Annotated in this window: 56 protein-coding genes, 6 tRNA genes and 1 pseudogene (2 of these 63 running past the window's edge); 42 read left to right on the top strand and 21 right to left on the bottom strand. The window is 46.7% G+C overall.

Annotated elements, in window-relative coordinates; all coding sequences use genetic code 11:
* The 12 genes and pseudogenes from IPJ67_03325 to IPJ67_03270 all read left to right on the top strand — a co-directional run.
* A protein-coding gene (locus IPJ67_03325) for a hypothetical protein (GenBank protein QQR77156.1) crosses the window boundary here: on the top strand, nt 1-1,401 show its 3' portion. Its footprint begins 207 nt before the window's first position; 1,401 of the gene's 1,608 nt are visible here — the last part of the coding sequence; the start codon falls outside the window, past its left edge; the stop codon is at nt 1,399-1,401.
* A gap of 27 nt (nt 1,402-1,428) precedes the next feature.
* Nucleotides 1,429-1,761 (top strand): hypothetical protein, encoded by a 333-nt coding sequence (locus IPJ67_03320; GenBank protein ID QQR77155.1) that lies wholly within the window; start codon nt 1,429-1,431, stop codon nt 1,759-1,761.
* Between the two features lie 143 nt (nt 1,762-1,904).
* Nucleotides 1,905-1,981 (top strand) — tRNA-Met (locus IPJ67_03315).
* 32 nt (nt 1,982-2,013) lie between these two features.
* Nucleotides 2,014-2,090, top strand: a tRNA-Asp gene (locus tag IPJ67_03310).
* 275 nt (nt 2,091-2,365) lie between these two features.
* Nucleotides 2,366-2,884, top strand: a complete 519-nt coding sequence (locus tag IPJ67_03305; protein QQR77154.1) for a DUF2726 domain-containing protein — start codon at nt 2,366-2,368, stop codon at nt 2,882-2,884.
* Nucleotides 2,885-3,184: 300 nt separating this feature from the next.
* A complete protein-coding gene (locus tag IPJ67_03300) occupies nt 3,185-4,564 on the top strand; it encodes a radical SAM protein (protein QQR77153.1) in 1,380 nt (459 codons plus the stop codon).
* A gap of 113 nt (nt 4,565-4,677) precedes the next feature.
* Nucleotides 4,678-5,412: a hypothetical protein gene (locus IPJ67_03295; protein ID QQR77152.1), complete on the top strand. Its 735-nt coding sequence runs from the start codon at nt 4,678-4,680 to the stop codon at nt 5,410-5,412.
* A gap of 799 nt (nt 5,413-6,211) precedes the next feature.
* Nucleotides 6,212-7,009 (top strand): hypothetical protein, encoded by a 798-nt coding sequence (locus IPJ67_03290; GenBank protein ID QQR77151.1) that lies wholly within the window; start codon nt 6,212-6,214, stop codon nt 7,007-7,009.
* Between the two features lie 108 nt (nt 7,010-7,117).
* Nucleotides 7,118-7,566 (top strand): annotated as a pseudogene (locus IPJ67_03285) (hypothetical protein).
* A gap of 4 nt (nt 7,567-7,570) precedes the next feature.
* Nucleotides 7,571-8,410, top strand: coding sequence for a trypsin-like peptidase domain-containing protein (locus tag IPJ67_03280; protein QQR77150.1), 840 nt, complete (start codon nt 7,571-7,573; stop codon nt 8,408-8,410).
* 84 nt (nt 8,411-8,494) lie between these two features.
* Complete coding sequence (locus tag IPJ67_03275) at nt 8,495-9,121, top strand: HNH endonuclease (protein ID QQR77149.1); 627 nt, start codon at nt 8,495-8,497, stop codon at nt 9,119-9,121.
* A 12-nt stretch (nt 9,122-9,133) separates the two neighbouring features.
* Complete coding sequence (locus IPJ67_03270) at nt 9,134-10,402, top strand: DUF2130 domain-containing protein (protein ID QQR77148.1); 1,269 nt, start codon at nt 9,134-9,136, stop codon at nt 10,400-10,402.
* An 8-nt stretch (nt 10,403-10,410) separates the two neighbouring features.
* Here the strand turns inward: IPJ67_03270 and IPJ67_03265 are convergent, their stop codons facing one another.
* Nucleotides 10,411-10,959: a hypothetical protein gene (locus tag IPJ67_03265; protein ID QQR77147.1), complete on the bottom strand. Its 549-nt coding sequence runs from the start codon at nt 10,957-10,959 to the stop codon at nt 10,411-10,413.
* Complete coding sequence (locus IPJ67_03260) at nt 10,956-11,336, bottom strand: NUDIX domain-containing protein (GenBank protein QQR77146.1); 381 nt, start codon at nt 11,334-11,336, stop codon at nt 10,956-10,958. The genes IPJ67_03265 and IPJ67_03260 overlap by 4 nt, the downstream gene beginning before the upstream one ends.
* Nucleotides 11,337-11,522: 186 nt before the next feature.
* Here IPJ67_03260 and IPJ67_03255 point away from each other — a divergent pair, with 186 nt between their 5' ends.
* Genes IPJ67_03255 through IPJ67_03230 form a run of 6 tightly spaced genes read left to right on the top strand, consistent with a single transcriptional unit; the run spans nt 11,523 to nt 14,880 of the window.
* Nucleotides 11,523-11,885, top strand: coding sequence for an inorganic diphosphatase (locus IPJ67_03255; protein ID QQR78036.1), 363 nt, complete (start codon nt 11,523-11,525; stop codon nt 11,883-11,885).
* 8 nt (nt 11,886-11,893) lie between these two features.
* Nucleotides 11,894-12,469 carry a CYTH domain-containing protein gene (locus IPJ67_03250; GenBank protein QQR77145.1) on the top strand — a complete coding sequence of 192 codons (576 nt, stop codon included), beginning with the start codon at nt 11,894-11,896 and terminating at the stop codon, nt 12,467-12,469.
* Nucleotides 12,470-12,485: 16 nt separating this feature from the next.
* A complete protein-coding gene (locus tag IPJ67_03245; protein QQR77144.1) occupies nt 12,486-12,989 on the top strand; it encodes a C39 family peptidase in 504 nt (167 codons plus the stop codon).
* A 23-nt stretch (nt 12,990-13,012) separates the two neighbouring features.
* On the top strand, nt 13,013-13,462 hold the full coding sequence (locus tag IPJ67_03240; GenBank protein ID QQR77143.1) for an HIT family protein: 450 nt from the start codon (nt 13,013-13,015) through the stop codon (nt 13,460-13,462).
* A 17-nt stretch (nt 13,463-13,479) separates the two neighbouring features.
* Nucleotides 13,480-14,127, top strand: coding sequence for a haloacid dehalogenase-like hydrolase (locus tag IPJ67_03235; GenBank protein QQR77142.1), 648 nt, complete (start codon nt 13,480-13,482; stop codon nt 14,125-14,127).
* Between the two features lie 33 nt (nt 14,128-14,160).
* Nucleotides 14,161-14,880, top strand: a complete 720-nt coding sequence (locus IPJ67_03230; protein ID QQR77141.1) for a DNA alkylation repair protein — start codon at nt 14,161-14,163, stop codon at nt 14,878-14,880.
* Nucleotides 14,881-14,963: 83 nt separating this feature from the next.
* On the opposite strand, the gene IPJ67_03225 is transcribed toward IPJ67_03230, so the two are convergent.
* The 10 genes from IPJ67_03225 to IPJ67_03180 all read right to left on the bottom strand — a co-directional run bounded on the left by IPJ67_03225 (nt 14,964) and on the right by IPJ67_03180 (nt 22,331).
* Nucleotides 14,964-15,037 (bottom strand) — tRNA-His (locus IPJ67_03225).
* 78 nt (nt 15,038-15,115) lie between these two features.
* Nucleotides 15,116-15,187 (bottom strand) — tRNA-Arg (locus IPJ67_03220).
* Between the two features lie 85 nt (nt 15,188-15,272).
* Nucleotides 15,273-15,348: transfer RNA gene (locus tag IPJ67_03215), tRNA-Lys, on the bottom strand.
* Between the two features lie 85 nt (nt 15,349-15,433).
* On the bottom strand, nt 15,434-16,741 hold the full coding sequence (locus IPJ67_03210; GenBank protein ID QQR77140.1) for a VanW family protein: 1,308 nt from the start codon (nt 16,739-16,741) through the stop codon (nt 15,434-15,436).
* An 85-nt stretch (nt 16,742-16,826) separates the two neighbouring features.
* Nucleotides 16,827-17,381, bottom strand: coding sequence for an Hsp20/alpha crystallin family protein (locus tag IPJ67_03205; GenBank protein ID QQR77139.1), 555 nt, complete (start codon nt 17,379-17,381; stop codon nt 16,827-16,829).
* An 85-nt stretch (nt 17,382-17,466) separates the two neighbouring features.
* Entirely contained in the window at nt 17,467-17,976 is a 510-nt protein-coding gene (locus IPJ67_03200) for a PrsW family intramembrane metalloprotease (GenBank protein QQR77138.1), read from the bottom strand.
* Nucleotides 17,973-20,594 (bottom strand): valine--tRNA ligase, encoded by a 2,622-nt coding sequence (locus tag IPJ67_03195; GenBank protein ID QQR77137.1) that lies wholly within the window; start codon nt 20,592-20,594, stop codon nt 17,973-17,975. Before IPJ67_03195 ends, IPJ67_03200 begins: the two co-directional genes overlap by 4 nt.
* Nucleotides 20,595-20,627: 33 nt before the next feature.
* Nucleotides 20,628-21,743 carry a tRNA (adenosine(37)-N6)-threonylcarbamoyltransferase complex transferase subunit TsaD gene (gene tsaD / locus IPJ67_03190; GenBank protein ID QQR77136.1) on the bottom strand — a complete coding sequence of 372 codons (1,116 nt, stop codon included), beginning with the start codon at nt 21,741-21,743 and terminating at the stop codon, nt 20,628-20,630.
* Nucleotides 21,744-21,843: 100 nt separating this feature from the next.
* On the bottom strand, nt 21,844-22,149 hold the full coding sequence (locus IPJ67_03185) for a hypothetical protein (protein ID QQR77135.1): 306 nt from the start codon (nt 22,147-22,149) through the stop codon (nt 21,844-21,846).
* Nucleotides 22,101-22,331 (bottom strand): hypothetical protein, encoded by a 231-nt coding sequence (locus tag IPJ67_03180; protein QQR77134.1) that lies wholly within the window; start codon nt 22,329-22,331, stop codon nt 22,101-22,103. Before IPJ67_03180 ends, IPJ67_03185 begins: the two co-directional genes overlap by 49 nt.
* A 544-nt stretch (nt 22,332-22,875) precedes the next feature.
* Here IPJ67_03180 and IPJ67_03175 point away from each other — a divergent pair.
* Together IPJ67_03175 and IPJ67_03170 are read left to right on the top strand one after the other, a co-directional pair.
* Entirely contained in the window at nt 22,876-23,121 is a 246-nt protein-coding gene (locus IPJ67_03175) for a hypothetical protein (GenBank protein ID QQR77133.1), read from the top strand.
* Nucleotides 23,122-23,328: 207 nt separating this feature from the next.
* Complete coding sequence (locus IPJ67_03170) at nt 23,329-23,670, top strand: ASCH domain-containing protein (protein ID QQR77132.1); 342 nt, start codon at nt 23,329-23,331, stop codon at nt 23,668-23,670.
* A 66-nt stretch (nt 23,671-23,736) separates the two neighbouring features.
* Here IPJ67_03170 and IPJ67_03165 read toward each other — a convergent pair whose 3' ends face one another.
* Nucleotides 23,737-25,077, bottom strand: coding sequence for a GNAT family N-acetyltransferase (locus IPJ67_03165; GenBank protein QQR77131.1), 1,341 nt, complete (start codon nt 25,075-25,077; stop codon nt 23,737-23,739).
* Nucleotides 25,078-25,418: 341 nt separating this feature from the next.
* Here IPJ67_03165 and IPJ67_03160 point away from each other — a divergent pair, with 341 nt between their 5' ends.
* The 5 genes from IPJ67_03160 (at nt 25,419) to IPJ67_03140 (ending at nt 32,365) form a co-directional block, all read left to right on the top strand.
* Nucleotides 25,419-28,229 (top strand): DUF4365 domain-containing protein, encoded by a 2,811-nt coding sequence (locus tag IPJ67_03160; protein ID QQR77130.1) that lies wholly within the window; start codon nt 25,419-25,421, stop codon nt 28,227-28,229.
* Between the two features lie 247 nt (nt 28,230-28,476).
* Entirely contained in the window at nt 28,477-29,511 is a 1,035-nt protein-coding gene (locus tag IPJ67_03155; protein QQR77129.1) for a hypothetical protein, read from the top strand.
* A gap of 47 nt (nt 29,512-29,558) precedes the next feature.
* Nucleotides 29,559-30,260 carry a hypothetical protein gene (locus IPJ67_03150; GenBank protein ID QQR77128.1) on the top strand — a complete coding sequence of 234 codons (702 nt, stop codon included), beginning with the start codon at nt 29,559-29,561 and terminating at the stop codon, nt 30,258-30,260.
* A gap of 71 nt (nt 30,261-30,331) precedes the next feature.
* Nucleotides 30,332-30,652 (top strand): hypothetical protein, encoded by a 321-nt coding sequence (locus IPJ67_03145; GenBank protein QQR77127.1) that lies wholly within the window; start codon nt 30,332-30,334, stop codon nt 30,650-30,652.
* A gap of 315 nt (nt 30,653-30,967) precedes the next feature.
* Entirely contained in the window at nt 30,968-32,365 is a 1,398-nt protein-coding gene (locus IPJ67_03140; protein QQR78035.1) for a recombinase family protein, read from the top strand.
* Here the strand turns inward: IPJ67_03140 and IPJ67_03135 are convergent.
* Nucleotides 32,325-32,399: transfer RNA gene (locus IPJ67_03135), tRNA-Glu, on the bottom strand. The genes IPJ67_03140 and IPJ67_03135 overlap by 41 nt on opposite strands.
* Nucleotides 32,400-32,465: 66 nt before the next feature.
* Nucleotides 32,466-33,722 (bottom strand): glycoside hydrolase family 1 protein, encoded by a 1,257-nt coding sequence (locus IPJ67_03130; protein ID QQR77126.1) that lies wholly within the window; start codon nt 33,720-33,722, stop codon nt 32,466-32,468.
* A 520-nt stretch (nt 33,723-34,242) separates the two neighbouring features.
* Between IPJ67_03130 and IPJ67_03125 the strand changes: the two genes are divergently transcribed.
* From IPJ67_03125 to IPJ67_03090, 8 genes are all read left to right on the top strand, one after another.
* A complete protein-coding gene (locus IPJ67_03125) occupies nt 34,243-35,943 on the top strand; it encodes a glycosyltransferase family 2 protein (protein ID QQR77125.1) in 1,701 nt (566 codons plus the stop codon).
* A gap of 151 nt (nt 35,944-36,094) precedes the next feature.
* Entirely contained in the window at nt 36,095-37,594 is a 1,500-nt protein-coding gene (locus IPJ67_03120) for a phosphoribosylaminoimidazolesuccinocarboxamide synthase (GenBank protein ID QQR77124.1), read from the top strand.
* Nucleotides 37,595-37,729: 135 nt separating this feature from the next.
* Nucleotides 37,730-37,930, top strand: coding sequence for a hypothetical protein (locus tag IPJ67_03115; GenBank protein ID QQR77123.1), 201 nt, complete (start codon nt 37,730-37,732; stop codon nt 37,928-37,930).
* A 61-nt stretch (nt 37,931-37,991) separates the two neighbouring features.
* A complete protein-coding gene (locus IPJ67_03110; protein ID QQR77122.1) occupies nt 37,992-38,666 on the top strand; it encodes a ferric reductase-like transmembrane domain-containing protein in 675 nt (224 codons plus the stop codon).
* A 112-nt stretch (nt 38,667-38,778) separates the two neighbouring features.
* Nucleotides 38,779-40,476, top strand: a complete 1,698-nt coding sequence (locus tag IPJ67_03105; protein ID QQR77121.1) for a sigma-70 family RNA polymerase sigma factor — start codon at nt 38,779-38,781, stop codon at nt 40,474-40,476.
* 163 nt (nt 40,477-40,639) lie between these two features.
* Nucleotides 40,640-41,383, top strand: a complete 744-nt coding sequence (locus IPJ67_03100) for a hypothetical protein (GenBank protein QQR77120.1) — start codon at nt 40,640-40,642, stop codon at nt 41,381-41,383.
* Nucleotides 41,384-41,478: 95 nt separating this feature from the next.
* On the top strand, nt 41,479-42,654 hold the full coding sequence (locus IPJ67_03095) for a serine protease (GenBank protein QQR77119.1): 1,176 nt from the start codon (nt 41,479-41,481) through the stop codon (nt 42,652-42,654).
* A 92-nt stretch (nt 42,655-42,746) separates the two neighbouring features.
* Nucleotides 42,747-43,034 (top strand): co-chaperone GroES, encoded by a 288-nt coding sequence (locus tag IPJ67_03090; GenBank protein ID QQR77118.1) that lies wholly within the window; start codon nt 42,747-42,749, stop codon nt 43,032-43,034.
* Between the two features lie 101 nt (nt 43,035-43,135).
* On the opposite strand, the gene IPJ67_03085 is transcribed toward IPJ67_03090, so the two are convergent.
* The 4 genes from IPJ67_03085 to priA form a co-directional block, all read right to left on the bottom strand.
* Nucleotides 43,136-43,972 (bottom strand): hypothetical protein, encoded by an 837-nt coding sequence (locus IPJ67_03085; GenBank protein ID QQR77117.1) that lies wholly within the window; start codon nt 43,970-43,972, stop codon nt 43,136-43,138.
* A 7-nt stretch (nt 43,973-43,979) separates the two neighbouring features.
* Nucleotides 43,980-44,939, bottom strand: a complete 960-nt coding sequence (locus IPJ67_03080; protein ID QQR77116.1) for a methionyl-tRNA formyltransferase — start codon at nt 44,937-44,939, stop codon at nt 43,980-43,982.
* A 254-nt stretch (nt 44,940-45,193) separates the two neighbouring features.
* Nucleotides 45,194-45,673 carry a peptide deformylase gene (def, locus tag IPJ67_03075; GenBank protein ID QQR77115.1) on the bottom strand — a complete coding sequence of 160 codons (480 nt, stop codon included), beginning with the start codon at nt 45,671-45,673 and terminating at the stop codon, nt 45,194-45,196.
* Nucleotides 45,674-45,692: 19 nt separating this feature from the next.
* Nucleotides 45,693-47,726, bottom strand: a complete 2,034-nt coding sequence (gene priA, locus IPJ67_03070) for a primosomal protein N' (GenBank protein QQR77114.1) — start codon at nt 47,724-47,726, stop codon at nt 45,693-45,695.
* A gap of 112 nt (nt 47,727-47,838) precedes the next feature.
* Here priA and rpsP point away from each other — a divergent pair, with 112 nt between their 5' ends.
* The 9 genes from rpsP to IPJ67_03025 all read left to right on the top strand — a co-directional run bounded on the left by rpsP (nt 47,839) and on the right by IPJ67_03025 (nt 55,241).
* Nucleotides 47,839-48,204 (top strand): 30S ribosomal protein S16, encoded by a 366-nt coding sequence (gene rpsP / locus IPJ67_03065; GenBank protein QQR77113.1) that lies wholly within the window; start codon nt 47,839-47,841, stop codon nt 48,202-48,204.
* A 420-nt stretch (nt 48,205-48,624) separates the two neighbouring features.
* The gene (locus IPJ67_03060; GenBank protein ID QQR77112.1) at nt 48,625-49,140 is read left to right on the top strand and encodes a 50S ribosomal protein L10; all 516 of its coding nucleotides are present in this window, start codon (nt 48,625-48,627) and stop codon (nt 49,138-49,140) included.
* A 33-nt stretch (nt 49,141-49,173) separates the two neighbouring features.
* On the top strand, nt 49,174-49,599 hold the full coding sequence (gene rplL, locus IPJ67_03055) for a 50S ribosomal protein L7/L12 (protein ID QQR77111.1): 426 nt from the start codon (nt 49,174-49,176) through the stop codon (nt 49,597-49,599).
* A 136-nt stretch (nt 49,600-49,735) separates the two neighbouring features.
* A complete protein-coding gene (locus IPJ67_03050; GenBank protein ID QQR77110.1) occupies nt 49,736-50,764 on the top strand; it encodes an ABC transporter substrate-binding protein in 1,029 nt (342 codons plus the stop codon).
* Nucleotides 50,765-50,832: 68 nt separating this feature from the next.
* A complete protein-coding gene (locus IPJ67_03045; GenBank protein QQR77109.1) occupies nt 50,833-51,510 on the top strand; it encodes an ABC transporter ATP-binding protein in 678 nt (225 codons plus the stop codon).
* On the top strand, nt 51,507-52,253 hold the full coding sequence (locus IPJ67_03040) for an ABC transporter permease (GenBank protein QQR77108.1): 747 nt from the start codon (nt 51,507-51,509) through the stop codon (nt 52,251-52,253). The genes IPJ67_03045 and IPJ67_03040 overlap by 4 nt, the downstream gene beginning before the upstream one ends.
* An 89-nt stretch (nt 52,254-52,342) precedes the next feature.
* Nucleotides 52,343-52,978, top strand: a complete 636-nt coding sequence (locus IPJ67_03035; protein ID QQR77107.1) for a VTT domain-containing protein — start codon at nt 52,343-52,345, stop codon at nt 52,976-52,978.
* A 13-nt stretch (nt 52,979-52,991) separates the two neighbouring features.
* A complete protein-coding gene (locus IPJ67_03030; GenBank protein ID QQR77106.1) occupies nt 52,992-54,551 on the top strand; it encodes a hypothetical protein in 1,560 nt (519 codons plus the stop codon).
* A gap of 117 nt (nt 54,552-54,668) precedes the next feature.
* A complete protein-coding gene (locus tag IPJ67_03025) occupies nt 54,669-55,241 on the top strand; it encodes a transferase (protein ID QQR77105.1) in 573 nt (190 codons plus the stop codon).
* Between the two features lie 259 nt (nt 55,242-55,500).
* On the opposite strand, the gene IPJ67_03020 is transcribed toward IPJ67_03025, so the two are convergent.
* Together IPJ67_03020 and IPJ67_03015 are read right to left on the bottom strand one after the other, a co-directional pair.
* A complete protein-coding gene (locus IPJ67_03020) occupies nt 55,501-56,403 on the bottom strand; it encodes a ferric reductase-like transmembrane domain-containing protein (protein QQR77104.1) in 903 nt (300 codons plus the stop codon).
* 10 nt (nt 56,404-56,413) lie between these two features.
* A protein-coding gene (locus tag IPJ67_03015) for an FAD:protein FMN transferase (GenBank protein ID QQR77103.1) crosses the window boundary here: on the bottom strand, nt 56,414-56,814 show its 3' end. 577 nt of this gene lie beyond the right edge of the window; the window shows 401 of its 978 coding nt (coding positions 578-978); the start codon falls outside the window, past its right edge; its stop codon occupies nt 56,414-56,416.

Below are 56,814 nucleotides of genomic sequence, written 5' to 3'. Positions count from 1 at the left end.
CTCGAACCGCATGATTGGAAACTCCTCGCATGTATGTGGCTCTATGAACCGAAGACGCTCTTTCGGCATTCTCTAAGTACGTTCAAAATCGCTTCTCGGAAGTTTAAGCGCGTTTTTCTCCTCAACGGTAAGTCGATTGCTGGTTTCGATATCACTCTCGGAGAAGAGATTGGACAGGAGGCATCTGTTGCTGTGAGGGAATTCCTTCGTGCATGTGTCCTTCATGATGTGGGGAAGATTACTATTGCGTTATCAGTTCTTGAGAATTCAGTTCAAGATAGTGAAAGTTTCGAATTTCTGGTACAGCAAATGGTCTCTGAAGACTCTGCAGATCGGAATCGCGCTGCGAAGATACTTATGCGTCTTTCCTCTCATCATGACGAGAGCGAAGGTTCTTCAGAAGCCTCTTCCGGCGAAGTCGTGAGGGGTGTGGAAGAAAATGATTCTCTGGAAGGAAAAATGCAGAAAGCGAGGGCGTCTGTCGAGGCGCTTCTTGATGGCAGACGCATGAACATGTTTATGCCCATAAAAGATCTCTTCCATATTGAATATCGCAAAAAGCGCGCATCAAAACCCGCGGATCAAGAAGTGGACATTTTTGAAGAAAGCTGGGTAAGCGAACAGGTTCGTGCTCTAGAACAGGGCGGCTTTAGCGGAGATATGACGCTCAAAAGTATTCTTGATACACATCAGACTCGTTCTGAGCGGATTCTTATGAATCACGGAGATTATTTTTCGGCGCTTTTTGCTGGTCATCACCACCCTCGTCCCGATGTCTTGGCGGGTGTGCGAGGGGAGGTTGTCGCAACAGGAGCGAACGAACACGCGGGAGAATCGCAAGCACTCATGCGTGAATTTTTTGAGAAAATCGGGAATCACGCGCAAGCGACGCAAGAAAAGACGCTCACGCACAGGCGTAAGCATCAGGATGACGCTCATGTGATGCGCGTGGCCCCAGTAATCATCCGCTTCTGTGATACACTGGATGCTTTGACTGATCCGACCCGCCCATACAAACGAGGGATGGCACTTGAGGAGGCACTTGATAGCATACGAAACGACTCGCAGCGCGATCCTGAGGAGTTTTCTTCTGCTGTGGTAGCATTGTGCTTGTTCGACGAAATTGCGCATGATTTGAGTTATGAAAAACCGCTCAGCATTGACAATTTCAATGAAAAAGCGGATGCTCAAGGTATGACCCTCGGGGAAGTTCTTCGAGAATGGATTGCCCGAATTGAGGTGTCTCGGGGGATAATGGCAAGGGAAAAGGCCGAGAGAATTTCTCGATTTATGGCAGGTGAGATTGGTCAAATGCTTGGGAAAATGGAGGAAAGCGTGGAGATGATAGGGAATGCCCTTGCTTCGTTACCAGGGAAAGATGACTCATCTCCGGTTCATTAACATACCAGCTTTTTTAAGGAGGATACTATGACACTTTTAGCGAAAAACATAAAGAAGGGAACGACGGTCTCGGATGTGGAAATTCACGAAGGGCTCGTCTCTCCTCTTGTGAAGCAGTACAATCTTTCCAATAGCCAGAAAGACGATTTGCTCCTTCTTGCACGGCGGTATTCGTCTCTGTGGTTTGGGACGATGGTATCCCAACCGGATGCCGATGAATATATCGCAGAGGAAATTGATGACTTGATGGAGCATATTCGTAGCGAAGGGGAGCCGTTTCATGAAGCCTGCATAGACCTCATGAATGCGGTGGCTACGTGTCTTCGAGATATCGCGCAAAACGCGGAGGTGGAGGCTTGAATGCGTATACGTAGTTGGCGCCTGGAGTATCGAGGCGCCTTTTTCTTTCCCAACTTGAAACAATCGAGGCTTTCTGGTAGGCTCCTCATAGGGAGCGGGTATTTCTCCGCCCTTGTTTTCTTTCTCAATACGTGATATTTTTTGCCAGGGTAGCTCAGTTGGTTAGAGCACGGGACTCATAAGCCCGGGGTCGCGAGTTCGAATCTCGCCCCTGGTACCATGTGGAAGGAAAGAGCCAGAGAAGAATATATTGGGGGCGTAGCTCAGTTGGTTAGAGCGTCTGCCTGTCACGCAGAAGGTCGCCGGTTCGAGCCCGGTCGTCCCCGCCAATACAGAAAAGCTGCCTCATGGGAGGTGGTTTTTTTTGTTTTTCCAAAGGCATAAACGCCGGCTCGAAGGTGGAGTTTATGGGCGCAAGAGACAATGAAAGGTCTATCAATGATTCAGAGAATGAACAAGTAGTTTTGAAAGCGGACTCTTCGTATGATTACGAACCCATATATCTTCATCCATCTGACGAATTTTTGTTAATGGAAAAGTTGTTGCTATAGTTAAAAAGCCATCTTGAAATAGAGCTGTCATTGTTAGGTTAATACAGAAAACTATGTTCTGGATTATCTTGTTGTTCATTTTTCTTTTGATAGTTATCGCCATCAAGCCATTTCTTCGCAGAAACGGTCGGTCGGTTGATTTTTCTCTCTATCGCAAAAAAGATCGAGTCATGAACGAATCGGAGCAGGCGCTTTTCATCAACCTGCAGAAAACTCTTGGCGACCGATATATTGTCCTCTCGAAAGTTCGCATCGAGGACTTCGTCGAAGCCACTCATGGAATCGGCGGGTACGGCGCGCGCGGACGGATCAAGTCGCGCCATGTCGATTTTCTCATATGCGATCGCGCCACGACGAAGCCGCTTCTCGCGGTAGAGCTCGACGGGAAATCGCACCAAGGAGAAGACCGACAAAAGCGCGACCGATTCGTGGATGAACTCTACAAAACAATAGGTTTGCCGATACGCCATATACCGGTAGGAAGCAACTTTTCGGAATGCGCGCAAGAAATCAATGAGGCTCTGAAAAATTTTGGATATACCGCAGAATCTATAGTAGGAATCCTTGACTAAAAAACAATACCATGCTACGGTTTCTTTACGAGGAGAAATCATGGTGATTTTTCCCGTTGCAGTACCTTAAAGAGAGGAATCAAAGATGGCTAAGGCTAGAGAAAAAAAGCCCTTGGTTTTGTCCAAGGTTCAGCGTGAGAAGGTTCGCGGAGAGAAGCTTTCTGTCTCGGCCGGTCACAGCGACCTCAAGTGTTGCTATACCTCCTGCACGCGTTGCAACTAGCAACGAGTAGGTCGGTTCATTAACCAAATTGGGGACGTCTCTTGACGCCCCCTTTGAAATTTTGAGGAGCGCATTTCATGATCGGCGAAAAGTTTCGCGTAACGCGATGGAACAAGAGGTTTCGGAACGACGGCATTGTCGCCGTTCTTCATACGCTCTCGCTTGCTGTGCTGTATCTGGATGAGCAAATGGGAGAAGTTTTGGAACGCCTTAAAACAGCATATTCCAAAGAATCGATTATCGAAGAGGTGGGCGAGGAAGTTTTCAACTGTCTGGTCGAAGAGGGCTTGCTTGTTCCAGATTCGACAAATGACAGAGACGTGCTGATCCGTCTTCGGGAAGGTCTTGTTTCGGATATTCGTCTGAATATCATGTACCTCCTTTTGACCGACGGATGCAACTTGAAGTGCCGGTACTGTTTCGAAGACACGCCGAGCGTACATGATTTCAAAGAGCGCGTTATGTCTCTGGAGACAGTCGAGCAAGCTCTGCGATTCTTTGGTCGTCTTGCGAGTCGGTACGGACGGAAGGATTCGAAAAAAATCGTCCATATGTACGGCGGCGAACCGCTTCTCAATCAAAAAGCTTTGCGAAGAGCAATGGAGTGCGCCGACCCTCTGAAGGATCAGGGCATTCTTCCCCAAGAGACGGAATTTGTGGTGGTGACGAACGGCGTTTTGATGACCAAGGACTTGGCGGAGTTTTTTGCCAAGCACCGTGTCTCGGTGGGAATATCGATTGACGGTCCGCGCGCGTTGAACAATCTGCACCGCATTGCGAAGAAGCGCGGCGTTGATGTTTTCTCTTCAGCGAAGCGAGCGTACGATATTGCCCGTTCAGCTGGCGTCTCTGTTGGACTGTCCGCCACGCTCACGCCGGAAGTTGTGGATAATTTCGATGCCGTGCTCTCGTTCTTTGTGGATGATCTCGGCATACAGGATGGAGTCAGCTTCAATATTCTCCACTACAACCCCGCGGTAGGCGTTGATGATCGATATTTCGAACGGGCGGCAGAGTGTCTCATACGAGCATTTTGCTTGTTTCGCGAGAAAGGCATCCACGAAGAGCGCATGATGAGGAAGGTCAACGCTTTCGTGAATCAGGAGCCGATGCTTGCCGATTGTGGCGTGATAGGAAACCAAGTGGTTATAGCTCCAGATGGCACCGTTGGCGTGTGCCAGGATTTCGTCAAGCCGAGGACGTACTTTCAAGGTTCGGTGTACAACGAAGGATATGATCCTGTCGAACAAGGTCTGTTCGAGTCATGGAAGCGGAGATCGCCGCTCTTTATGGAGCAGTGCTTCGACTGCGAGGCGGTTGCCATGTGCGGCGGAGGATGTCCCGCGAGCGTCGAGCTAAAAACCGGCGATCGCTGGAATACGGATGAACGCATCTGTCCGCACAGCAAACGTTCCTTGGAATGGCTTATATGGGAGTCATATCGAGCCAGCGCGTAAGCGATATGATGTTCGCGTTTCTTGGGCAAGGACTACCATCCTTGCCCTTTCTTTTTGTCCGCTCTCCCGCTAAAATGCTCATAACAAGCCCAATAAAACTCTGATATATTTCTATGTCCAATATCCCGCGCCTTTCATTTTCGATACTGCCCGAAAAAGATATTTCGACCTTTTTCTCCTTTGTAGAAGAAGCTGGCTTTGATGGCGGGCGAAATTTAGAGTGGGCGGTGTTCAAGAATCATCTGAACCTCAAAAAGTTTTTTCGAGATCACGAATTTATCGGCAAAAAATCCGATATCGCCTCATACGTTTCGGAAATTTACAATCGCGATCGAGATGTTATGAAAGATCGACTGAAGCAATATGAAGAAAAGTGGCGGGTTGCCGAACCAGTCTACTTCGCGGGTGTGCACGCTTTGTTCGACTCCTCTTTCTGGCCGGAAGGGAAATACATTGCCTTTCCAACCGTGTGGGGTATGTACCCGCGTTTTTTGGAAGACAAGACCTTTCAGCTTCCCTATGAACCGGCAAATCGAGCGGATATTCTCTTCATCATCGCCCACGAAATGCTCCACTTCATTTTCTACGAATATTTTCTTGCCAAACACCAAGAATATCGAAATGAGGACAGTGATTTTTTTCTGTGGCATGTTTCGGAAATTTTCAATACCATCGTTCAGAATTCTGCCTCATGGCCGCAGGAGATGAACAACCGAGAAGCGGGGTATCCCGAACATGAGAATATCGTCAAGGAGCTTTCCAAAAAATATGGATCCATATCAAAAGAAAATTTGGACGCGTTTATTTTAGACATCGTACAGAGTGTAAAGAAACAACCCGGCTTTTAGTTGAACTTTGTTCCGTTCTTCTTTTTCACGGAAAGACCAATGCTGCAGACTCTACCGTGTCGCCATCACCCGTTCTATTCGCTCCCGCATTACCTCAAACCGCGCACCCATGCCGAGGAGTCCCATCAAGATTTTCGGGCAGAAATTGTTCGTGATTACGTCCCGCAGTCCCCGTGCTGATAAGAAAAATGGCTTAAGCAAGCCATCTTTTGTTGTATGTGAAATATTGACAAAAGTATATAGATATGATAAGATATTCCGGTACGAAGGTGTACAAATATCAAGGGGGATGTAATATGTTCGTAAAAGTCGCTCTGAATTACCAATGGTATGGTTTGAGAACCGATATTGCGTTTGTTGGGCCGTTTGAGGAAGAATCGTCGGCTGTGACCTTGAAAGATGCTCTCCATAGGTTAATTTCGGAACATTCTCTCTCCGGATATGCTGAGCTAACGTTGTTTTGTGACAAAAAAACTGGTCCTTGTCTTGATGTCACATGTAGCGCCGACGACGTATACAGCGCTATGAGTGAAGCTCTTCAAAAATATGCGAATCGGTGTTGATCATCAACATTGGCACTAACGAGGGGTACTCTGAATAGATGTGCCCCTTTAAAATTGGAAAGAAGTATTTTTCATTAAGAAATAAACTCGAACATCGTCCAGTATGTCCCGCCAATACAGAAAAGCTGCCTCATGGGAGGCGGTTTTTTTGTTGGGGATGACCGCTCTTTGGCTTCATAGTGTTTCAGGGAGGGGATGGTGTATACTGGGGAATGCTGGCGCTTTAAAATATTTGTATGGAAGAAACAACATCGAATGGTACAGAAGCTGAGACGAAGAAGAAAAAGGGAATGATGATTGGTGTGGTGGTGGGTATCCTTATTCTTCTGGCGGGATTTCTTGTGGTGAGCGGATCGGGGAAAAATAAGACAATGATGGATGGAGTTGTCAGTGATGAAAAGGAAGTGGGAACGATGCCGTCAAAAGATGCGGTGAAGATGTCTTTTCAGGATCTTTTGGGAGGGGGGAAATCGCAGAAGTGTACTTTCTCCGATGAGAGCGATATGTCGAAATCGGAAGGCACGTTCTATGTGTCGGACGGAAAAGGTCGAGCAACTCTTTTGAGTACGGATCTTTCTGACAAGAATGCAGGAATGACAACCAGATCAAATATGATTTTCGATACGGGGAGCAATACGACATATTTTTGGAATGAGGCGACGAAACAGGGTATGAAAATGGCAATGAACCAGAAATTGGATTCTCCTGCAATGGAAAAGGATACAGCAAATGGGACGACGATTCCTTCGCGTCCGGAGGATGTTGCCAAAGATTTCAATCATAAATATTCGTACGACTGTAATCCATGGACGGCAGACGAAGCTATGTTTGCCATTCCGTCGGACGTGGTGTTTACCGATGTTGCGGAAATGATGAAGGCTTTGCCAGTACCGAGTACTTTGCCGGGAACGGCTCCTCTGGAATCGGGCTCGCTTCCGATGTCGGGAACTGACACAAAGGCTCTTCAGTGCTCCGCTTGCGAACAAGCGGGTGACCAAATGGCGGCGTGCAAAAAAGCTCTTGGCTGTGAGTAATCTTCTCTATTTTGTTACCGATTGATTCGCAGAAAGCAAAAAGCACATCCGAGAGGGTGTGTTTTTTGTTTGGTTTTTGGCTTGAAATGGGAAGAAGAGAGGAGTAGGATGGAGGGAGTGGGTTTTGGTATTCTTGATGGCGCCGATATTCCCCGATTTGGAAATAATGATATGGCAAATAAGAATCTTACAAGTGCAAAACGGGCAAAGAACGATGAGTTCTATACGCAATATGACAATTACGATGCTATTGAGGTGCCGTTTATCGGTGCTATCTTGAGCGATTATATGATGGCGTGATGGGCGTGCCGATCAGTTTTCTCGATAAGTATTCACCCGAGCAGTTTGAGATTGTTGGAATGTACGAAAATGAGGATTTGTATAAACAAAAAATAAAGGTATACACATCCGCTGAATGTAAGAATGCTTATTTAGATAAATTCGGAAGAAAAGGAACTTATGATTTGAATGCAAGCGGGGTAGTCATCCGGGAGGGTTTATTAGAAAAAGTTTATCAGAGAGTGCTCATTCAGCATAAGAAAGAAATAAGTTTTTAGAAATATGAAAGAATTAATATCACAAATAAAAGAAAGCACCGTGTTTTTTGGGCTTATGCGAAATAACGAGCCGGTATTTTCAGGAACTGGTTTTCTGATTCAGGTAGATGATGTGTTTTATGTTGCGACCGCTAAACATGTAGTTGAAAATAATTATCAGCAAATGTTCATATTCCTAAATAATAAAAATTTTGGAGTAAACTTTAAACCCATCGAAGAGATATTAAGTCAGGGATTCTCTTGGAAGAAACATGGTAATAATAATGTTGATATTGCCTTGTTGCCATTTCCACTCGCGCCACAGTTGGATAAAGCTAAATTTATTCCAAATAGTCTCTTTATAAACGATATATCAGAAATTCAAGAGCTAGTTGATTTGTTCTTTCTATCCTTTCAGCCAGGCATAAATGAATTAAAAAACGACAACTCGATAAATCCCATAATACGAAAGGGAGTTATTTCACGGATCAATCATGATAAAACATTTTTCATGGACGGTTTCGCTTTTCCGGGAAATAGCGGTAGCCCGGTATTTTTATTACCAACTCCAGTAAAAATAAAAAATAACTCGATTCAAATTGGAGGTCCAGTAGAGATTAAATTGGCTGGTGTTATTGGCGCATATGTACCTTATAGAGATGAAGCTATAAGTCGACAAACGGGTGAGGTGAGAGCAATTTTTACTGAAAATACTGGAATTGCACTCGTGCACTCAACGGCATTACTGCAAGACATCATAAGAAGCGATGATTTTCAAGAGCAACACAAAAAACTTACTAAAGCTAATAAGATAACACAAGCCCAGAACCCACTTCAAACATCCCCTGAAATTTCGCAAATGTAGTATTTTCTCAAGAAAAATATCGATGAATAATTTACCTCTCAATTTCTATGTCCCCGAAAATCCAGATAAAAGATGTAGCGATGGATGAAGTGTCGCACATGCTATCATAAAGCTATGACCACAACGAAGAAACCTCTTATTTATCAGGCGAAAAACGGTGCGCTGGAATTGCGCGGGGATGTGAACGCAAAAACCGTTTGGGCAACGCAACGGCAAATGGCGGACGTTTTTGATGTGAATGTTCCCGCGATTAACAAACATATCAAGAATATTCTCAAGGAGAAAGAGTTGAATGTGTCAACTATTTCCATTTTGGAAATAGTCCAGAAAGAGGGAAAAAGAGAGGTTATTCGTAAAGTCGAGCATTATAATCTTGACGAACTCTATGCCGATCCGTATGTCAAAAACCGCAAAGGCGTGTTTGAATTTATTTTGGGAGGCGCTATTGATACCAAATTGCTCAATGTGCGCGTGTTTGATGAGGCAACAAAAAAATCAGTGTATCGAGAACAAACAGTGAAAGCTGAAAAGAAAGAAGAATCAAATTGCCCTCTTTGTGCGCTTGGGCATGATGCTAACAAGGACAAAATATGGAAAATTGACGAAATGGATGCAGATCATGTGGCGGCTTGGAGTAAGGGTGGTACAACGGATGCAAAGAATTGCCAGATGCTCTGCAAGACACATAATCGCGCGAAAGGAAATCGATAATGAAAAATCACTATGAATGAAATTATCTGTCCGCATTGTGAAAAGGCTTTCAAGGTTGATGAGGCGGGATTTGCCGATATCCTCAAGCAGGTTCATGACGCTGAATTTGAAAAAGAATTGCATGAGCGCGTTGAAATGCTTGAGAAAGAGAAAGAAACAGCCGTCAAACTTGCCGAGGCAAATATCAAGAACATACTGCAAGCGGACCTCGCAAAAAAGGACAGGGATTTGGCTGAGCTCAAGGCCGAGAAGGAGCGGGAACTTCTCGAGATTTTGGCAAAGAAGGAAACGGAGATAGCCGACATGAAATCAAAAATCGAGAGTGCGGAGATTCAGAAAAAACTCGCCATCAGCGAGGCGGTCAACCCGGTCGAAAAAGAGCGAGATGATTTCAAGATCAAGCTGCAGGGCAAGGAACACGAAATGCAACTTCGCGAGGTTTCCTTGAAGGATAAGTATGAAAATGAACTGAAATCAAAAGACGAAATTATTGAGCGGTACAAAGACTTGAAGTTGAAGTTGAGTACCAAAATGGTAGGTGAAACCCTGGAACAACATTGTGAAATTGAGTTTAACAAGCTTCGGGCAATAGCGTTTCCGCATGCATACTTCGAAAAAGATAATGATTCCAAGACCGGCAGCAAGGGGGATTATATTTATCGTGAAACGGATGAGGCCGGCAATGAAATTATCTCTATCATGTTCGAAATGAAGAATGAAGGCGATGAGACGGCTACGAAGCATCGAAACGAAGATTTCTTGCGCGAGCTTGATAAGGATCGCACAGAGAAGAAGTGCGAGTACGCGGTCCTTGTTTCACTTCTGGAAGCAGAAAACGAGCTCTACAATGCGGGTATTGTCGATGTCTTCCATAAGTATCCCAAGATGTATGTTGTTCGCCCGCAATTTTTCATCCCTATGATAACGCTGCTCCGCAATGCGGCTATGAATTCGCTTCAGTACAAAGCCGAGCTTGCGCTGGTAAAGAATCAAAATGTCGACATCACCAACTTTGAGGAGAATATAAATAAATTCAAGGATGGTTTCGCAAGGACGTATGATCTTGCTAGCCGTAAATTCAAAACCGCCATTGAAGAAATAGACAAAACTATAGATCATCTTCAGAAAACCAAAGACGCGCTCTTGTCATCCGAAAACAACCTGCGCCTTGCAAATAACAAAGCCGAAGACCTAACCATCAAAAGACTCACCCGCGGCAATCCCACCATGACCACCAAATTTGCAGAACTTTCTGAGAACGGGAAAGTTGCGGAAGGATAGCACTATCATTATCTTCCTTCCTCAATCATCTTCCTGATTGCGAGAAAGTTTTTGTTCCATACATTCAATCTTTCTGCTTCGGGATATTCGGCAAGGGTGCGCGACTCGCCTTCGAGTATGATGATTCTATCCCATCCTTTCTGAAGTGTCCCTCGCTCCTCGGTTGCAAATGTGCAAGGGACTTGAAATGTGAATTCTTTTGTTGCTCCGTCTGGCTCGGCGTAAGCCGCTGCTATTTCGAAATATCCGCTGCGATCTTTGAATTGCGAAAGTAGAGCGAGAAGTACTGCGACAGAAACTTTTCTGTTGAAGAAATTCATATACGGACCCGGAATACCCAAGGCATTGACGTACAAACTATGGTCTTCACGAATCGCTGGAGCATGGTAGTCTCGCGCAACAGCGAGTGCAGTGAAGTGGGCGATCTCGGCGCTGGTGTCGGCTTGAATTTCCGGGTACTCACGCGTGACGGGTAAGAGTGTTATGCCCGTTCCATCAAATGCGGACTGTGCCGCCATAAGCTTTCCTGTATTCCTGGTTGCAAGATAGATATTCATAGGAGTGTCTTCTGAAGAATTCGTAACCCGTTTTTATCGTCATCAAATTTCATCATCTGGAGAGTCTCGCCAAAACTAACCCATCTGTATTCGGTGTGTTCCTCATTGATTACTACCAATTGATCAGTGGCTACTTCTGCGGCGTAGACTACGACGACAAAGGGAGACTCATGGTATTGAAAACTAAATCTATTGATTTCATCGCTCCACCGCAACACATTTCTGATGCCCGCTTCTTCGGAAAGCTCTCGCGTACGACACTCGGCTACTGATTCATCACGTTCAAGTGTTCCGTTTACCGCATTCCAAAAACCACCGCGCTCCTCTGTTCTTTTGAGAAGGAGGACTTCAAAATCCCCGCCTCTCTTTCGGTACACTATTGATTGAACTATTACGGGTAAATTTTTAGACATGGGTTAGAGAGAAAATGACGACTGTCTTTAATATACCCGATAGACAGCTAAAGAAACAAACAGGAGTGCCTACTACGAGTATTCCCCAACACCGCCATATTCAATAGTGTTATTTTGCCTGTGCTGGGCGGTGATGCTATCATTCCTATCATGGAATCCATATCCCTCTCACTCGCCAAGCCATACCTCGGAAAAGAAGTCGAGGTTATCATCGACCGCCCGCTCCGGAGCAAGCATCCGAAACACGGCTTTGTGTATGAGGTGAACTATGGATATATTCTCGGCACAAAGGCTCCAGATGGAGAGGAGCTCGACGCGTATGTTCTCGGCGTTGAGAAACCGATAGAATCCTTCAAAGGAGAATGCATCGCCATTATTCACCGCCTGAACGATGACGATGACAAGTTAGTAGTTGTTCCGAAATCACTTGAAGATATGAGTGATGAGGAGATTCGAAAGGCGACGAGTTTTCAGGAGCAATTTTTTCAGTCGGAAATAATACGTGTATTGTAAAGGAATCCATGAACATCGAGTACGAGGCGACTTTTACGAATATTGAGAAAGATGATATTCGCGAGCGATTGAAAACAGCGGGCGCTGTTTTGGTTCGGCCGGAATATCTCCAGAGGCGCATACCATTCTTTCTTCCCAATAAAGAAGATGCTGAGAATTCATGGCTTCGTGTTCGCGATGAGGGCGACAAGGTGACATTAAGTCTGAAGACAATTGATGGAAAGAATATTGAGAATCAGAAAGAGCTGTGTCTCGAAGTGAACAGCTTCAATGATGCGGTTGAGCTTCTCGAATCAATTGGGTGCGTGCGAAAATCTTATCAAGAGTCAAAGCGCGAATTGTGGACGCTTGACGGTGTGGAGATTACTCTTGACGAGTGGCCATTTCTCGAGCCATTTGTGGAAGTGGAAGGAAAGAGTGAAGATTCTGTGCGAGTGGTATCGGAGAAGCTCGGGTTCGATTATAGTAAGGCGCTTTTTTGTGCAGTCGGGGATCTCTATGTTTTGAAATACGGCATTCATCCGGACAAGATAAACACTCTCGACAAGCTGATCTTCGATATGCCGAACCCGTTTGTTTCGTAAATGTTTTCATAGACGTATGAAAGAAATACTTCCTCTCAAACCGTTCCAAGAAACCTTGCATGCCGGCATGTGTGGTCCAGCTTCTTTGAGAATTGTTTTGGAATATTATGGTGTTGAAAAAACAGAACAGGAACTGGCACGGCTCTGCGGAACAAATGATGATTTGGGGACAAGTGATCAGGGGTTAAAGAATGCTGCTGAGCAGCTTGGCTTCATGGTAGAAATAAAAAATGAGAGCACTTTTGAAGATATTGAGAAGTGGCTTGACAAGAAGGTTCCCGTAATCGTGAACTGGTTTACACGAGGACGAACGGACTACACCGATTCGGATGTGGCTGACGGACATTATTCCGTGGTAGCAGGATTGGACGGTGACTCTATCTACCTCCAAGATCCAGAGGTAGGTTCGATGAGAAAGTTGGAGCGAGAAGACTTCATGACCGTGTGGTTCGATTTCACCGGAAAGTATATCAAGCCGGACGAACTTATCATTCGTCAGGTTGTTGCAGTGTATCGATAATATTGTATAACGATGAAATGTCTATGACTCTCTTCGACAAAATCATTTCCGGTGAAATCAAATCATGGAAAGTATGGGAAGATGAAAACTATCTCGCCTTTCTGACCCCGTTTCCCAATACGCCAGGAATGACAGTGGTTATTCCCAAAGTGAATACAGGAAACTATCTTTTCAGTCTGAAAGATGAGGATTATCATGGATTGCTTGATGCGGCGCGAACGGTAGCAAAGATTCTTGAAAAGACGTTCGATACTCCACGAGTGGCGATGATTTTTGAGGGAACTGGCGTTGCACATGTGCATGCCAAGCTCTTTCCGCTTCATGGGAAACTCGCCGGCGAAACAGGAGTTTGGAGTAAGCACGTCGAATTCTATCCGGAATATATCGGCTACCTCACGACCGTCGAGGGACCGAGAATGTCCGATGAAGAACTGAATGAGGTACAGAGAAAAATACGGAATGCGCAGAAATAGATTTGAAGGTCATCAATATGGGTTTTCATAAAGGATACAAAACCATCTTCTTTGATTGGCACAACACACTTTCGACGTCGCTCTTTTGGGATCAGTGGAAAAATCCCGAACATCCGCGGCACGAATGGCATACTCCACTCTCTCAATACTTATTTGGAGAGAATATGCCAGTAGTGATGGATTGGATGCGAGGAAGAGTGAACGCGGAAGAGATTTCAGAAATGCTTTCCGATCGATTTGGGCATTCTCGCGGCATTATTTTTCGGGATCTCAAAGAGAGTTGCGAGTCGATGCGTTTGGTCTCTGATGAAATTCTTCCACTTGTGCAGAAATTGCGAGAAAACGGAACGAGGTGTGTCATTGCGACGGACAATATGGATACCTTTACGAGGTTTGCTGTTCCAGCAATGCGGCTTTCGGAACATTTTGACGGTATCATTAATTCTTTTGAGAGAGGTGTGCTCAAGCAAGATATTGATGAACAGAATCCTAATCGAATCCCGTTTTTTGACGAGTATTTGAAAGAGAATAATTTACGATGCGAAGATGTGGTACTTATAGACGATTGTATCTATAAAAGTGGTGTTTACGAAAGGATGGGTTTTGATATTCTACAAATTTTTAGTCCCGATGATTTTGTAGGGAAGCTAAAGCAATTAGCATGAAGAGTACTTTGAATAATAGTCATGAAGAATAGTATGAGTTTTCAAGATCTCAAAAAAGATATCCGAGAGAATGCTTCAAAGGAACGTGCGCGGGCGAGTGCGCGGTTTTTCAAAACAGGGAAGGGGGAGTATGGTGAAGGGGATCGATTTTTGGGACTCACTATGGGGGAAGTGCGGAAGCTTTCTAAACAGTATCGGAATATCGATTTCTCTCAAGTTGTGAAACTTCTGGAGAGTTCGTGGCATGAAGAGCGAATGATCGGGCTTCTGATACTTGTTCTCCGGTATGAGGAGGCGAAAAGCGTGCCAGAGAAGCGGACGGTTTTTGATTTTTACATTGCGCATCGGGAGGCGGTGAATAATTGGGATTTGGTTGATGTGACGACGCCCAATATTGTTGGAGATTTCCTCTCGCAACAGAAAAATCGGGATATATTGTATCGATTTGCACGGTCGAAAAATCTCTGGGAACGGCGGATGGCGATACTTGCGACGTATCGATTCGTACGAAGTGGAGACTTTCATGATACGGTTTCGCTTGCCACACTCTTGCTTCGGGACACACATGATCTGATTCACAAGGCGACGGGCTGGATGCTTCGCGAAATCGGGAAGCGGGACGAATTGACACTTATTCGATTTCTCGAACAATACGCGACAGAGATGCCGCGCACTATGCTTCGATATGCTCTCGAGAAATTCTCGCCCGAGAGGCGCCAGTACTTCTTGAAAAAGAAGTCATTCTCGTGTTGAAGTGAAATAATCTCGGTATGAAAACAAAAAAAACAGCCGTTGTCGGGCTGCTTTTTCGTTCGGCAAGAAATGGAACTCTTCGCTGGGGTGACTAGAGGGAATCGAACCCTCGTTAGCGGTACCACAAACCGCTGTCCTACCATTGAACGATAGTCACCCCGCCGAAGATTTCCACAGATGTCTTTGATTTTGTTTTCTGTGCTCCCAAAGAAAGTGTCCCTGCCCGCAATGCCTGTGCCCTCGGCTGGAATCGAACCAACATCAAAGCCTTAGAAGAGCCCTGCTCTATCCATTGAGCTACGAGGGCAGAGACAGGCAGGCGGGGAACTCTCGTTAAGACATTAGAAGAGCCCTGCTCTATCCGTTGAGCTATCGGGGCGATTTTTCTTTCTTGGTGCGCGCAGAGGGATTCGAACCCCCGACCGTTTGGTTAAGAGCCAACTGCTCTACCAGCTGAGCTATGCGCGCTCCTGTACGTGTGTTCTGTGTCCACAAACAACACCTCCTCCTCGAGGGAGAAGTATTGGAATCCTAGCAAAGTGCACGTCTTTCGTCAACGCGGGAGTTCGCCGGTTTTGGTATAGGCACTCCATTGTTTCTCTGACCAGTCTTTGGGTTTCTCAGTGAAGGTTTCTGTTGTGCTAGGGTGAGGGTATTTGCTCGGGGAATCGTAGGAGCTCTTGAAAGTATCTTCAATCATTGTTGAGCCATCTGCAGCGAGCACTGTTTGCGTGAAAACAGTCTTCATGGCGCCGTCTGGGGATCGTTCGAGAATATGAGGACCGTCTATAGAGACGCTCCTCCCGTCGGGCGTTCCGTAGAATCGGAAGACGAGCTCGCTTCCCTCGATTGCGACCTGGACGAGGATGTGTCCGGAAGTGTTGTTCATGAAGCGGAAATCGGGTTTGGGGATGTAGATAGTAGCGTCCATGCCGTAGGGCTTGTAGTAGCTTACGGGATAGGCGTGATTGCGACGCTCGGTGATTTTTTGTCCGGTGTTGAGTGCCGCCCGGAAGAGGGTCGTTGAAACTTGGCAGATACCACCGCCGAATTCCGGCTCAGTTCTACCTCTCTTGATGACGAGTTCGGGCAGATAGCCATGTTCGCCATCGACTTCACCGAGGCGCTTGACGAAGGAGAAATCTTCTCCAGGCGCGATGAGGGTGCCTTGGAATTGTTCCATGGCTCGTTTGATATTGAAGATGCGATTTTTTGGCGATCCAGCGAAACTCGTTCGTCCTTCGCCGAGAAACTGTGTGATGCCGAGACTATCGGCATCTGTCGATGCAATCTTTGGCAAGAGGGTGACGCTGGGGATTTTGAGTGCGATATCTCTTTCATGAGAAGTGCGAAGAGCTTCTTCGAGGACTTTTAGTCCGGCAGTTGTGTCGAGTTCGGATCCGTTTCGGCTCGGAGCGAAAGCTGAGACAGTATTGTTCTCTCCGACGGTGAAGACGGCATCGATGGGGTTATCTCGATTTTCTTCGCGAATTTGATTGAGGAATTGTTGCGCGGCGGTCTCATCGAAGGCAAAAGATGTTTCGGAACCAATGGAATATCGGGCCTTTTCTGTGAGGGAAAAATTGCAGAAGAATAATTTCCAAGGACAGAGAGTCGGCGAGAATGCCTCAGTCTGATGATCTATTTGAAATCGGAGCGTGTTTGTTGGATGAAACCACTCACTGAGTATTTCTTGTGAAAGCGTCGTCGTTCCATTGTCCCATGACAGCGAAAGTGTTTGAGGTATAGATGAGAGAGCGGGAGTGAGTGATTCGGCTCGGGCGTTTTCGGAGGAAGCAAAAAAGCCTCCTTCAAAACAGCAGAGGAATAAAAATAAAAGTGATAGTGTCTTCGTGGACATATCGAGAGTTACTTTCGGGCAGAGAAGCCCGGCTTGCGAAAAAGACAAGCCGGGCTTTCGGGGTTCGATATTCGGAGAAGAATGATTAGAACCCTCGCACTTGAATTCGCTTGATTCTTGTTGTGTCGGCTTTCGGGAGACGAATCGAGAGTATACCATTTTTGAGTGAGGCTTCTGCTTTGTCTGAGATGATATCGACGGGGAGGAGTATGGATCGAGAGAAGGGTCCCCAGTAGCATTCTTGGTAGTAGTAGTTTCCATCGGGAACGGTTTCTTCGTTTTTGCGCTCGCCCTTGATGGTGACCATGTCATTGTTGATGGCGACGTCGAGGTCTTCGGGCTTGACGCCAGCGATGGTTGACTTGATTACGATGGCGTCGTCTGTCTGATAGACGTCGATGGTGAGCTGCCCCTCGGCATCATCTTGTGCAATAGTGTCGTTTTGACCTTCTGAGGCATTACCCATCCATTCAGATTCTTGGGGCATGGTAGCATGTGTCATAGTGGGTGTTTCGGGTGCGCCGTAGGTCTCGACGAATTCTTCGGAGGATTCTTCGAAGATAGGAACCTGTGATGCGGATTCGTCGACGGCTCGGGCACCGGTCAATCGTTCAAAGAAAGATTGTTTTTGTTTTGTCATATGTTTATTTTTTCAATCAAAAATTATCGATTAGACATATGTGTGTAGTATACCGAAACGGAGAAAAATCGCAAGAAATTCTCGATTATGAAACGTGACTAAAGAGAATGGGAGCAAGGAGAGAGTTGTAGAGAGTGTGAATGATAAAGGCAAGGAGAAAAAATGCAAGGAGGATAATTGGGGATCGCTCCTTGATGCGGGAAAACCAGGCGGCACCAAGTATGCCTCCGGTTATGATGTGAAGGGATGTACTACTCATAGTGCCAAGTACAAAAGGATCTTTTGTGGGACTCTCTGTGTAGAAGAGAATCTTGATGCATATCTCAAAGAGTGCGAATCCGAGTCCAACCAGCAGTCCTTTGAAGATAGCGTTTCGAAAGAACGGTGTCATTTCTTTGCTGATGCCACGAAGCGCAATGAATTTCATGCCTTCTTCGAGGAGAGCGATGAATGCAATCGGGAGGAAAGACGGGGCAAATGTTTCTGATGAGAGAGGGGGAGAAAAACTTGGAGCGAAGAGAAATGCGCCGAAGAGGATTTCGATGAGGAGAACTGCCATGCCGGCAAGCCATCCTCGGATGATGGCGTAGATCATAGAAGAGCTTTGAGGGCAGATTGTATCTCGATGCGCTTTCTCTGTTGTTCTTCGAGGAGTGATTGGGTATTTTTGATGAGCTCTGGGGGTGCTTTCGCGATGAAAGACGCGTTTGCAAGGCGAGAGGAAGTGTTTTTGATAAAGGCTTCAGCTTTATCGAGCTCGGCTTTGAGTCTTGTTTGTTCCTTATTGATATCGATAAGTCCTTCGAGATGGAGGAAGATTTGCGTGTCCGTGATGATTATCTTTGCTGCGTGCGGAATTGGCTTCGTATTTCCATTTACAATTGAGAGCTCGCCGATTCGGGCAAGTCGCTTGAGAAGAAGAGAATTTGTTTCGATAAAGGTTGCATCCTGGCAGACGAATGTGGCGGTTACGGGGCGCTTGGCATCGAGGCGATATGTGGCGCGTATCGCTCGTATGCGAGTGATGATGTCGATGATTGTGGCGAAACTTTTGCCAGTGGAAATTGATTCAGGTGCTACGCCTTGCGACCAGGGCGTTGTGAGAAGAAGCGTGTTTTTGTTGAGGTGACTCCAGAGCGCTTCGGTGACAAATGGCATGAAGGGGTGCCAGAGAGTGAGGAGCGTCTCGAAGACTTGTTTGAGCACGGTGTTATTTCCTTCCACTTTGTGTACCTCGACATACCAGTCGGCGAAATCGTTCCAGGTGAAATCGCGAAGTGTTTCTCCAGCAAGTGAAAACTGGTAGCTCTTAATAAGGTGAGTCACTTCGCAGACAGTTTCGCCTAGTCTCGAGAGTATCCAATGATCGGCGTCTGACAAAGTTTTTGAAGCATCTGTTTTTTCTGGTTGTTGAAGAATATATCGTCCTATATTCCAGAGTTTGTTGGTAAAGTTGCGGAAGGTGGCGATTTTTTCTTCGCCAAGTCGAATGTCATTGCCGGGTGTACTCCCAATAACGAGGGCGAGGCGTACGGCGTCGGTGCCATACTTCGCGGTCATTTCGAGTGGATCAATGACGTTGCCAATTGATTTGCTCATCTTGCGACCTTGCTCGTCACGGACGAGTCCGTGGAGATAGACGGTTTTGAACGGCGCTTCACCGAGGAGGTATTCCGACATGAGTATCATGCGGGCGACCCAGAAGAAGAGAATATCGTAGCCGGTTTCGAGAACACTTGTCGGATGGTACACTTTTTCTCGCTGCCACTTTTCTTCGTCGGAACCCCAGCCGAGTGTCGAAAATGTCCACAGTCCAGATGAAAACCATGTGTCGAGCGTGTCGGGGTCTTGTTCCCATTCGGCACCTTCTGGCGCATCGATTCCGCAGTATACTTCTTTGCCCCGATACCACACGGGTATCCGGTGACCGAACCAGATTTGGCGGGATATGCACCAGTCGCGGAGATTGTCGATCCAGTGGAAATAGGTTTTCTCAAATCGTTCGGGGATGATGGTGACATCGCCGGATCGGACGGCGTGTTGCATGAGTGACTTGAGTGAAGTTAGCCTTCCCTCCCGCTTGAATTCTTTGTTGACATCGACGAACCATTGTTCTTTGATTTGTGGTTCAATAACGCCGCCGCCGCGACTGTTCACAGCGATATTGTGGAGATAGTCTTCGTCGGTTTTGACGACGAGATTTTTCTCTCGAAGCTTCGCGACTATTTTTTTGCGCGCTTGTACGATGTCGAGACCTCGGAAATCTTCTCCGGCGATATCGAGCAATTTTCCGTCGTAGCCGATGATTTGTTCTTTGTCGAGGTTATGCCGAGTAGCGATGTCGAAGTCGGTGGCGTCGTGCCAGGGCGTGATTGTCATGGCACCCGTTCCGAATTCCATATCTATGGCTTCATCTTTAATGACAGTTGCTGTTATCTTCCCATTAATCCACTCAATGTTTTCTATCGTTTGTCCGTGCGCGTAGTCTCTGTATCGTTCGTCGTCGGGGTGTACTACTACATATTTGTCGCCGAATTTGGTTTCGGGGCGCGCGGTGCTGATGACGAATGGACCGTATTGCAAGTAGTAGAGGGGAACCTTTTCTTCGCGACGCTCGACTTCGTCATCGGAGATGGTGGTCTGGAATTTCGGATCCCAATTGACGATGCGCGGACCGCGGTAGATGATGCCGTCCTCGAACATTCGTCGGAAGGCTTCATTGACGGCGCGATTTCTCGCCTCGTCGAGTGTGTATGCCTCGCGTGACCAATCGAGTGAAGCGCCCATTTTTTTACACTGATTGACGATGGTGTCATGCGAGTCTTGCGTGAACTTTTTGACGCGATCGAGAAATATTTCGCGCCCGAAATCATGACGAGTTTTCTGCTCCTCATTCCAAATCGTTCGCTCGACTTTTTCTTGGGTGGCAATTGCGGAGTGATCTGTGCCGGGAATCCAGAGCGTTCGATCGCCTCGCATGCGGTGGTAGCGCACCATGATATCCTCGACAGCGAGCATGGCGGCATGACCCAGGTGGAGTGTGCCTGTGACATTGGGCGGAGGGAGAACAATAGAAAATGGTGGTGCATCCGGTGCAGTGACACCCTTTTCGATGCATGTATCTGGATTGAAAAAGTCGCTTTCTTCCCATGTTTGGTAGATAGCGTCTTCGTGATCTTTGGGTTCGTAGGTTTTGGGGATTTCCGTCTTCATATGGGGAAATAGTAGCACTGGGCGCAGAAAATTTCAATTCCCAAGGAGCATATTTGGGTTTGCGACGAGTGTCTGCCAGTTAGTGTGAGAAAGTTCTTGTTCTCGATTTTCCATGTGCTCCCAGCGGAAGAGGGCGGCGGCGCCGATCATGGCGGCGTTGTCGAGAGAGTATTTGAAAGGTGGCATGAGGAATTTCGTCTTGGGGAAATCGCGCGTGACCATGTCGCTCATGCGGCGGCGGAGTTCGGTATTAGCCGAGACACCGCCCGCAATAATGATGGTTCGTGGATGATGTTCTGCGATAGCGCGACAGGTTTTGCTGATAAGTACATCGAGGGCGGCTTCTTGGAATTCGGAGCAGACGGCATTGATAAAATGCTCGTCTGTTTTTTCTTCTTCGTGCTTTTTGAGAAAATAGAGAACAGCTGTTTTGAGTCCGGAGAAAGAGAATCGGTAGTCACCACTTTCTTTCATTGGACGCGGAAAAGCGAATGTTGTTGTATCGTGATTCGTTCGCGTAGGATCATTTTGAAATATCTCTGCCCTTGTGGCAATTTCAGGACCGCCGGGATAGGGGAGTCCGAGCATTTTGGCGACTTTGTCGAAGGCTTCGCCAACAGCGTCGTCTTCTGTTTCGCCGAGAATGTTATAGGTGAAATGATCACGCATCAAAACGATTTCGGTGTGGCCGCCGGAAACAACGAGAGCAAGGAGTGGGAAGGAAATAGAGGGTGGTGTTTGAAGACTGGAATGGGCGATGTCTGACGGTATTTCGTGTATGAAATTCGCGTAGATGTGCCCCTCGATATGATGAATAGGGATGAGGGGTTTCTTCCAAAGATAGGAAAGTGTCTTTGCAGCGGTGACGCCGATTTGGAGGGCGGGTGCAAGTCCAGGCCCTGCCGTGACAGCAATTGCGTCGAGGTCGCTTGGTGAGACGCGTGCCTTTTGGAGTGCCGACTCGATGACAGAGGAGATGTTCTTGGTGTGTTCGCGCGCGGCGAGATTGGGGACGACGCCGCCAAAGGGCGCGTGAAGTGCGATTTGTGATGAGACGATGCTCGAGAGAACACGAACGGCGTCGCCATTTTTTTCTACAACAGCAGCAGCTGTTTCATCGCAGGAGGTTTCAATGGCAAGAAGAGGCATAAAATATTGGAGGCGATTCACTCAAGCGAGCGCACGCCCTGAGAAAGTGTTTCTAGAAGAATGTTGGTGATTCTTACTTTGACAGGGGAATATCAGACTGTCAATTGGTGGCTACTCGGCGTGAGTGCCATGTATTTTGGTAGAGAATAAAACATCGCCCCGAACGTTTTTGTTTCGGGGCGTTTTTTTGCGTGGCTACTTCGATGACCGTTGTTTCCTCTGAAGATTCTCCAGCTTTCTTTTTAGCTGAGAAATTTTTCTCTCGCCGTCCGCGCTCTCTGTGGCGGAAATAAATTTCCCTCGGTTCTTTTCGTTGAGCGTTTCTACTTTGGAGCGGAGGAAGATGTAGAGCTTTTCCTAGACGATAGTTTTCGTCTTTTTCTTGAGCATCCGATTTATCAGCCATCCAACCACCTTCTCACGTTGCTTTTTGCCAATGTTTGTATTGGCATATATTGCAAGCAATTCTCCGATGATTTTGCAATCCGATTCTGAACGATCCTTCTTACGATACTGTCGGATGAGACTTTTAATCTCTTCCTTTAACGATTCATTCTCATCGTGCGGGTCTTCATCAGTCTTTCCCATGATCTCGCTCCTCGGTTTGCTGGGCGATCCAACCGGAACCGCTGAGATAATAGTGGCAAAGAAGGGAAGAGCTGTCAATGATTTGAAGGATGATTTCTGTGCATATGCTCCATGGACTATTTGAGTAATAAAACAATACAAACACACCGTAGTGTTTGTATTGCGTTCCTTTTGGATGGTGACTAAATCTGTATAAATTTGTGCCAGTACTTTTTCTTGGTAGCCCTAAAGGGGTTAAGCTGGAACACCTTGGAAAACTACGTTTTGCGGTGGAAACAAGCGTTTCAACTATTAAGCCCAGCGTACTCAAATGCTCTGTATTCAGTATAACTCGGGATTCTGTAAAGAAAAAACTGCTTTTGATGATACCTCATTGGTATTGAACCCTAAAGGATAAGAGGGGGAACTAATCGGGGAAAAATTCTGAAAAAAGCGGATATGGGACTATACAGCTGGCAAGCATTGCAAAAAGAGTCTAAAATCCTACAGTTTCCGACAAAAGCGTACACTGTACTTTTTCTATGTCTAATATGTCAGATTTTATATGGAATCTCAAAAAGTGAAAAACGAACAAAAAAGAACTGAAGCAAGGAAGAAGTTATTCTTGGCAGTTTTTTCGATGACTCTCGGACAAATTACGAAAGCTTGCGAACACACTCATATCCACAGAGACACCTATTATGACTGGTACAGTAAGGATCCCCAATTTGCCTCTGCAGTCAAAGCAGCCGGGCGGGAAAGCATGGGATATTTCATTGAGCAGGCCAAAAACGAAATCGTCATATTTTAACTTTCCTCCATATAGAACGATATCGTCCGACTCACACCCAAGGAAATTCACGAAGAGGCAGAATTTGGGAAATGAAAAATGGTTTGATCGGTTCACAAGAGCTTTCAGCATCCTTCTTGTGCATCAGAAACTCTTCAGCTTGAAGCAGAAAACGTTTTCTGATACGCTATTTGTGGAGATCATGATTCATTATAAAACATGTGCAATATGACTATTCATCAGATGAAACTCGCCAAAGAACCCTTTGAGAAAATCGCCAATGGGCAGAAGGTTATCGAGTCCCGTCTTTTTGACGAAAAGCGCCAACTGATTAATATCGGTGATGAAATCGAATTTTCCCGAAATGACAATCCAGTGGAAACAGTGAAAGCAAAAGTGAAAGCGCTATATCGTTATGATTCGTTTGAGAGTCTTTTTTCTGATTTTCCTCCAAAGTATTTCGGCGGGGAATCGAAAAAGTTTCTTCTCGAAGAAATCGGCAGGTTCTATTCGAAAGAAGATCAGGAGAAGTATGGGGTGGTAGGAATAAAAATCGAACTCCAAAAGTAAAGAAAAAAAGAAGCCCAGACGATCCTTGTTTGGGCTTTTGGTTTGCCACTCTGTGGCTTACTCTCCTTACTTGTTGAGCTCGAGTACTATAACGCCGAGCTTTTCTTTGTTGGCGGGGTAGATATTCTTGAGCAGGACAAGCAGTTCCTCTCGTGAGGAGGCGTCGGGAGCGATGTTTTTGAACGGCTCCTTTGCGATCATCGCATCAAAGCTTGCGTATTGCCGAATAGCGTTGACTCGAACAACGAGACTTTCGGTGTGCGTCACGAGGTTGATCTGCTCGCCAACTTGGATGCGACTGATGGTTGGGTAACCGACCCGCACCTCAAGGGTCTTCCTGCCTGATTTGATCAGGTCAAAGAATTTCCGCTTGATTCTGATGGTTCGCATAAGCGTTTCTCCAATGTTGAGGCTCCACTGTTGAGTGACAACCCCTTGGTAGTAGGCATTCGGCAGGGCTGCATCCAGTTTCCACCCGAGGCGCTGAAGTGAAACCACCTCATCCGCAGTTGGGTTGATGTGAATGTAGAGCTTGTGACCGTACGGCACCAGCTGATGCGGGATGTCGATCAGAAGCGCCTCAAATGCAACGGTGCTCGTTGCAATAAAAGGCATAATCTTAATCGGACTTCCTTTTTTCGGCGTTGCTCCGGCTACGCCAATTACACGACCCGTGCTGTCGAGAGCAACGAAGATCAACTTGTACTTGGCATTGATGTCTGCCGTATTCCGTCTGGTGTAGCCATCGAAGAGTGCTGTGACCCATTCATCGGTGATACCTTCGAATGAGCTTGGCAACTTTTCGAGCAAGAGCCGAGCCACCTCGGTTTTCATCTCGGTATTGACTTCGTCGAGGGGCAAGACAGAGACGTGGAGCTGATCCAGTGATCTGATCTTACCCGTTCCATAGAGGGGCTTGTAAAGCATCGCCTCGGTCACGCCGCTCTTGTAGTGACTGTCGGAGCTTCCTGCGCGGATAAATCCTTTCCGAAGAAAAAACTGCATTGCAGAAACATTCTTTTCTGCGACGGTGCAGTAGAGTTGGCGAGCTTGATTACCGCGCGCGTAACTTTCTACATGGTCGAGGAGTTTGCTTCCGATTCCCAGCTGATTCTGGAACTCTGGGGCGACGATGAGCGGGCTGACCTTGTATGTCGACTGCCGCTTACCAACCAAGTGAAGGACTCCGGCTCGTTCCCCGTTTACTTCGAGGATGAACATATGCTGTTCGAACGAGAAGAACCCTACGTGATCGTGTCCGCCCGCTATGTGCGCATCAAAGATGCGTTTTGCGTGGGCGTGATGATCGCCACCGTAATACGGATCGAGCGCGTGGTGCATGAGGTCGGCAACCCATTCGAAATCGCCAACTTGGGCATCTCTGATCGAGGTGTTCGGCATTTCCATGACTATCTCCTTTGTTGAGTACGGACCTGTCAACAAAATGACAGGTTGTGTAACTCAAAGGTTGGTCGAATTGTGAAGTTTACTACGCTAACCTCAATTTTCTGAGGTCTGTATAAAATAGCACCGTACTCCTAAAAAGTCAATATAGGCACATTTTTGTAGCTATTTTTTCCGTTTTTCGATTACAACGACAATCCTTCACAATGCTTGCCAGAGATCGCAGAACTTCTCAGAAACGTAAGGGCAGGAGCTGATTCAATGTTTGCGATAAAAGCGCGAAAAGACTATTCCCAATACAAGGACGGCTCATAGACTCATAGTAAACGACGTGGAGTAAGAGTATGATGCCATACATGACTAAACACTCCCGCGCGAAAAGAATCGAAAAGCAGGAAATCGCCGTATTGAATCTCCTCTTCAACAGCAACTCTTTGCGGACGGAGCTAACAGGAGGCGAAGACGACGTGCCCCTCATCGATGGGTACGTGCATTTACTCGGCGAGCAAGACGAAGTGAGTGGCAATATGCTGAAAGTACAGATAAAGCCCCTCAAGGTCAACAAGGACGGTACGTTTTCCGCGACATGCAGTACTGACTTGCTTAGCCACGCACATAGCTCTTCGCTGCCTGTCATTTTGATAGCTGTAAACATCGAAGAACAACTTGCATACTGGACGTATCTCTCGCCAGAGTCCATGAAGCCTCTGTACAAATCGCAAGTAGCTGCCGGCAGGAAAACTGCAACTCTCCGACTGCATAAAAATCATGTTATCAAAAAAGGCATCGACACATATGTTTCTGAGTGGAAACGTATTTGCGGGCATCACAGGAATACATCGAATGATCGGCTTACTACTCGATACAAAAAGCGCATCAAGAGAGATTTCATAACAGCGAACGAGGGCGCTCTATTAGAGCGGATCAGAACTCTCCACGATCTGGTTTATTACCGCACGAACAAGGGCGAGTACCCGCTGATCGAGATTGTGCTCGAGATGGCGCGTACCATCGGCGGAACTTCCGCAGCCGTAAAGATAGCTTGTATCGAGCTGCTCGAGCAAGTTATCCACGACAAGACAGCTGATGCATTAGAGGTAATCACCAATCTGGCATCCGATGAGAATGAACAGGTTAGAAAAAAGGTAGCAGAAGTACTTAAAAACACTGCGAAATATAATTACCATATCCTCAATGCGATTGGATACAGTCCGTACCGCGCTATACTCGACTTCATCGGAAGTCATAGTGTACCGACAGACATTGCACATGAGATGCTTTGCAATCTTCTCGGTCCTGATTTCGATGGAACTTCCCAGACGGATATGTATACGTTTACTTTCCATCGTGGCCCGCTTGATGCGACGAAGTTCTTGAAAAATCTGCGCCGCGATACAATAAGACTTCTCCTAAACCGATACGAAAAGGAGACTACAACCGGCGAGAAAGCAAAAATCATAACGACAATCGGTTGCGCTACCTGCGGGTCAGACTCACCATTTCAGAGCGACCCTAATTTTCTCGAACGGTCTGCAGAAATGGTGGAAGCAGATACGGGGTTTATTGTCGCAGCGTACGAAAAAATCGTTTTCCCTGCGGGCACAATGACAATGCTATATCCCGTCGTTTACAAAATCGAAGAGCAGCTATCGCTTTTCAATACGCGAGCGCGTAAGATCACAGGCGCTGAAGAGCTTCTACGACGCATACGCGAGGATAAAGGCGGCTACCGACTATACAGTCTTCTCGCCGGAGACGAAATGCGTCTGCGTCGCGATGTGGAGGAATGGCAAGAGGGGCAACGTCAAAAAGAAGAAGAGCTTAAGGAGCTACTCGATTCAATCACTGAAGAAAATGCTGGTGAATGGTACAGGCGCATAGACGCGGTTGCTAACTTTCGTGACTGTGTCGAGGATTGGCTCTATGAGACACTGCGAGGTTTCCTTGCGCAAATCGCAGAAAAAAAACCAGCAGTAGCTGCTGTATTTGTAAGGCACGCCTTCAGAAACAAAACGGGTCTATATTTCTTTTTGCGCGATATACTCTGGGGACTTCGGAAGGGTCCGATTGAACAATGGGACGAACAGGTTGCTCGCATCGCAAAGGATCAGCTCACAGAACAAACCGATGGAATCCTGATATCATATTTCTCCACTGGTGGAATTGACCCATCTGTGGCTAATATCCGCGATGAAGATATAAAACTTATCCTCGAGATTGCGAGAAAAGACGGGCGTTTCTCTTTCTTAAAAGATGGCGAGATGAACAGATCACTCGAGTATCACTCGATTAGGGTACTCGCATTTCTATCGACACAAGACAAAGAAATTCGCAAAGCACTCATAGAAAAAATAAAGGAGTATCCAGAACTGGATGCCATGTTCGCAGATCAACTCGGTTTCGCGCTGCACTGCAAGTGGATCAACTTGGAGGAGTGGGATCAGCAAGAGCTTGAGGCACTCGTAGAAATGTTAGTCAACGTAAAGCGACTCGATCATAAGGAGCTACAAATCCTCCACGCTCTTGGAGCGGTCAATTTTAATCTGATGATGTCGGTGTTTGAACGCCGAATAAAACATTCTTACAACAGCGGCTATGACGCAATCCCGCATCACTTCGAATCTGGTACGGCGACTTTCATTCGCGACAACCCTCGCAGTAAGGAGATCATTCTGGGCTGGCTCCAAGAAATAGATCCAGAGCAAGACGGCATTGGCTATCATTTGGGTGAGTTTTTTCAACATATAGGAGGCGAAGCATTGCATGAGGCTTTATCAGAGTTAATCGCCACAGGTAAAAAAGAAAACATTTTTAAGGTAATAGAGATGTTTCCTATTTCCAATTCTGTCGATCCCTTGCTTTGCCTTGAAATTATCGCCGCGACGGACGACGAAAATATCTTGGATACGATTGACACTCGGATGCGACAGATCGGCGGTGGCAATGGCGCAGTCGACGAAAATATATTCGCGCGCGAGCTGCGGAAAAACGAGGTCCGAATCAAAGAAATAAAATCCAAGGCAATGGATCCAAAAATCATCAAGTTTTGCGAAAGAGTATTGGCTAACCTTGCACGGGACATTGCGACCTCCGAGCAAGATCATGAGCGAGAAATACAAGAAGCGCGACAGGAATACGAAGATGCAAATAGTTGAGCCACAGAAGAAGAAAAATCAAACAACGATGTCTGCTCTGGTAAAAAATGCAACTACACAAGCCACGGCGAGCACCATTTAGAAATAAGCTTGATTTATAGCCATAAATACGGCATAATGGAAATCGACAACTGAATAGCAATGACCTAAACCGTTGGAGCAATCCTCCGGCATGGTCGAAAACCGCATGACTATAGAGATCCCATCATTAGGATCGCAGTCATGCGTTGTGCGGGGAAACTCGTACATGAGTCGAAAGGCTCTACCTGGTGGTGGGTTTTTTGTATGGAAAACCTCGGTCGATTGCCAGATTAAGTACGCAGCTTATCCGTTTATCCATTATTTAGATACAACACTTATGGAAATGCAACAACAGCCGACTGGCGAGGCGCAAAACGATAAGAAGTCATTTTACAAAACGTGGTGGGGAATAATCTTAATTATCGCATTCGTACCAATCTTTGCTCTTTGGTACGTCTGGACAAAGACTCAATGGGGTCGAGCAGCTAAATGGGTCGCTACCGTGGCAATCGTACTCTTCAGTGTGGGAGTGATTGGGAGCAATACATCAAACAACAGTCAAACGATAAATCAGTCTCAAAACAACACACCAGCACCAACACAAGAAGCTAAAAGTGGTACTCAATCTCCACAGGTTCAGAAAGCAGCGTTTGATGTTCCATCCCTGATTGGCAAAAACATTGACGAGGTGAAACAAGTATTGGGAAAACCGAGCATTGATTTGGAACCGACATCACAACAGCTCGCATCCGGAGTTGCCGACGAGTGGGAAAAGGATTTTGAAAAAGACAGTGAGACACTAACAGTTACATATTCTCCAAAAACAAAAGTTGTCGTTGACTTCTTCATTTCCGGAATGGATCAGGGGGCATTGCTCAATGCCGGAAATCTGAATGAAAACGATGAAAACTATGTCGTTGAGTTTGTGAAGGCGATCAAGAACCCGTCCGACATAACGGGAGTGAAAGTATCAAAAAGATTGCCTCAAGAACTGAATGGAAACGTGACCTACAGCACAAACGCCTTCAAAATCGACAACAAGGAGGATTACAACTGGGGAAACTGCAAGATCAGTCTAAACTCGAAATTCGACTTCAAGCCCTCTGATAATATAAAGGCGAATGACAGCATGATAATCCCGTTTTCCGAATTCACTAATGACGGCGAGAGATTCAACTTTTTCACGAATAAGCCGGAAAAGCTCTTTATCGCCTGTGACACTCTCGGACAGCACCGGACTAACTACTTCGCAATAAAGTAATATCCCGCGCCTTGCCAAAAAGTTCGAAGAAGAGCGACAATAGATGTATGAAAAAAGGTGACGAAAGCCGTGGCGATGTCCTGCTTCAAAAACTGATTTTGGGTACAGGATTCCAAGAAGGTATCCGTCGTATTCGACAAATGTTTGATGTACCAAAAAACGGATTCATTGACATGTCCAGTATAGGAAATTGGTACAGCAAGCGGTCTGATATAACCAAGGAGGAAACAGTCGCCCAGAAAGTCTTTAACGCCGAAGTAAAGAGGTTTTTGGTCGATCAAGCCTTGCCTGTAGGAGTATGGTGGGAACACAAAATCATCGAGTATGTCCTCTCCGATGGAAGAATCGAATTCTTGTGGCTTCCTCCAGCTAAGGAGCCATTTGTGGAAGTAATAAACAGACCACTGCCAACCAACGAGGGCTCATACACGGATCTAAGAATCTATGAGGGAGTGACACAACGTGACCTAAGAGCGTTTATGTCGCGCTACTGGCGCATGATAAGTCCGTCTTACAGGAAAGGCACTCACAAACAAATAAGAAGGGAAAGGAATACTTCAATCAATAACGAAGCTGTGGCTATTTATGACCTGTCAAAAGAGGAAAGAAGGCTGGCCGCTGGAACGAATGACTATATGGAAATCACCAAGGAACTCGAGGTTGAAAGAATTCTGAAGGGGAAAGGTTTAGCGATAAGCGGAGATGCGGCTAAGGCTGTCAAATATAGGCGAAGAAAAGCCAAGAGGTAGAAAATGGTGACGCATCTTGAGGTGCAAGTTGTGTCAATGCAAGAAAACTAAAAAACCACGATCATAGAAATGTGATCGTGGTTTTGTTTTATAACAGCCTGATCCAAAAGGTGACGTCACTGCAGCATTGGTCGCTGGCGCGTCACCTTGCCAGCAGCTTTTGTTATATGGGGATGTGCCAAATTATTACAAATAAACAGAAAAAAACGAAACCGAGCAATCAGGTTGGACTTGATGTCTCTAAAGGCATCCCGTTCGAATATTTTAGGAAATCACTTGGTCAGACGGCGGATAAGTACAATGACGAGCAAATTGAGACAATGAGGATTGCATGCGATAGAATAGCGGATATTGCTTTTGACACTTGGCTTAATAGAAGAAATGCGGCTTAATATTGGTATATGGAACAAAGTCATAAAACCAAAAATTGCGTAGTCCAATGTCGGGTAAGTTCGTATGGCCAAGCGCAAGAGGGCGAAAGTCTTGAGGTACAAGAAGCAATCACACGCAAGTTCATATCGGACAAAGGATGGAGGATACATCCGGATGGCAAAGTTTGGAAAACAGCCATTTCAGGACGAAAGAAGATTCGTGACGACTTCGAGGGAATACTGGCATACATAAAAGCACACCCCGGTCTTATAGATTATTATGTGTTCCGATCAATTGATAGGCTTACACGTGCAGGAAACGGTGAGTATGATCGAATGAAGAAAGAGCTGGCCAAGTGCGGAGTAGACCTTATTGATACCTGGGGTGTCATTCAACCTTCGAAAAATACCCTTGAAGATACTGGCTTCGAATACGATTGGAGCAGGCTCTCACCAAGCGAAATTACAGAATCAGTGATGGCGACAACCGCCAATCAAGAGGTAACACATGTTTTGACTCGGCTGATTGGACAAGAAATCAGACTTACCCTCCAAGGATACAGGGCTCGTCGAGCAGCCGATGGCTACGTTAACAAGAAGATCATAGTTGAAGGTGGCAAGAAGAAAACTATTCAGGTGCCTCATCCAGAACGAGCTAAGTTCTATGTCACCATGTTTGAACTACGGGCACAGGGTCTTTCTGATCCAGAAATCGTCGAGAGAGCCAATGCTATGGGATACAGAACTCCTATTTATGATAAATGGGACAAGAGGCACGAGAAAATTATTGGTCAGAGAGGAGGAAATCTTCTGACAGTCAAGCAACTACAGCGTTATATTCAGAATACTATTTATGCTGGTGTGCATTACGAAAAATGGACGCATTACCAGCCGATTCGGGCGAAATACAATGGCTTGGTTAGCATCGATCTATTCAATAAGGCAAATAGAGGCAAGGTTTCAATCAAAGAAAATCCGGACAGGAGTTTGGGGATGGTTCGAGGTAAGGCAAAGACAGGTCAAATAAGAAACCGGAACAACCCACTTTTTCCGTTCAAATTCATTCGGTGTCCGCTGTGCCTAAATGAAATGATGGGTAGTTGCCCAAAAGGAAAATCAGGCAAGGGATTTGCAATCTATCATTGCAGTCGAAAACATAAATATTTCGGGGTGAGTAAAAAAACTTTTGAGGATAACATTCACAAGTATATAAGTAACCTGAAGTTTAATCCGGATATCTTGAACGGTCTGGAGGTCACTTTCCTTAATAAATTTCGACAACGCGAACAAGAAATCGTTCGGGCATCAGGCGATATTCACCGCAATGTCGCGGATTTGGAAGTTCAACAGGCGGCAACAATCGAAGTTATCATGGCTACCAGAAGTCCCGTAGTCAGGGAGCGGCTCGAACAAAAGGTTGAACAGCTGGAAAATGAAATTAAAAACGCCCGCAAGGAGCGGGACAAAATTCAAATCACCAGAGATGATATAAAGTTGTTTATGAGCGAGGCGAAGCAAATAATGGAACACCCAGCGGAAGTCCTATTGAATCAAGGCGATTTCAGGGTTCAGAGGGGTCTTTATGGACTGGTCTTTGAAGAAATGCCTACTTACGAAAACATACTTAATGGAACACCAAAGCTATCGTATGTATTCGAGCTTTCCTCGACATTCTTTGTTAACGAATCACAGTTGGTAGTCCCAAGGGGAGTCGAACCCCTCTTTTCAGGATGAAAACCTGATGTCCTAACCGATAGACGATGGGACCGGAAGACAAAAACAAAAGCCGATTGGCTTTCTGGGATTGTAGCACAAAAAGCCGTTGATGCAAGGGCTAATCGGCGGTTTCGAGCGCGTTTGCTTTGCAGATTTCGGCATAGTAGCGGGCGCTTGGGCGAATGCGACGTTCGAGCGTGTGGTGGTCGATATCAATGAGACCGAAGCGTGGCCAGAAACCCTTGTCCCACTCGAAGTTGTCGAGGAGTGACCAGTGGAGGTAGCCACGGACGTCGGCGCCGTCTGCTATCGCGCGGTGGACGGAGGTGAGGGCGCGTGTGAGAAACTCTGTGCGCATCGTGTCGTCTTGGTCGGCGAGACCGTTTTCGGTGATGTATATTGGCTTCCCATAGGGCTTGAGATCGACGAGCGCCTGGTAGATGGACTCGGGGTAGAATTCCCAGCCGATATCGGTGCGGCGTTCGTTTGGGTTTTTGTAGAAGCCGTTGTCTAGGACGCAGCGACCGTAGTGATTGAGTCCGATAAAATCCTGGTGGCGTTTGATGTGATTGAGAAACCAGCGATTCCAGAAATAGTGCGCTACTTTTTTCAGAAATCGATTAGTGGGAGTGTTTCGATAAAGTTCGAATGAGAGCTGATGTTTGGCGATGCCGATGTGCGCATTTGGAAAGTTTTTTTTGATGGCGTCATACGCCCTCTTGTGCGCGCTAATGAGGGCGAGATTGGCACGTAAGTATTTGAGAAAACTCTTCTCTTGCGGTGGCCACTGAGCTTTGATATAGGCGTGCCCTGTGACGACATCTGGCTCATTGAGGGTAATCCAAAATTGCACGTCGTTGCCAAGCGCTTGTGCTATTTTCTCTGCGTATCGCGCGAAATATTCGGGAAATTGTGGTGCGAGTATCCCGCCTTTCTCTGCGAGCCAGAGGGGGAGTGTCCAGTGCCAGAGGGTGACGAAGGGCTCGATGTTTCGTGCTCGAAGTGCGCGAATGACGTCTTGATAGTGCGCGATTCCTTGTTTATCCCATTCTCCTTCTTCGGGCTCAATGCGAGACCACTCAATGGAAAAGCGATAGGCGGTATGATTTAAGTCCTTTGCAATATCGAAATCTTCTTCGTAGCGATGGTAGTGGTCGCAGGCAATGTCGGAGATATAATTCTCGGGACGAGATGCTTCGTCGCCGAATTTTTCCGTCCAACCGGGGAGATGACCGAATGTTGATATGGCTTCGCGAGCAAGACGGTTTGCATTTGCCTTTTCCCACTTGCTCCAGTCATTGGTTGTTCCACCCTCTACCTGGTGTGATGCTGTCGCTGCTCCCCAGAAAAAATTGTTGGGAAAATGCCGGAGCATATTGACAAGAGTTAAAAAATGGTTTATACAGAAATGACGCTTTCTGGAATGGTTTCAGTATAGCGGGGTTCAAGTTCTTGTTCAATTTTCTTGCGGGAGAGCGGAATGGATATGTATTTTCGTCTAACAGAAGAAGAGATACGTGCCCTTAAAGAGTTATCGAACATAGCATCTGTGCTGTATTCTATAAGGACAAATGAATGCAAGAGTGGCGGGGACATATCTGCAATTCTCAATACTTTGGGGGTGGCAAAAGCTAATATAAATATGCTCGAGACAGCGTGCTTTCAAGCAATTCGGATGTGTGAAGAACATGGTCTCCCGCAACAAGCTATTAATCCCGAGTTCGATAAGGAGAGTGTCTCAGGTTAGTTTGCTCAGCAGTTAGTGACTACTCACTAGTGACTACTCACGAAGAGATTTGATAGTAGTTGTGTTCATGTAGTGCCGCGGTTCTTTCGAAAACCGCGGCTTTTTCCTTGCGGTTTTCCTTCAAATAGGGTATTATCTGTCTGTATTTATGGACGAAAAAGTGTTTACATTTCCCAATCCAAAGACGACCAAACCGCGAGAGCGGCGGGTTCAGCGTGCGCTTGAAATGGTGCCAGGACTCCTTTCGTGGGGGACGCTTCTGGGGATGTTTGCGCTTTCATTCCTACTGCCACTCTGGGCGGCGATTTTCATTATTCTTTTTGATCTCTATTGGCTCTACCGCATTGTGTTTATCTCGTTCTATTCAACGCGGGCGCATTTCCGTCTCGTGAGATCCAAACGAGTGGATTGGTGGGAGCGATGTCAGAAAAGTCTCGATCCGGCAGGGTTTGTGCGTGAGCTGGAATCGCGACTTTCTGATATGCAGGCAGCTCGGTCGCAATTGTCAGTATGGTCACTTCGGCATCGCCGCACGATAAGTGCAGAGATTTGTCGAACGAAAGAGACGCTCGCTGAGGTGAAACAATTGGCGATGTCCGAACACAAAATAATGGATTGGCGGAATGTTATCCATGTTGTCCTCTTGCCGACCGCGGGAGAGGATGCGGATATTATCGAACCGTCTATTCGCTCGCTCGCCGAGGCAAACTTTCCCAAGGAACAAATGATTGTGCTCTTGGCGACTGAGGAGCGTGAAGATGAGGCGCATCGCCTCGCGAAAGTGGAGTATCTGAAGAAGAAGTTTGATGGAGTGTTCCGAGATTTCCTCGTGACGACGCATGTGGTCGCGGATGGAGAAATGAAATGCAAGGCATCAAATGCAAAGTTTGCTGCGAAAGTATTGCAGCAATATCTTGATGAGCGACATATCGACTATACGCGAGTTGTTTTCTCGAATTTTGATTGTGATAGTATCGCGCATCCAGAATATTTCGCAGCGCTCACCTATGCCTATGTCACCAATCCGAATCGGCTTCAGCGGGCGTATCAGCCGATGCCGGTCTATCACAATACTATCTGGGATACGAATGCCTTTGTGCGACTTGTGGTGACGGGATCGTCGTTTTGGCATCTCTTTCAGAGTACGCGACGACAGATGGTGACGTTCTCGTCGCATAGTGAACCGTTTGATACCTTGGTCAAGGTAGATTTTTGGTTGGTCAATATGATTAGTGAGGATTCCAATATTTACTGGAAATGTCTGGCCTATTTCCATGGTGACTACGAAGTGCAGCCGATTCATCTGCCAGTATCACTCGACGCAGTTCTCTCGAGTACGTATTGGAAAACTATCGTGAATCAATACAAACAAAACCGTCGATGGGCATATGGTATCGAGAACTTTCCCGTCACGATGCGTGCTCTCTGGCCGGATCGACGCATTTCTTTTTTCAAAAAGTTTCGCATCTCTTTTGAAATGCTCGAGGGACATTATTCGTGGGCGACGACGTCTTTTATTCTCGCGCTTCTCGGGTGGCTGCCGCTTGTCTTGGGTGGCGCCGCGTTTCGCGAGAGTGTCTTGGCACACAATCTCCCGCTCATCACACAGCGTCTTATGACGCTCGCGATGCTTGGCATGGTGGTGTCAGTGCCACTCTCGCTGTTCTCTCTTCCGCCGAGACCAGCGAAATACCACTGGTCAAAACATATCCTCATGCTGTTTCAGTGGGTATTGTCGCCATTCGTCGCTTTTCTCTCTGCCTTTCCGGCACTTGATTCGCAGACGCGATTGCTCTTCGGAAAGTATTTTGGCGAGTTCTGGGTGACAGAGAAAGTGCGGAGAAAGTAGAACTTGCTGCCACTTGGAGGAATTGACAAAGGAGGTTTTCTTTGTTTGTATGGATGGGCAGTTATCTGCGATTCCGCATGTTTTTTGTGGCGAGATCCACAGAGTTTTTTTAACAATGTGTTTTGATTTTGAAGAGAAGAGGAGAGGTATCATGAGAACGATCGTGGTGTTGTGTGGTTCGGATTCTGATCTTGGTCGGATTACCTCGGGATTGGCAGTACTCCGCGTGGCGGAGGCGCAAGGATTGGTCAAAGTTTTGGCTGTGGAGGTGTGCAGTACACATCGAAATCCGAAGGAGTTGAGAGATTTGCTTTACAAGTTCTCGGATTATGAGGTGGATGTAGTGATTGTCTGTGCCGGAAAGTTGGCGGCAATTTTTGGCGACGCCGACGCTATTTCTCGCAACGAGTATCGCAATAACCATACGTGCTTTATTGTGGTGCCGATCATGGGGAAATCGGAAGAAGCGAATCAAGCGGCCTATCTTTCTGCAAAGGAAGTGCCTAACGCGCAGTTCGTCTTCAGAGAGGAATTCTTTGCGGAGTCTACAGCGGCGTTTGAATATGCTGTGAACGGGGAGCTCCCGGAGATTCTTTTGAGCGAGCAGAAACCGCCGCAGACATTCAATCTTGCCGGTGCCTATCATCATGGACGGCGAAAGTATCCTGAAAATGCTTCAGTTGAGCCCATGATTCAGCAGTTGGAATCCGGCGGACTCATTCACGTGTCCACGGGAAAGACGCGTGAAATGTTTGTAAATCCCCGGTATCCCAACCTGCTCTACATTTTGGCGACGAATCGAGTGAGTATTTTCGATATCGTCCTGAATACGACTATTCCCCAGAAAGGCGCCGTACTGACAGCGATGACGATTCACTGGCTTGTGAACGTGTTTCGGGATGTTCCGAACCATCTCTTGGCCTATGGAAATGATATTGTCGCCTACCTTCCGCCGGAGCTGTGTTCCGAGCTCGGAACAACGGGTCTCTGCCTTCTCATGAAAAACATGATTGTGGTGAGACGGACCAAGGTGCTCAAGATTGAGGCGATAGTGCGAGGATACCTGACGGGATCGGGTCTCGCTGATTATCAGAAGAGTGGGAGCGTGTGCGGGGTTTCACTGCCTCCCGGCCTTATTGATGGAAGCGAGCTGCCCGCTATCTTGTTCACGCCGTCGACGAAGGCGGACTACGGACAGCATGATGAGAACATCAGCTTTGAGAGGGCGGTGGAAATTGTCGGGAGGGAAGCGGCGGAGTATGTTCGCGATATGGCGGTTTCCGTGTACCGGCGTGCCAAGGAGCGACTTGCTTTCCCCGGGATAACGCTTGCCGATACAAAGTTTGAATTCGGCTATGCTGATTCCGGAGAAATCGTCCTTATTGATGAGGTGCTGACGCCGGACTCCAGTCGTTTTTGGCCGGAAGAAGAACGAAAGGTCGCTATGGCTGAAGGGAGGACTTCACCGAGTTTTGACAAGGAGGTAATTCGAATTGCAGGAAGAGCTGCAAATGTTAAGTCGAATCCTAACTGGATTCCTCCTCAAGAATTAGTTCTTCAAACGACGAGGAACTATCGGTGCATGGTGGAACTCGCAACCGGAAAACCCTTGGAGCGGTTCCAAGAAGAGGATATGGGAATCCCGAAGTAATTTGATGAAAGTATTTACTCCCCTTGTAGCGTCTGGGGGAGTTTTTTTTCATTCCAAATACACGTTTTCGGTCATCTTACTGAGAGTGCATGGAGGAAAAAAGAGGGTGTTTCAATATTTTGTCGCTTTTGAGGAGTGTGGTGGCTTTGTCTTATTGATTTTTACAAGGCGATGAATGATGGAGGGTACCCCGTCGGTAAGTTTTGGGGCTGGTCAGTGCTTCTCAGAGATATGGCTCTTGCAGTGCTCATCGACATATGTGAATATAGTGGTGAGAACAGTGGCGATGTTGAGCATAGATTTGTTTTAGCGGATAATTCTATGTTTCGATTATAGCCCTGTTTTCTTTTTGTGAAAGGAAGTTAATTGGCACTACGCATAAACTCCGAATTTTTTTATGACTACGATTCCTCGAATGTTTTTTTGGATGTATGATGAGGCGACGACATTTCTTCGACGATGGTATCAGGAAGTGAAGATGGCAATACTACTCATTGCGCACGCGAGTCTTTTCGGGTTTTTCTTTCCTGATCTGCGCAATAGTTTTGGCGAGTGGTCAAGGAATCTCTTGGTGTTCATCGTATTCTTAAGTCCGATTACGAAGCTTTTCCCGATCTCGCTTTTCCAATTGCTTATGGGCATGCGGCGGCAGCTTGGTATTTTCTTTGCCTATCTCGTGACGGTGCATGGCATTGGGTATCTGATAGATCCGGTGTGGTTTCCGCTTCCACTCCTCACTTATTTCGCCACACCTCTTCGTATAGAACCCGTGCTTCTTGCGGGTATTGTGTCGTATATGCTGACACTCCCTCTACTCTTTACTTCCAATGCTCTTTCGATCCGCATTCTCAAAAGGAAGTGGGTGACGCTTCACCGAATAGTGTACGGAGTGTTTTTCTTCGGCATGATTCATTCCTTTACTATTCGTCACGCGTCTGGTATTTGGAATGCCGTTTTCGTTATCAGTGTCTACCTTGCACTCAAGATACTTGCCCGATATCCGAACATTGTCCCAATTTCTTCCATCAAAAAATTTGTCGGAGAAGAATATGGACGGTATGTAAATCGATAGCTTTTGGCAGAGTATATGGCTGAAATAATTTGACAACAAAAGGATTCCCTCCATATAGTAGAGGAGGTTCTTTCTATATTTTGGCTAACGTTCTGCAATAGGGGTGTTCATCATGAAATCGAAGCCCAAAAGGATTGCCAAGCAGTCATACGATTCAGTTGAGGGAATCCTCTTGTCACTCAAGTCAACAAAGAAATTTTTGTTGATGCTTCAGAGGCGTCGAGAAGCGGCGGTGGGAGGAGAAAAACTTTCCTGGTTTTTGGTGGAGGGGGTGTTTGAACTTCGCGAAGATGGTCAGTGCCTTCAGTGGAAACCAGGTCTCTCTGGTATTCAAACGGAGCTCGTTGGAAAATCGGACTTTCTTTCCCAATGCGGGAGGCGTCGTGAGAATGTTCTCCTCGCGAGTCCTGATAAGTATGTAATCGTGCCGCCAATAATTCTTCGGTGCCCAATATGTCAACACGTATTTCGAATGGGTGATACGGAAGATGTTGTGCGGAGCACTCAGCATATTTCTCTCGAGCGGTTTACGGGTATCTCTCTTGGGAGAATGCTTATTCGTATAGTGAATCCAACCGGTGGCATATACGGTATTCCGATTCAGGCGAATCTGTTGAATGGTAAGGACGTACTGAGAGTTAATCTTCTTGGTGATGATCTTGGTCGTATCGTTCGACGTGGCGATTATCTCCAAATTGACTTTCTCTCGTATCGTCATGCGAGGTGTGTTCCACAATCGGAGAAGTGCGATCCTGTGATGGAATCGAGCGCTGATATAGCATTGATGCTCGATGCTGAAATCAATGAGAGTTCTGGTGGCACAAGTGCGCCAGAGGAGATGCGAATCCAGGATGAATCTTCAGAAAAGGGAGTCAATGTCAAAGGACGTCGCCGGACGAGAAAGACTCTTGCTGAAGGTGACAAAGATATTCCCAAAAAACAGCGATATCATCCCGAAGAGGGAATGAATGGCTGGTACAATCGAATGGTAGGGACTTTTCGACTTCTTGATGCATCGGAAGAAAAAGCACTTGCCGTGCGGATAAAGGGTGGTGATGTTGGCGCGCGCAATGATCTTGTTCAGGCTAATCTTCGATTGGCCTTCTGGTCGGCACGCCGTTTCTGGGCGTCACATCGGAACAATATCATGATGAGTCTTGATGATTGCGTTCAGGAGGCAAATCTTGCTCTTCTCGAAGCAGGGAGTCGTTTTGATGAAGAAATGGGATTTCGATTCTCGACATATGCCATTCGGTATATTCTTGGAAAGCTCAGGGTTGCCTATGCTGATACTTTTAACGCAGTGTCTTTTCCAAGAGGCTTGCACTGGAAGTTTGCAAAGTTTCACCGGGAGATGGAGAAATTTCTGGAAGCATTTGACCGAGGGGATGCATTGGCTCGCGCGGCAGCTGAGGCAAAAATTCCTTTGAAGTCGGCTCGAAAGTATGCTGATATGTACTTATCGGGTGTGGTGTCCCTTGATGCTGAAGAAGAAACAGTCAAGGGTAGTGGAAGGAGCTTGCTTGATATTCTGACTGACCAAGCGTGCCCTCCTGAGGAGATAGTTTCTCTCGAGAATCAACGAGAAGTTGTTGGAGAATTTCTTGGGACGCTGGGTCCGCGGCAGAAGTGCGTAGTATCGGGGCGGTTCGGATTTCCCGATGAAGAGCCAAGGACGCTTGGTTCATTGGGAGAGGAACTTGGCGTAACAAGAGCACGGGTTCATCAGATTGATTTTACGGCGAGAAGTTCCCTTCGAAAAAAAATGGAAAATCAGGGGTATCGGAAAGGAGACTTCCTGGGAGATTGAGTGTGTCTGAAAAATTTGAAAAATTCTACGCCCCGGTTGGAATCATCGGGGCGTTTTTTTTGTAGTTAAAACTTTTCGTCTTGCTCTTTCGTGCTTGCATGTTGAGATGGGAAAAGAGTAGGATGGGGAAGTGAAGGCGGGAATTTTTTCTGGGGATTTTTCTATGTTATTTCATGCGTCTCTTTTGTTGTTTGCGGCGTTTTTCTTTGGGTCATTGGAGCTTGTTGTATTGTTTCCGGAATGGTTTTTGATGCTCGCGCTCATTTTTCTGGGGGGAGTTTTTCGGATGTCGTGGCGATTTGGAGGATCGGCGAGTTTGGCTATTGTGCCGACACTCTTTTCATTTTCGGCAGTGTTCCTTTTGTTTTTTGTGAGCTCTTCACGTGAGAAACACATATTCATTCTTTTGAGCTCACTCGTTTTCTACGTGGCAGTGCTTGGGATTTATAGACTTCGACAGTACGCGGGCGACCTCACAGCACAGAGTATGCTGTCGCTTGTTGCAATGACAACACTCTTTTTTCTCTTTAGTGTTTTTTCTGGTTTGTTTCTGAATTTTCAGAGATTTACCGAGTATATGCTGATGCTGTCGTGTGGAGTGTCGGCGTTTCTGGTGGGACTTTCTGTCTTTTTGCGTTCGTTTCGTGAAGAGTGGGAGAAGGCGATGTTTTATGCGCTTCTCCTGGGATTCTTTGCGGCACAACTTGCTTGGATTGGGACGTTTTGGCCGTTTGGGTACTTGACAACAGGCGTACTTATGCTTATGTTTACTTCTCCTATCTGGGATAGTATTCAGGCAGAAACGGCGGGAGGCATTTCGAAGAAGCGCTTGGCGGCGCATGTGATTCTCATACTTCTCCTCACGATAGTGGTACTCTCGAGCGCTCAGTGGTTTCAGGTGGTGTAGTGTATAATGGAACTTATTGAGCCTGTTAGTCGAGATTGTTTCTCATGACTTCTTGAGGATGCTCTTACTTTTGAAATCTTTGAATGTTGAGTTTTATGAACGTACTTGTGAAAAAATGTTTGTGGTCTGGGTTTGTGGTTGCAAGCATCGCGCTCCTTGGAGGTGTGGCGGGCATCGTTGCCGATCGCGTGCTCTTGCCAAAAATCGCTGCGGATAGTTTTCTTTCCCGATGGGGAATATTCCAAAAGGCAGCTGAGAACACGGTTATTATCAACAAGACAGAGCAGGTGACGATTCGTGAAGATGACTCAGTGGAGACGATTGCGCTTTCGGCATCTCCTTCGGTGGTGAATATTCTTTCGGTGAGGAGGGGCGGTGGTGCCGAAATCGCAAAGGTTGGAGAGGAAACTTCGAAAAATGTGGGCATGCTCCAAGGAAGCGGTGTACTCGTCACCAATGATGGTCTCATTGCAACGTTTCGCACAGCGCTTCTCGAAAATGCCTCGTATACCGTATTTCTCTACAATGGAATAAGTTATCCTGCGACACTTGTGGCGACTGACTCGCTCACGGGACTTTCCTACTTGTCGATTGCGGCTTCCAATTTACCTTCCATATCTTTCGCTGATCCGGATGGGATTCGCGCGGGGAAGAAATTAATTTTGATTGCTAATACGGCGGAAGAATATCGGAACCGTTATTCAACGGGACTTTTGGGCAATACAGACAAATCATTTAATATCGCCGGAGGTGTCGTTGCATCGTCGGAGCAGTGGGAGGGCGTGTATGCTGTTGATGCTGCGACACTTGCTCCTTATCTTGGCGGTCCAGCTATCGACTATCAAGGGGATTTAGTTGGTATCGTTGGGAACGCGCCGAAAGACGGTGGTTTCGAAACATTTCTGCTTCCTGGGAGCGCTGTGAAGGCATCGCTTGAACGACAAGTGCGCGGGACGCTTTCGAATCGACCTCGTTTGGGCGTTTCGTATATTTCTATCACCAAGGCATATGCGATTGCCAACTCAATTGGTCGTGACCGTGGCGCGCTTATCATGACTCCTTCCGGGCGACAGGGACTTGCCATCCTCTCAGGATCACCAGCGGAAAAGGCAGGGCTTCGTATTGGTGATATTGTTATCGCTGTTAACGAGCAAGAGATTAATCTCGACAACCCACTCTCTGTAGCAATCGGGAGACTGAGTCGGGGAGATATCGCGACGCTCCGCGTACTTCGTGGAGGAATAGAGCAAGATGTGTCTGTTGATCTGTAGCGTGCTTCAAGAGACAAATTTTTAGCACTCTTCCTTGACAAGTGCCAATCGCTTTCTTAAAATAGAGAGAGTGATAATCCGTTAATCTGAATATGCCTATGAAAAAGGTGAATGTTGCGCCACTTGGTGAGAATGTGTTGGTTGCTTTTGAAAAGCCGGAAGTGAAAACCGATTCAGGTCTTTATTTGCCGGAGAATGCCTCTTCGGATCGATCCTCAAAGGAAGGCAAGGTTGTAGCGATTGGCGAGAGTGACAAGATCAAGGTGAAGCCCGGTCAGCACATTATCTATACCCGCTATGGCGGAACCGATATCAAGATAGCCGGTACTGAATATGCCATTGTCAAAAACGAAGATATTCTCGCTGTGGTGACAGAGTAGTCTTTGAATGGTATTGGTCTCGATACTTTGAACACGTCTGACATAAAACGACTCTTAGCAGAAAGAGTCGTTTTATAATTTTTTTGTCGAAGGTATCTTTGCTATTTCCCCACAGGGAGATTCTTTGTTTTCCATTCGTCAAATCCAGAGGAGAGTGTGATAGTATTGAAGAAACCGAGGTCGAAAAGGAGGACTCCGCCAGCGAAGCTCTCGCGGTCGTTGGCACCGTAGACGAGTATGCTCGCCGTTGAGGGAATGATGTGGCGATTTGCCTCGATGCTTGCGAAAGGAATGTTGGTGGCGCCAGCTATGTGTCCGCTGGAAAAAAGATCGGGAGAGCGGATATCGAGGATGAACCATTGTCCGCCACTGCCGATTTTTGTTTTCGCTTCTTCGGGAGAAGTGAGCGTGACCTTGGTGACGTCAAGGGAGGAAGTGGGATCGGCGCGGCGTATGATGAGTCCGGTCTTTTCTTTCCATGATTCGTAGGTTCCGTCGAATACAAAAATATGCTCGTCGGGAATGCCACGTGTCCGCAAGAGTGCAACAAGCTGCCCCGCCGAAGAGGTGCTTGGTGCGACAATGACCCAATTTTGTGATTTTTCAGCATCGGTTGGCTGGAGAGATTGCTCGGCATCTTCGATCATGAGGCTTTCGGAACCGATGATGTGCTCGTCCGCCCAGAGTGATGTCGGGCGCGTATCGATGATTCTCGTTCCGCTGTCGGGCTCTTTTTGTAAAATAATATCTTGGAGCTTCTGGAGTGTGATAGTGTGGAAGTCGCTGGCGATTTCTTGCTGGACAGTGTCATTCGAGATGCTTTTGTTGGATTGTTGATTATTCTTTGAACGAAAAAGTGACCATGCTCCAATACTAATAACCAGAGCGAGTCCCAAAAAAATTACAAAGGCGTCTTTCGAACCTTTTTCTTGTGGCATAGCGTTCTTATTCGAGTATGCTTCCAACGAAGTCGGGGTATCCGCGGATGAAATCTTTGGCGGAGACGCAGGACTTTCCCTCAAGCTGGATTTCATTAAGGAGGATGGTGCCGCGTGTGGTTGCGACCCCGAGAGTCTCGCCAATTTCAAATACCTGTCCAAGATCATGGTGTATTTCTGGACTTTGCTTCTGAAGTGAAATGCTGTGAAATTTGATGCGAAGGAGAGAGCCATCCTTTCTCCAGAACGAGAAAATCCCAGGCCAGGGAGAAAGTGCCCGGTAACGATTGTATATCGATTCTGCCTCATCGCTCCAGAATACTTTTCCGTCTTCACGCTCTATGAGTTGGCAGAGGGTTATGCCAGAAGTTTCTTGTGGTGTTGGTTCTATTTCTTTGTCGAGCCATTTCTCAAGTGTGGGAATGAGAAGTGCGGTGCTTGCTTTGGCGAGTTTTGGGAGGAGGGTAGCAGTGGTATCGAGTGGGTCAATGGGAACAGTTTTCTGCTTGAAGATTGCTCCGGTATCCATACCAGCGTCCATTTTCATGATAGTGACACCGGTTTCGGTGTCACCGGCAAGGAGAGCATTTTGAACTGGCGAAGCGCCCCTCCAGCGAGGAAGGAGGGAGGCATGGATATTGATGCAGCCGAATGGAGGAATGTCGAGTACTTCTTGTGGGAGAATTTTCCCATAGGCAGCAACGATGATGATGTCTGGCTTGAGAGCGCGCAACATTTCTTTTGCTTCACTATCGAATCGGACGGGTTGTTCGACGGGTATGCTGTGCGTGTCGGCAAATATCTTGACGGGACTCTGTACAACTTCTTGATTGCGACCGGACGGACGGTCGGGCTGTGTGTATGCAGCGACAACATTGTAGCCCGCGCCGACGATTGATTGGAGCATTGTTTCTGCGAAGTGTGGTGTTCCCATAAACACTACGCGGGTGCTCGATGCTTCTGACATAATTTTTTCTCTTAGTATATCGAGGAAATTTGTATTCTGTAGAATATTTTTCTTGGAAAACTTTTGGAGTTTGTAAGATAAGCTTGTTTTCGGGAAAAATTGTTTTTTTGCTTGTCTCCGCTTGCTCCGAAAGCCGCAAAAAAACAATTTTTCCCGAAAAACAGTACAAAAAGGGCGTGTTTTTGTGACAACTTCTTATAGAGATTTCTTCTTGCCTAATCCTGCTTTCAAGCTTCTCCTTCCCTGTATGTTTTCTAGAGAGCGTAGTGTTTTCTCTGTTTCTGATTTTTGAATCGATCGGCGATGAGGATGCCGTCGAGGTGGTCGATTTCGTGTTGGACGACGATAGCGAAAAGTCCCGTGGCTCGCTTTTTAATTTCTTTGCCGTGTTCGTCTTCGTAGCGGAGAGTCACTTTCTCGGAGCGTTCGATGAGGAAGTATTCTTTGGGGAGGCTGAGGCATCCTTCTTCGAAGAGAATCTTTTCTTTGGAGAAAGAAGTAATCTTTGGATTGATGAGCACGGTTCGATCACCTTCAATCTCGATGACGGCGAGTCGAATTGAATGATCAACCTGCGGCGCGGCAAGTCCGATTCCTTCCGCAACACGAAGAGAATCAAACATGACGGGGATGAGATTTTGAATGTCGGGTGAGAGCGGGTCTTTCACGCGAGCGGCTTTTCGGTGAAGTATCTCGGTATCTCTGCCGGTCACGATAGGGAGAATGGTAGTCATATTTTTCAGAAAAACAGCGTTATTCACTTTCTTTTGTCCATCCATGAGGAAGTGTCATGAGGAAGTTTTCGAAGGCAGGGAGATTTTTTTTGGACGAACGGGACTGCCGAATGAGGATGTGTTGTTCGAAGAAGCGACTTTTTGAAGTTTGCGGTGTTTTGCGGATCGGGGATGGTGGAGAAATGCGCAGTGTGCGACCGGATTCTGTTGCATATGCCTGGAGCGCTTCGTATACGCGGTCAACTTCTTGGGAGAGTTTCTTCGTGGTTGTGAATCGACCGATGAGTTTGGTCATTGTGCCGAAAGGGGGGTAGAGAAAGAGTTGGCGCTCCTCCTCGATGGTTCGGAAGAATCCTTCGAGATCTTCTGTGCCAAGGAGCGAAAAGAGCGGGTTTTCGGGATGGAATGTCTGAATGAAAACATCCCCCTGTCCCGATTCTTTGTTGCGTCCTCTCCCTGCCCGTCCGCTTGCGGAGAATATATTTCGGAGTGCGATTTCGTCTGCATCCCATGAGGGAGCGCCGAGAAGCGTGTCCGCATCTATGATACCAATGAGTGAGAGGCGGGGCAAGTCCCAACCGCGTATGCCGTGCTCGGTGGTGATGAGTACGTCTCGTGTTCCTGCGATGAATTCTTGCACACGAGAGAAGGTTGTTTTCTGAGTGGCGCTCTTTCGGTCGTATCGGACGGTGCGGATATACGGGAAGCGACGGGCGAGGTCTCGTTCGACGCGCTCGGTTCCTGCGCCGAGGTGTTGAAAGGCGAGCGACCCGCAGGCAGGGCATGAAGGCGTTGCGCCGAGCGTTTTCTTGCAGTGAATACAAAAATAATCGCCTTCTGCTCGGTAGGCGAGGGGTTTCTTGCAGTCAGAGCATCTGAAGACGGTCTTGCATTCCGTGCAGATGGAGAAGGAATTCATGCCTTCGCGGGAGACAAAGAGGAGTGCCTGTTCTTTGTGATCAATCGTAGCAGCAAGAGCGTTGCCAAGTTCTTCCGATACGGGGGCGAGCTTTTTCTTCCAGCGTTCGAATCGGAGATTGATAGTGTGGAAGGATATGGATCGAGTGGGTGAGGCGGGGAGCGTCACAAGTCCTCCTGATTTGCGCGCGGTGAAAAACATTTCAAATGATGGCGCCGAAGAGCCGAAGAGGCAATGTGCATGATGGAGTTCTGCAAATTTCTCTGCTGTGCGATGCACCTCGTATGGCAGGATGATGCCCTGCTTCTGGTATGAGGGAGCGCCGGCGTCGTCTACGATGACGAGGGCAAGCTTGCAAAAGGGAAGGAAGAGTGCTGATCGAGTGCCGAGGAGGATTCGGATGTCGCCACTTTGTACGCGATGAATCAGCGCATCTCGCTCAGACGTTTTCATCCCGGGATGAAAAACAGCGAGCGCATTCTCTCCAAATATTTTTGCGTAGCGATCGTGCTCCTGCAGGAGAATGGATTTGTCGGGGAAGAGGATAATCGCCTGCCTGCCTTTTGCGAGGAGCTTCTGGATACATTCGAAGTACACGAATGTTTTGCCTGATGCTGGCGGTCCAAAGAGAAGGGTATGCGGATGAGTGGAGGTAAGTATGTTTTTTGTCGCTTGTTTTTGTTCTCGTGTGAGTGTGAAGAGTTTTCTCTGTATGGAGAGCTTTTTCCATGGGCGAAGCTTTTTTGGTGAGTCTGTTGAAAGTATATCGTGCTCTTTGGGAAATATCTTTGGGAGGAATTTGGGAAGTATGGTGCCGAGAGCGAGGGAATTGGCGCAGGAGAGATGCTCTGCGAGGCAAAGCGCGCTTTCGGGGAGGAATGCTCTCGCGAGCAGTTTCCCAACGTCTTTGTATTGAAACGGTCTTCGCGATGAGAAAGACGGTGAAGTGTGTGACAACTCTCGTCCCCAGACAATGCCGCGGACGGTTCTCGGTCCGAATGATATTGAAACAACAGATCCGCGAGGAAGGTCTTTGCTTGACCGGTATGAGAAAAACGGCGACTTTTCCGGTGAAAGTGCCACAAGGGGGACAATGTGGAGAAGGATTGAGTGATCTTGTGTTGGGGCCTTCATGATTCTATCCTACCAAGAGTCTCACCTCTTGGGAATTAAGGATATATACGAGTATTGACAGGTTTTTATTCTCGCGCTAGAGTGGAGGAAGCCTTAAAAAGAGCGATTTTTTATGTTGACTATTCGATTTAATAGAACAGGAAGGAAGAACCGCCCGAGTTATCGAGTGGTGTTGCAGGAACATACCGTGGCGCCAGGCGGTCGGCATGTCGAGGTTTTGGGGAGCTACGATCCCTATTCCAAGCAGACGCTGTTGAAACGCGAGCGGATACAGCATTGGATTGAGCGAGGGGCACAGCCTTCGGATACGGCGCACAATCTTCTCGTTCGAGAAGGGATTCTGACTGAGGGGAAGCGCGCAGTGAAAATGCCGAAACCAGTCGCGAAAGAAGCTCCGACAGAAGCCGTGGAAGCAAAGGTTGAGATGAAGGCAGAAAAGGGCGAGACAGAGAAGAGTGAGACAGAAGCGAAAGCATAGTGCTCCTTACAATAGTTTCGAGTAGAGTTTTCCGCAGACATGAGGCGCTTCAATACGAAGACAAGTCCTCACGAGGAAAGAATGCAAGTGTCACTTGAACTTTTGCATTCTTTGAGAAAATGTCCGCGGAAATCGCGGATTTTTTTGTTTTTCTTTTGTGGGAGGCAGGGTATCGCCTGGTTTCTTGGAGGAGTTTCTTTCTTATTGAGATTCCCTGGGGTCTGTTAAGGCGGCTGTTCTTTGCTTACCAAACAGGTATGGAAGGTGAGTATTCAAGTTCACAATTTTTTGGAAGCAATCGTTTCTTATAAGCGTTCTGTAGAAGAGCGTGTAGGAGATGACTTCTTCCAAGAAAAGAGGAAGGATAAAAGGAAGCAGGGTCGAACTTCCTTGGAGAAAAGTCTATTTTGAAAAGAATCTATGCAGACAAAGAAACAGAAGGAAGATATCGTCGGCGATGTGACGGAACGAGTGCGTTCGTCAAAGTCAGTCGTGTTTGCGAAGTATGCCGGTCTTACCGTGAAAGAGTCCATGGAGCTTCAGCGGGAACTTCGGAAAAGTGGTGGCTCGCTTCGCGTAGTGAAGAAGACGCTTCTTTCGATTGCGCTCAAGTCGGTTGGGGTTCAGGTGGACGTACGGGCGCTTGAAGGGCAGATTGTTGCGGCGTTTTCTCCGGACGAGGTGACCGCGCCAAAGGTGCTGGTTGAGTTTGCCAAGAAGCACAAAGCACTCGTCATTGCGGCAGGATCGCTTGGAGACAAAGCGTTGTCAGCAGATGAGGTAGCAGCGCTTTCGAAGCTTCCATCATTGTTGGAACTTCGGGCACAGCTTGCCGGGACGCTTATGGCACCGATTTCTGGATTTGCTCGGACGCTTTCGGGAAATCTCTCGGGATTGGTTCGTACACTCCGGCAGGTTGCTGAACAGAAAGGCTAGTGTTTCCTTGTTAATTTCCCTAATATTTTTCGTATGACTGAGGAAAAAGTTGAAGAGAAGAAAGCAGTGGTTGTTCCGGAGAAATTCGCGAAGCTTGTCGAAGAAATCGAGAAGATGAGTGTTTTGGACTTGTCCGAGCTCGTGAAGGTACTTGAAGAGAAGTTTGGCGTGTCGGCAGCGGCACCCGTCATGATGGGTGGTGCGATGCCGGCAGGTGCCGCAGCTGGTGCGGAGGCTCCGGCAGAGAAGACTGATTTTGATGTCGAGCTGACAGCAGCGGGTGGTCAGAAGATCAATGTGATCAAGGCTGTCCGTGAAATCACCGGTCTCGGACTTAAGGAATCGAAGGATTTGGTTGATGGCGCGCCAAAGATTGTGAAAGAAAAAGTGGCAAAGGCAGATGCCGAAACCATGAAAAAGAAGCTCGAAGATGCCGGCGCAACCGTGACACTGAAGTAGCTCTTGGTTTTTTGAGTAGTTTTCAAAACATCCTCGGTATGTCGGGGATGTTTTGTTTCTGTTATACTGTGCCCGAAGCGACGCGGGTTTTTCTTGTGGCAGGCAGTGTTTTTTAATCAATAATTATGAAGAATATATGCAGAGGATATTTGGAGGCATGATACTGGTGCTCTTGGTTCTTGCAGGTGGGTGGTTTATCAGCAATCGCCCAAAAGAAGACCAAGAGAACAACCCCTCTTCTGCTGTAGAGAGGAAGAAAGAAATGACAACGGTGAGGATAACTACGATGCCGGTCGTACAAGGGCTGCCGTTCTATCTTGCAAAAGAGAAAGGTTATTTCGAAGAGGTGGGAATTGATGCGGAATTCGTGAAATTCGAAGCGCCAAATCAAATAATCGACGCTCTCTTGCAGGGAAGGGTGGATATCACGCCGCCCTCTGCGGCAACGGGTGTCGTCGGTATTGCTGATTCGAAAAATCCCAGGAAACTCCTCATCTATTCTGTGGGCGGTGGGGATGATGTCGTTCAAAATGATGCCTTGCTTGTTGGGAATGATAGTCCACTGCAGTCATTTCAAGATTTGAATGGTAAGAGTATTGGCATTGTAGCGGGGAGCGTGCAATGGGATGCCATCGCACGTGATATTCTGGCGAAGCATGACCTCATTGTAGGCAAAAATGTTACGTTGGTTGAATTGCCTCTTGGACTTCAGTTGCAAGCGCTTGCGGCTGGTCAGGTAGATGCACTTATCACAGTTGAACCGATTCCGACTGTGGTAAAAGCAAAAGGAATCGGCAAAGAGATGATGGATCACTTGACGACGAAATCTATTTCCAATCCGTTTTATTCTGGCGTCGGAGTTATCCGAAAAGATTTTGCGATGGAAAATCCAGAGGTGGCTCAGAAGGTGCTCGAAGTATTTGGGCGAGCAGTCGCAGAAATTAATGACAATCCCGATGCGGCACGACAGTATCTCAAAGGATATACCGCTCTCGACGACGATATGATAAAGATTGTGCCGATTTCTCGATTTCGGATGTACAGTGCTCTTGACGAGAATGATATTACTGCAACGCAGACGTTTCTCGACATTTTTACTACGCGGAATATCGTGAAAGAGCATCTCGATTTTCGGAAACTTCTTTACGACCCGTCGGCACTATGAGAGGCACTTTGTCCGTTCGCCATTTGAGAAAATCCTTTGGAGACATTTCGATTTTCCAAGATTTCAGTATGGATGTTTGCAGCGGGAGTATATCAGTACTTTTTGGTCCGAATGGATCGGGAAAGTCGACGCTTCTTAATATCCTTTCCGGTATAGTGCCAAAAGATGGCGGGTCGGTAGATATGGACGGTATCGATCGTCTTCACATCAGCTATATTTTTCAAAATTATCGCGAGTCACTTTTCCCGTGGCGGACGAACTTTGAAAACGTGATTCTTCCACTTGAAATTCGCAGGGAGAGTCGTAGGACAATGCGACTGCGCATGCGGGAACTTCAGGAGCTCTTCGAATTCGACTGTCCTTGGGAAGGATACCCGTATCAACTTTCTGGCGGTGAACAGCAAATCGTTGCTTTCATGAGAGCTCTCATCATGCGTCCCCGAGTACTCCTTATTGATGAACCATTCTCCGCACTTGATTATGAAAATAATCTTCGACTCCGGGAACACTTGCAGAAATATACCTCTGCATTTAATCCCACGACTCTTCTGGTGACGCATAACGTTGAGGAAGCAGTGCATCTCGGCAAGCGAATATTTGTACTCTCTCAACGTCCAACGGTGGTCGCCGGAGAGATTGAGAATCCCTTGCCGTATCCGAGAACATTGGAACTTCTCAAAACAGAGATGTTCCATCAAACGAAAGATTCAGTTCTTGCCTTGTTTCAGAAAGAAGCTCGCTTATGAGAAGATACGCCATGATAATTGGTCCCGTATCGTTCTTTGCGCTTTGGTGGGGCGTGACGCGGTTTGGATTTGTAGACACATTCTTTCTGCCAGATCCAATCGCAGTGTTTGGAAAATTAGCAGAGCTTCTTTTGAATGGATCATTGTTTGAAGATAGTATCGTCACATTGCGACGGGTTTTGAGTGCATTTTTTGCGGCGCTAATTTTTGGAATACCGCTCGGACTCTGGCTTGGTCGGATGGAGACAATGTATCGGAGTATAGAATTTGTTATTGATTTTTTTCGTTCGACTCCGGCAACGGCGCTTTTCCCTTTATTTCTTCTTGTTTTCGGAGTCACGGATGCATCGAAAATAGCTGTTGCTGCGTTTACTTCGATGCTCTTGATTATTTTTAATACTGCTCACGGTGTTATGTATGCGAAAAAATCTCGCATACTCGCAGCGACCATTATGGGCGCGACAGAGACGCAGATATTTCGTTTGGTGCTTTTTTGGGAGAGTCTCCCTCAGATATTCGTTGGTTTGCGCAGTGCTTTGAGTATGTCACTCGTGGTCATTGTTGCTGCAGAAATGGTTATTGGGACATCGTCGGGATTGGGACGAAGGATTATCGATGCTCAAGTCACCTATGAAATTCCCACAATGTATGCGGCAATTTTGCTTTCTGGTATTGTTGGCTATGCGCTCAATATGTGCTTTTTGATACTCGAAAAGAAGCTTCTTCACTGGAATGGAAGATGAGGGTATTCTTGAGTGAATTCAAGAGGTGCCCTTCCTTTTTCTTGAGAAGTTGCTTATACTGTGGGGGTTATTCGCCTAATGAAATTGCTATGTTGCCCGGAGTCAATCTCTCGGAGTTTATTCTCACTATCGGCTATATTGGTCTTTTTGCGGTCATATTTGCCGAGACAGGGTTATTTCTCGGATTCTTTTTGCCAGGGGATAGCCTTTTGTTTGTTGCGGGGCTTCTGGCGAGCGGTGGGGTATTGTCTCTCCCGATACTTCTCATGATTGTTTTTACCGCAGCGGTCTTGGGAAATGTTGTTGGCTATATGTTTGGACTTCGTATGGGAACAGCGCTCTTTAGTCGCGAGGAATCATTGCTTTTCAAGAAATCTCACATTCGACGAGCGGAAGACTTCTTCAATCGTTATGGCGCGAAGACTATTGTACTCGCACGATTTATGCCGATCGTTCGTACTTTTGCACCAATTCTCGCCGGTGTCGGACGGATGAATTTCCGAGAGTTTCTTTTCTACAATGTGATTGGTGGTTTTCTCTGGTCATTTGGACTGCTTCTCGGTGGGTTCTTCCTCGGGCGAGTGGTTCCCGATGTTGATCGCTATATTCTCCCGATTGTCATTGTTATTATCATTCTCTCCTTTCTTCCAGGTATTTTGAAGTATCGCCAAGAGAAAAGGCGGGTAGTGCAGAATCAGATAGATAATGGAAGTGTGGACGAATAATGTTCGTATAAATATGAATGTGCAACACTGTATTACGGCATTTGAACGAGTCTATGGCAAGCGGTCTGATTCTGAGAATGCTCTTATTCGATTTTCTCTTGAGAATTTCGTAGCGTCGCGAAATAACCGCGCCAAGGACATTCTCTCTGAGGAAGTTCTGGAATCTCTACAAATAGAACAGAAACTTCTGCCTTGTGGTCTCCCGAGGACGATGCTGTGCGTTGACGGTCGAGTGCTTGTAAAACTCGTTGCCTCGCTTCATGGGGGAGCAATTCGGACACCTGCTGCTGACAATGCGGAGTTTCTTCCTCATGCAGAAGAGGATGATTTGTTTCTCTCGGAAGGGGAACTTGCTCGAGCACTGCGGGAGTCGTTCTCTGAAGGTGACACGGTGACTTGGGTATTGGACAGTCATTTACACTGCGCTGCGAGGAAAGTGCTTTCAACGGAGGTTCGCGGGGAGACTCCTCTTGATGATGGACTTTTTGATGATGTGACAAGGAAAAGAAAAATGGCAGAAGCGCTTCGGAAGTTTGTTCAGAAGAATATTGAATCTCAAAAGCGTCTTGTTCTTATTCATACTTCGTTTGATCCTCATTCGGGGTATCTTTTCATGGGTCTTGAGAAGGATGACATTATAAATGATAGCCGAGTTCTTCGTGAAGGGTTTACAGAGAAAGTTTTGTCTTGTCTCGTTGATGAGGGGAAAATACTTTCGACGGAGCGTTGGTCTTGCGATGGTGGGATATTGTTTGATGCATTTGTGGAGCATGCTTTTGACTTTGATTACGAGATAACATATCGGACAAGTACACTCCTTTTTTGGCGAAATCTCGAGGAAATCTCGAAAGGTGCTCTTTCCTTGGTAAAGCAAGAAATTGTTCAAGTGTTTCCTGAGCTTCGTGACGATTCAGGTGCACTTCAAGAGCGAGCCATCCTTTTGCTTGCGAATGCATTTACGGCATTTCTATTAAATCGTTGTGCGGAATATCCTTATAGCAAACATGATGAAAGTGTTATAGTAGTGACTTCTGGTGATCGTGGACCTTATGACCGATTGCGATCATTTTCTGTTGATCCATATAATCCAAATCTCTCGTTTGTAATTAAGTTTGTCGAGGGGCTTATTCGGAATAATCGGCTGGCAGGGCGTTCATCTGAGATGGAATTGAAAGCAGTGGAGGAATTTTTTGGAGATGATCTCACTGAGTATGTACGCAGTGCTGTTCCGGTTATCTTTTTCCAAAAGTTGGAAAAAGAATGCTCACCTGAAATGGTGCGTGTCTTAGAGGATATTGATTGGTCGGATACGGTATGTCTCCCATGGATGGATATGTCATCACAAGAATTCCGAGCATACCTAGAGAAAAAAGTGCCCACTCTTTCAGATGATATCGCAGAAAAAATAGAGCGACTTCGAGAAGACGCTTGGGCGATATTTCAACCGGGTCTTTCTGCAACAGATGATTTGCTCTCTGGGCGACTTTTCCCAGTTTTTGCGCTTCGTTCTTTCGAACACGAGATTATTGCACTTCTCCCGTTTCTTGCAAAGGGATATCGGGAGAAGATGTAGTCGTTCTGGTGACGCCTATGGACATTCTTCAGTGATTCGTTTATTCTACCGAGGCTGTTCCTGTTCTTTTGTGTCCTTTGAATTTCTCATGGCGGTTTTGCAATCTGAGGAGGCTGTATGGTTCATGAAAAAGGCAGATTTGGATCTCCGGATATCCACAATCTGAGCTATGTTGATCCACTCGCAGTTGTCATTGGTCGGGTTACCGTTGAAGCGCAAGTCATTATTGCTCCACATGCCTCTATTCGTGCGGATGAGGGAGCCCCCTTTTTTATTGGGCATGGAACGAATGTTCAGGATCAAGTGGTGTTCCATGGGCTTCGCGACAAGCAGTTTGAGGTTGATGGCATTCCGTGGTCTATTTATATTGGATCACATTGTTCAATTGCACACTGCGCTTGTATTCACGGTCCGACTGTAATCGGGAAGAAAACTTTTATTGGCGTTCGATCTACTGTTTGGGGCTCGGTTATCGGTCGGAATTGCTATGTTGGATTTCACTGTCTTGTTATGGGCGTGAAAATTCCACCTAATCGATTTGTTCCTCATGGCTCGGTAATTCTTAGTCAGGGGGATGCGGATATTCTTCCGGAAGTTCCTCCTGAGTACAAAATGTTCAATGGGGAAGTGGTTGATGTAAATAAACGACTATGTCAACTACATAGAAACGTTTGTTCCGAGGAGCTGTAAGGAGGAGAACAAAGCTTGAGATATAACAAAACCCTGCATTATGAGGAATGCAGGGTTTTCTTTCTAGAGCCTATCTCAAAAATAATCTTTGCCTTACTTTTTGTAAATTTTGACGGAAAATCATTCAAGACTCGTCGAAATATCCCGATATTCCTTCTTGTTTTTCATAACTTTCCATTCAAATTTCCTAAAAATCGTCGAAAGCTATTTTTGGTATAAGCTCTAGTTATTTTTTCAGACTCCTGTGATTTCAATTATGCTACGTACTTTGATTAGTAATTGATGATACTGGCTGTTGTTGTATAGCGCGGCGGCGGAGGACGTTGGAGAGTTTGAGGGCGAGGTTCGAGAAAAGAAGGATGACAAGGAAGATATTTATGCCGATGAAGATGTTTCGGTAGAGAGGAATTTTCATATCTGTACCGAGGAATAGTGCGTGTGCGACGACAGTCGCGTATACGAAAATATTGAGAAAATGAGTGATTCTCCAGATACGTTGTGGAATCATGGGTTTGATCCAACTCGTGAAGACAAGAACGATGAATCCGTAGAGTGCCATGATGCCAAGGGCAAGTGAGAGGGGGTCGAGTTTGTCGGCGCTGATATGGAAGGGGATGAATGCGTCAGCAAGTGTCGGCAGCATGAATGGATCAAAGAGGAAGCTTATACTGTGGAGAAATGCAAAGAAGAGTGTCTGTACTGCGAGAGTGTAATGAACAGAAAGAGAATAGACGGGACGGATGATATTCTTGAGACCGGGAAGTCGAATGGCAACACCGAGGAAAATAGTAAGCCAAGCGAAAGCGAAAGCGATGAGTCCCGAGGCGCGGGTGATGTACCAGACCCAAGGAGTTTGTATCGAGGATGGATTTGGTGTGATGATGGTGGTCGCTGAGGGTGATGTTGAATCAAGCGGGTCGGTCTTCGCAAGTATCTCTGTTCCGTCATACCAGCCGTCACTGTCGCTGTCGGGATTTTTTGGATCGGTCTGAAAGAGTGTTGTTTCTCCAACATCGGTTAGTCCGTCGAGATCGGAATCGAGTATGGGACCGTCGGGATAGGAGAGAAAGTTCATGGGCTCTTCGGCACGAGTGATTGGCGACGCGAATACGATCACTCCCAATACGAATGCAATAAATGCAGATACGAAAACTCTTTTCATAGGAGTCGCGTTATTTTTTGGAAAGAAAATGCTTAATTTCGGGAGTGAGGTTCCAGGAGATTTTTGACGTTTCTTTGGAGCTTGCTTTGATGAAAATAGCAGGGATGGAATGTTGTTTGGCGTAGCAGAATCCGTCCTTGATTCCCATAAGGAATAGCACTTTGGCAAGGAAATCGGCGTGTTCGGCAGAATGTGAGATGACAGTGACAGAAAGGAGATTGAAGGAGAAAGTGTTTGGATGTTTGGGATGAATGAGGTGGTGATAGCGTTTCCCTTGGGAGGACGTCCATTGTTTTCTGGTAATGCCGGACGTCGCTATCGCTTTCTCGGTGATTTCGAGGAGCAAGGATTCTTCGGGGATGTTTTCGACATTGATGCTCCAGCGTCCTCTTTCACGATTGGTGCCACGCG

The sequence above is a fragment of the Candidatus Moraniibacteriota bacterium genome (genome assembly GCA_016699385.1).
GTDB lineage: Bacteria > Patescibacteriota > Minisyncoccia > Moranbacterales > UBA1568.
The sequence above is the reverse complement of the archived record's forward strand: the minus strand, read 5'-3'. Positions and strand labels throughout refer to the sequence as shown.

Excerpts from the sequence above, each read along its gene's own strand:
- IPJ67_03320 (QQR77155.1), top strand. The coding sequence starts at position 1,429 with ATGACACTTTTAGCGAAAAACATAAAGAAGGGAACGACGGTCTCGGAT.
- IPJ67_03305 (QQR77154.1), top strand. The coding sequence starts at position 2,366 with ATGTTCTGGATTATCTTGTTGTTCATTTTTCTTTTGATAGTTATCGCC.
- IPJ67_03300 (QQR77153.1), top strand. The coding sequence starts at position 3,185 with ATGATCGGCGAAAAGTTTCGCGTAACGCGATGGAACAAGAGGTTTCGG.
- IPJ67_03295 (QQR77152.1), top strand. The coding sequence starts at position 4,678 with ATGTCCAATATCCCGCGCCTTTCATTTTCGATACTGCCCGAAAAAGAT.
- IPJ67_03290 (QQR77151.1), top strand. The coding sequence starts at position 6,212 with ATGGAAGAAACAACATCGAATGGTACAGAAGCTGAGACGAAGAAGAAA.
- IPJ67_03280 (QQR77150.1), top strand. The coding sequence starts at position 7,571 with ATGAAAGAATTAATATCACAAATAAAAGAAAGCACCGTGTTTTTTGGG.
- IPJ67_03275 (QQR77149.1), top strand. The coding sequence starts at position 8,495 with ATGAAGTGTCGCACATGCTATCATAAAGCTATGACCACAACGAAGAAA.
- IPJ67_03270 (QQR77148.1), top strand. The coding sequence starts at position 9,134 with ATGAATGAAATTATCTGTCCGCATTGTGAAAAGGCTTTCAAGGTTGAT.
- IPJ67_03265 (QQR77147.1), bottom strand. The coding sequence starts at position 10,959 with ATGAATATCTATCTTGCAACCAGGAATACAGGAAAGCTTATGGCGGCA.
- IPJ67_03255 (QQR78036.1), top strand. The coding sequence starts at position 11,523 with ATGGAATCCATATCCCTCTCACTCGCCAAGCCATACCTCGGAAAAGAA.
- IPJ67_03250 (QQR77145.1), top strand. The coding sequence starts at position 11,894 with ATGAACATCGAGTACGAGGCGACTTTTACGAATATTGAGAAAGATGAT.
- IPJ67_03245 (QQR77144.1), top strand. The coding sequence starts at position 12,486 with ATGAAAGAAATACTTCCTCTCAAACCGTTCCAAGAAACCTTGCATGCC.
- IPJ67_03240 (QQR77143.1), top strand. The coding sequence starts at position 13,013 with ATGACTCTCTTCGACAAAATCATTTCCGGTGAAATCAAATCATGGAAA.
- IPJ67_03235 (QQR77142.1), top strand. The coding sequence starts at position 13,480 with ATGGGTTTTCATAAAGGATACAAAACCATCTTCTTTGATTGGCACAAC.
- IPJ67_03230 (QQR77141.1), top strand. The coding sequence starts at position 14,161 with ATGAGTTTTCAAGATCTCAAAAAAGATATCCGAGAGAATGCTTCAAAG.
- IPJ67_03210 (QQR77140.1), bottom strand. The coding sequence starts at position 16,741 with ATGTCCACGAAGACACTATCACTTTTATTTTTATTCCTCTGCTGTTTT.
- IPJ67_03205 (QQR77139.1), bottom strand. The coding sequence starts at position 17,381 with ATGACAAAACAAAAACAATCTTTCTTTGAACGATTGACCGGTGCCCGA.
- IPJ67_03200 (QQR77138.1), bottom strand. The coding sequence starts at position 17,976 with ATGATCTACGCCATCATCCGAGGATGGCTTGCCGGCATGGCAGTTCTC.
- IPJ67_03195 (QQR77137.1), bottom strand. The coding sequence starts at position 20,594 with ATGAAGACGGAAATCCCCAAAACCTACGAACCCAAAGATCACGAAGAC.
- tsaD (QQR77136.1), bottom strand. The coding sequence starts at position 21,743 with ATGCCTCTTCTTGCCATTGAAACCTCCTGCGATGAAACAGCTGCTGCT.
- IPJ67_03185 (QQR77135.1), bottom strand. The coding sequence starts at position 22,149 with ATGGCTGATAAATCGGATGCTCAAGAAAAAGACGAAAACTATCGTCTA.
- IPJ67_03180 (QQR77134.1), bottom strand. The coding sequence starts at position 22,331 with ATGGGAAAGACTGATGAAGACCCGCACGATGAGAATGAATCGTTAAAG.
- IPJ67_03175 (QQR77133.1), top strand. The coding sequence starts at position 22,876 with ATGGAATCTCAAAAAGTGAAAAACGAACAAAAAAGAACTGAAGCAAGG.
- IPJ67_03170 (QQR77132.1), top strand. The coding sequence starts at position 23,329 with ATGACTATTCATCAGATGAAACTCGCCAAAGAACCCTTTGAGAAAATC.
- IPJ67_03165 (QQR77131.1), bottom strand. The coding sequence starts at position 25,077 with ATGGAAATGCCGAACACCTCGATCAGAGATGCCCAAGTTGGCGATTTC.
- IPJ67_03160 (QQR77130.1), top strand. The coding sequence starts at position 25,419 with ATGATGCCATACATGACTAAACACTCCCGCGCGAAAAGAATCGAAAAG.
- IPJ67_03155 (QQR77129.1), top strand. The coding sequence starts at position 28,477 with ATGAGTCGAAAGGCTCTACCTGGTGGTGGGTTTTTTGTATGGAAAACC.
- IPJ67_03150 (QQR77128.1), top strand. The coding sequence starts at position 29,559 with ATGAAAAAAGGTGACGAAAGCCGTGGCGATGTCCTGCTTCAAAAACTG.
- IPJ67_03140 (QQR78035.1), top strand. The coding sequence starts at position 30,968 with ATGAAGAAAGAGCTGGCCAAGTGCGGAGTAGACCTTATTGATACCTGG.
- IPJ67_03130 (QQR77126.1), bottom strand. The coding sequence starts at position 33,722 with ATGCTCCGGCATTTTCCCAACAATTTTTTCTGGGGAGCAGCGACAGCA.
- IPJ67_03125 (QQR77125.1), top strand. The coding sequence starts at position 34,243 with ATGGACGAAAAAGTGTTTACATTTCCCAATCCAAAGACGACCAAACCG.
- IPJ67_03120 (QQR77124.1), top strand. The coding sequence starts at position 36,095 with ATGAGAACGATCGTGGTGTTGTGTGGTTCGGATTCTGATCTTGGTCGG.
- IPJ67_03110 (QQR77122.1), top strand. The coding sequence starts at position 37,992 with ATGACTACGATTCCTCGAATGTTTTTTTGGATGTATGATGAGGCGACG.
- IPJ67_03105 (QQR77121.1), top strand. The coding sequence starts at position 38,779 with ATGAAATCGAAGCCCAAAAGGATTGCCAAGCAGTCATACGATTCAGTT.
- IPJ67_03100 (QQR77120.1), top strand. The coding sequence starts at position 40,640 with ATGTTATTTCATGCGTCTCTTTTGTTGTTTGCGGCGTTTTTCTTTGGG.
- IPJ67_03095 (QQR77119.1), top strand. The coding sequence starts at position 41,479 with ATGAACGTACTTGTGAAAAAATGTTTGTGGTCTGGGTTTGTGGTTGCA.
- IPJ67_03090 (QQR77118.1), top strand. The coding sequence starts at position 42,747 with ATGCCTATGAAAAAGGTGAATGTTGCGCCACTTGGTGAGAATGTGTTG.
- IPJ67_03085 (QQR77117.1), bottom strand. The coding sequence starts at position 43,972 with ATGCCACAAGAAAAAGGTTCGAAAGACGCCTTTGTAATTTTTTTGGGA.
- IPJ67_03080 (QQR77116.1), bottom strand. The coding sequence starts at position 44,939 with ATGTCAGAAGCATCGAGCACCCGCGTAGTGTTTATGGGAACACCACAC.
- def (QQR77115.1), bottom strand. The coding sequence starts at position 45,673 with ATGACTACCATTCTCCCTATCGTGACCGGCAGAGATACCGAGATACTT.
- priA (QQR77114.1), bottom strand. The coding sequence starts at position 47,726 with ATGAAGGCCCCAACACAAGATCACTCAATCCTTCTCCACATTGTCCCC.
- rpsP (QQR77113.1), top strand. The coding sequence starts at position 47,839 with ATGTTGACTATTCGATTTAATAGAACAGGAAGGAAGAACCGCCCGAGT.
- IPJ67_03060 (QQR77112.1), top strand. The coding sequence starts at position 48,625 with ATGCAGACAAAGAAACAGAAGGAAGATATCGTCGGCGATGTGACGGAA.
- rplL (QQR77111.1), top strand. The coding sequence starts at position 49,174 with ATGACTGAGGAAAAAGTTGAAGAGAAGAAAGCAGTGGTTGTTCCGGAG.
- IPJ67_03050 (QQR77110.1), top strand. The coding sequence starts at position 49,736 with ATGCAGAGGATATTTGGAGGCATGATACTGGTGCTCTTGGTTCTTGCA.
- IPJ67_03045 (QQR77109.1), top strand. The coding sequence starts at position 50,833 with ATGGATGTTTGCAGCGGGAGTATATCAGTACTTTTTGGTCCGAATGGA.
- IPJ67_03040 (QQR77108.1), top strand. The coding sequence starts at position 51,507 with ATGAGAAGATACGCCATGATAATTGGTCCCGTATCGTTCTTTGCGCTT.
- IPJ67_03035 (QQR77107.1), top strand. The coding sequence starts at position 52,343 with ATGTTGCCCGGAGTCAATCTCTCGGAGTTTATTCTCACTATCGGCTAT.
- IPJ67_03030 (QQR77106.1), top strand. The coding sequence starts at position 52,992 with ATGAATGTGCAACACTGTATTACGGCATTTGAACGAGTCTATGGCAAG.
- IPJ67_03025 (QQR77105.1), top strand. The coding sequence starts at position 54,669 with ATGGTTCATGAAAAAGGCAGATTTGGATCTCCGGATATCCACAATCTG.
- IPJ67_03020 (QQR77104.1), bottom strand. The coding sequence starts at position 56,403 with ATGAAAAGAGTTTTCGTATCTGCATTTATTGCATTCGTATTGGGAGTG.